Source organism: Sinorhizobium kostiense (assembly GCF_017874595.1).
In the GTDB taxonomy this organism is placed as follows: domain Bacteria; phylum Pseudomonadota; class Alphaproteobacteria; order Rhizobiales; family Rhizobiaceae; genus Sinorhizobium; species Sinorhizobium kostiense.
This window is the reverse complement of the sequence record NZ_JAGILA010000007.1, coordinates 112,913-170,583: the sequence shown is the minus strand read 5'-3', so window position 1 is coordinate 170,583 and position 57,671 is coordinate 112,913. Positions and strand designations below refer to the sequence as shown.

51 protein-coding genes (2 of these 51 running past the window's edge) are annotated in these 57,671 nt (G+C 61.6%); 7 read left to right on the top strand and 44 right to left on the bottom strand.

The window, feature by feature from the left end; genetic code table 11:
• From J2Z31_RS22355 to J2Z31_RS22285, 15 genes are all read right to left on the bottom strand, one after another.
• Positions 1–812 carry the 5' portion of a peptidoglycan DD-metalloendopeptidase family protein gene (locus tag J2Z31_RS22355; RefSeq protein ID WP_209604768.1) on the bottom strand. It extends 691 nt beyond the left edge of the window, so only the first 812 of its 1,503 coding nucleotides appear in the window; the start codon lies at positions 810–812; the stop codon falls past the left edge of the window.
• A gap of 240 nt (positions 813–1,052) precedes the next feature.
• On the bottom strand, positions 1,053–1,703 hold the full coding sequence (locus J2Z31_RS22350; protein ID WP_209604766.1) for a biotin biosynthesis protein BioC: 651 nt from the start codon (positions 1,701–1,703) through the stop codon (positions 1,053–1,055).
• Positions 1,704–1,859: 156 nt separating this feature from the next.
• A complete protein-coding gene (locus tag J2Z31_RS22345; protein ID WP_209604764.1) occupies positions 1,860–2,513 on the bottom strand; it encodes a protein-L-isoaspartate(D-aspartate) O-methyltransferase in 654 nt (217 codons plus the stop codon).
• On the bottom strand, positions 2,510–3,280 hold the full coding sequence (gene surE, locus J2Z31_RS22340; RefSeq protein ID WP_209604762.1) for a 5'/3'-nucleotidase SurE: 771 nt from the start codon (positions 3,278–3,280) through the stop codon (positions 2,510–2,512). The genes J2Z31_RS22345 and surE overlap by 4 nt, the downstream gene beginning before the upstream one ends.
• 25 nt (positions 3,281–3,305) lie before the next feature.
• Positions 3,306–4,589: a serine--tRNA ligase gene (gene serS / locus J2Z31_RS22335; RefSeq protein WP_209604760.1), complete on the bottom strand. Its 1,284-nt coding sequence runs from the start codon at positions 4,587–4,589 to the stop codon at positions 3,306–3,308.
• Between the two features lie 201 nt (positions 4,590–4,790).
• The gene (gene tatC / locus J2Z31_RS22330) at positions 4,791–5,633 is read right to left on the bottom strand and encodes a twin-arginine translocase subunit TatC (RefSeq protein ID WP_209604758.1); all 843 of its coding nucleotides are present in this window, start codon (positions 5,631–5,633) and stop codon (positions 4,791–4,793) included.
• Positions 5,630–6,307 carry a Sec-independent protein translocase protein TatB gene (gene tatB / locus J2Z31_RS22325; RefSeq protein ID WP_209604756.1) on the bottom strand — a complete coding sequence of 226 codons (678 nt, stop codon included), beginning with the start codon at positions 6,305–6,307 and terminating at the stop codon, positions 5,630–5,632. Before tatB ends, tatC begins: the two co-directional genes overlap by 4 nt.
• Positions 6,308–6,380: 73 nt before the next feature.
• Positions 6,381–6,587 carry a twin-arginine translocase TatA/TatE family subunit gene (locus tag J2Z31_RS22320; protein ID WP_034854629.1) on the bottom strand — a complete coding sequence of 69 codons (207 nt, stop codon included), beginning with the start codon at positions 6,585–6,587 and terminating at the stop codon, positions 6,381–6,383.
• A 92-nt stretch (positions 6,588–6,679) separates the two neighbouring features.
• Positions 6,680–7,789, bottom strand: a complete 1,110-nt coding sequence (locus J2Z31_RS22315; RefSeq protein WP_209604754.1) for an ABC transporter ATP-binding protein — start codon at positions 7,787–7,789, stop codon at positions 6,680–6,682.
• A 73-nt stretch (positions 7,790–7,862) separates the two neighbouring features.
• A complete protein-coding gene (gene scpB, locus J2Z31_RS22310) occupies positions 7,863–8,600 on the bottom strand; it encodes an SMC-Scp complex subunit ScpB (protein ID WP_209604751.1) in 738 nt (245 codons plus the stop codon).
• Positions 8,593–9,411 carry a segregation and condensation protein A gene (locus J2Z31_RS22305; protein WP_209604749.1) on the bottom strand — a complete coding sequence of 273 codons (819 nt, stop codon included), beginning with the start codon at positions 9,409–9,411 and terminating at the stop codon, positions 8,593–8,595. Before J2Z31_RS22305 ends, scpB begins: the two co-directional genes overlap by 8 nt.
• A 214-nt stretch (positions 9,412–9,625) precedes the next feature.
• Positions 9,626–10,642 carry a beta-N-acetylhexosaminidase gene (nagZ, locus tag J2Z31_RS22300; RefSeq protein WP_209604748.1) on the bottom strand — a complete coding sequence of 339 codons (1,017 nt, stop codon included), beginning with the start codon at positions 10,640–10,642 and terminating at the stop codon, positions 9,626–9,628.
• A 200-nt stretch (positions 10,643–10,842) separates the two neighbouring features.
• Positions 10,843–13,779: an SPOR domain-containing protein gene (locus tag J2Z31_RS22295; protein WP_209604746.1), complete on the bottom strand. Its 2,937-nt coding sequence runs from the start codon at positions 13,777–13,779 to the stop codon at positions 10,843–10,845.
• Between the two features lie 62 nt (positions 13,780–13,841).
• On the bottom strand, positions 13,842–15,602 hold the full coding sequence (gene argS, locus J2Z31_RS22290; protein WP_209604744.1) for an arginine--tRNA ligase: 1,761 nt from the start codon (positions 15,600–15,602) through the stop codon (positions 13,842–13,844).
• Positions 15,603–15,761: 159 nt separating this feature from the next.
• Positions 15,762–16,979 (bottom strand): deoxyguanosinetriphosphate triphosphohydrolase, encoded by a 1,218-nt coding sequence (locus J2Z31_RS22285; RefSeq protein ID WP_209604742.1) that lies wholly within the window; start codon positions 16,977–16,979, stop codon positions 15,762–15,764.
• A gap of 304 nt (positions 16,980–17,283) precedes the next feature.
• Between J2Z31_RS22285 and erpA the strand changes: the two genes are divergently transcribed.
• Positions 17,284–17,613, top strand: coding sequence for an iron-sulfur cluster insertion protein ErpA (gene erpA / locus J2Z31_RS22280; protein WP_209605161.1), 330 nt, complete (start codon positions 17,284–17,286; stop codon positions 17,611–17,613).
• 75 nt (positions 17,614–17,688) lie between these two features.
• Here erpA and J2Z31_RS22275 read toward each other — a convergent pair whose 3' ends face one another.
• Positions 17,689–19,152 carry a phospholipase D-like domain-containing protein gene (locus J2Z31_RS22275; protein ID WP_209604740.1) on the bottom strand — a complete coding sequence of 488 codons (1,464 nt, stop codon included), beginning with the start codon at positions 19,150–19,152 and terminating at the stop codon, positions 17,689–17,691.
• Positions 19,153–19,407: 255 nt separating this feature from the next.
• Here J2Z31_RS22275 and xth point away from each other — a divergent pair, with 255 nt between their 5' ends.
• Positions 19,408–20,199 carry an exodeoxyribonuclease III gene (gene xth, locus J2Z31_RS22270; RefSeq protein ID WP_209604738.1) on the top strand — a complete coding sequence of 264 codons (792 nt, stop codon included), beginning with the start codon at positions 19,408–19,410 and terminating at the stop codon, positions 20,197–20,199.
• Positions 20,200–20,226: 27 nt separating this feature from the next.
• On the opposite strand, the gene exoR is transcribed toward xth, so the two are convergent.
• From exoR to J2Z31_RS22225, 9 genes are all read right to left on the bottom strand, one after another.
• A complete protein-coding gene (gene exoR / locus J2Z31_RS22265) occupies positions 20,227–21,024 on the bottom strand; it encodes an exopolysaccharide production regulator ExoR (protein WP_209604735.1) in 798 nt (265 codons plus the stop codon).
• 448 nt (positions 21,025–21,472) lie between these two features.
• Entirely contained in the window at positions 21,473–22,711 is a 1,239-nt protein-coding gene (locus tag J2Z31_RS22260) for an OmpP1/FadL family transporter (protein ID WP_209604733.1), read from the bottom strand.
• A 433-nt stretch (positions 22,712–23,144) separates the two neighbouring features.
• Entirely contained in the window at positions 23,145–25,985 is a 2,841-nt protein-coding gene (locus J2Z31_RS22255; RefSeq protein ID WP_209604732.1) for a valine--tRNA ligase, read from the bottom strand.
• Positions 25,986–26,125: 140 nt separating this feature from the next.
• Positions 26,126–26,926 (bottom strand): PopZ family protein, encoded by an 801-nt coding sequence (locus J2Z31_RS22250; protein ID WP_209604730.1) that lies wholly within the window; start codon positions 26,924–26,926, stop codon positions 26,126–26,128.
• A 263-nt stretch (positions 26,927–27,189) separates the two neighbouring features.
• Positions 27,190–28,554, bottom strand: coding sequence for an outer membrane channel protein TolC (tolC, locus tag J2Z31_RS22245; RefSeq protein WP_209605159.1), 1,365 nt, complete (start codon positions 28,552–28,554; stop codon positions 27,190–27,192).
• Between the two features lie 276 nt (positions 28,555–28,830).
• Positions 28,831–29,490, bottom strand: coding sequence for a protein-L-isoaspartate O-methyltransferase family protein (locus J2Z31_RS22240; protein ID WP_209604728.1), 660 nt, complete (start codon positions 29,488–29,490; stop codon positions 28,831–28,833).
• A gap of 183 nt (positions 29,491–29,673) precedes the next feature.
• Positions 29,674–30,099 (bottom strand): TonB system transport protein ExbD, encoded by a 426-nt coding sequence (gene exbD, locus J2Z31_RS22235; RefSeq protein ID WP_209604726.1) that lies wholly within the window; start codon positions 30,097–30,099, stop codon positions 29,674–29,676.
• 5 nt (positions 30,100–30,104) lie between these two features.
• Positions 30,105–31,100, bottom strand: a complete 996-nt coding sequence (gene exbB / locus J2Z31_RS22230; RefSeq protein WP_209604724.1) for a tonB-system energizer ExbB — start codon at positions 31,098–31,100, stop codon at positions 30,105–30,107.
• A gap of 230 nt (positions 31,101–31,330) precedes the next feature.
• Positions 31,331–33,748, bottom strand: a complete 2,418-nt coding sequence (locus tag J2Z31_RS22225) for a ComEC/Rec2 family competence protein (RefSeq protein WP_209604722.1) — start codon at positions 33,746–33,748, stop codon at positions 31,331–31,333.
• Positions 33,749–34,065: 317 nt separating this feature from the next.
• On the opposite strand from J2Z31_RS22225, the gene gltA reads away from it, so the two are divergent.
• On the top strand, positions 34,066–35,355 hold the full coding sequence (gene gltA / locus J2Z31_RS22220; protein WP_209604720.1) for a citrate synthase: 1,290 nt from the start codon (positions 34,066–34,068) through the stop codon (positions 35,353–35,355).
• Positions 35,356–35,425: 70 nt separating this feature from the next.
• Here the strand turns inward: gltA and lpxB are convergent, their stop codons facing one another.
• From lpxB to J2Z31_RS22150, 14 genes are all read right to left on the bottom strand, one after another.
• Positions 35,426–36,610, bottom strand: a complete 1,185-nt coding sequence (lpxB, locus tag J2Z31_RS22215; protein ID WP_209604718.1) for a lipid-A-disaccharide synthase — start codon at positions 36,608–36,610, stop codon at positions 35,426–35,428.
• A gap of 90 nt (positions 36,611–36,700) precedes the next feature.
• Positions 36,701–37,591, bottom strand: coding sequence for an LpxI family protein (locus J2Z31_RS22210; protein WP_209604716.1), 891 nt, complete (start codon positions 37,589–37,591; stop codon positions 36,701–36,703).
• 5 nt (positions 37,592–37,596) lie between these two features.
• The gene (gene lpxA, locus J2Z31_RS22205) at positions 37,597–38,409 is read right to left on the bottom strand and encodes an acyl-ACP--UDP-N-acetylglucosamine O-acyltransferase (protein WP_408022053.1); all 813 of its coding nucleotides are present in this window, start codon (positions 38,407–38,409) and stop codon (positions 37,597–37,599) included.
• A 2-nt stretch (positions 38,410–38,411) separates the two neighbouring features.
• Complete coding sequence (gene fabZ, locus J2Z31_RS22200; protein ID WP_209604714.1) at positions 38,412–38,876, bottom strand: 3-hydroxyacyl-ACP dehydratase FabZ; 465 nt, start codon at positions 38,874–38,876, stop codon at positions 38,412–38,414.
• Positions 38,869–39,933, bottom strand: coding sequence for a UDP-3-O-(3-hydroxymyristoyl)glucosamine N-acyltransferase (gene lpxD / locus J2Z31_RS22195; protein WP_209605155.1), 1,065 nt, complete (start codon positions 39,931–39,933; stop codon positions 38,869–38,871). Before lpxD ends, fabZ begins: the two co-directional genes overlap by 8 nt.
• A 406-nt stretch (positions 39,934–40,339) precedes the next feature.
• A complete protein-coding gene (gene bamA / locus J2Z31_RS22190; protein ID WP_209604712.1) occupies positions 40,340–42,673 on the bottom strand; it encodes an outer membrane protein assembly factor BamA in 2,334 nt (777 codons plus the stop codon).
• Positions 42,674–42,923: 250 nt separating this feature from the next.
• On the bottom strand, positions 42,924–44,048 hold the full coding sequence (gene rseP / locus J2Z31_RS22185; protein WP_209604710.1) for an RIP metalloprotease RseP: 1,125 nt from the start codon (positions 44,046–44,048) through the stop codon (positions 42,924–42,926).
• A gap of 128 nt (positions 44,049–44,176) precedes the next feature.
• Entirely contained in the window at positions 44,177–45,010 is an 834-nt protein-coding gene (locus J2Z31_RS22180) for a phosphatidate cytidylyltransferase (RefSeq protein WP_209604708.1), read from the bottom strand.
• Positions 45,010–45,753: an isoprenyl transferase gene (locus J2Z31_RS22175; protein WP_209604706.1), complete on the bottom strand. Its 744-nt coding sequence runs from the start codon at positions 45,751–45,753 to the stop codon at positions 45,010–45,012. Before J2Z31_RS22175 ends, J2Z31_RS22180 begins: the two co-directional genes overlap by 1 nt.
• A gap of 34 nt (positions 45,754–45,787) precedes the next feature.
• Positions 45,788–46,348, bottom strand: coding sequence for a ribosome recycling factor (gene frr / locus J2Z31_RS22170; RefSeq protein WP_209604704.1), 561 nt, complete (start codon positions 46,346–46,348; stop codon positions 45,788–45,790).
• A gap of 56 nt (positions 46,349–46,404) precedes the next feature.
• Positions 46,405–47,127 (bottom strand): UMP kinase, encoded by a 723-nt coding sequence (gene pyrH / locus J2Z31_RS22165; protein ID WP_209604702.1) that lies wholly within the window; start codon positions 47,125–47,127, stop codon positions 46,405–46,407.
• A gap of 179 nt (positions 47,128–47,306) precedes the next feature.
• Entirely contained in the window at positions 47,307–48,230 is a 924-nt protein-coding gene (gene tsf, locus J2Z31_RS22160; protein ID WP_209604700.1) for a translation elongation factor Ts, read from the bottom strand.
• A 254-nt stretch (positions 48,231–48,484) separates the two neighbouring features.
• Positions 48,485–49,252, bottom strand: a complete 768-nt coding sequence (gene rpsB / locus J2Z31_RS22155; protein ID WP_209604698.1) for a 30S ribosomal protein S2 — start codon at positions 49,250–49,252, stop codon at positions 48,485–48,487.
• Between the two features lie 270 nt (positions 49,253–49,522).
• A complete protein-coding gene (locus J2Z31_RS22150) occupies positions 49,523–50,344 on the bottom strand; it encodes a cell envelope integrity EipB family protein (protein ID WP_209604696.1) in 822 nt (273 codons plus the stop codon).
• Between the two features lie 119 nt (positions 50,345–50,463).
• On the opposite strand from J2Z31_RS22150, the gene J2Z31_RS22145 reads away from it, so the two are divergent.
• From J2Z31_RS22145 to J2Z31_RS22130, 4 genes are read left to right on the top strand one after another with little or no spacing between them, the layout of a single operon-like run.
• Positions 50,464–50,931 (top strand): RidA family protein, encoded by a 468-nt coding sequence (locus J2Z31_RS22145; RefSeq protein ID WP_209604694.1) that lies wholly within the window; start codon positions 50,464–50,466, stop codon positions 50,929–50,931.
• 14 nt (positions 50,932–50,945) lie between these two features.
• Complete coding sequence (locus tag J2Z31_RS22140; protein ID WP_209604692.1) at positions 50,946–51,671, top strand: glycerophosphodiester phosphodiesterase; 726 nt, start codon at positions 50,946–50,948, stop codon at positions 51,669–51,671.
• 4 nt (positions 51,672–51,675) lie between these two features.
• Positions 51,676–52,866, top strand: coding sequence for a GNAT family N-acetyltransferase (locus J2Z31_RS22135; protein WP_209604689.1), 1,191 nt, complete (start codon positions 51,676–51,678; stop codon positions 52,864–52,866).
• A gap of 37 nt (positions 52,867–52,903) precedes the next feature.
• Complete coding sequence (locus J2Z31_RS22130; RefSeq protein WP_209604687.1) at positions 52,904–53,323, top strand: HIT family protein; 420 nt, start codon at positions 52,904–52,906, stop codon at positions 53,321–53,323.
• A gap of 18 nt (positions 53,324–53,341) precedes the next feature.
• Here J2Z31_RS22130 and J2Z31_RS22125 read toward each other — a convergent pair whose 3' ends face one another.
• The 5 genes from J2Z31_RS22125 to J2Z31_RS22105 form a co-directional block, all read right to left on the bottom strand.
• Positions 53,342–53,677 carry an AzlD domain-containing protein gene (locus J2Z31_RS22125; RefSeq protein ID WP_209605153.1) on the bottom strand — a complete coding sequence of 112 codons (336 nt, stop codon included), beginning with the start codon at positions 53,675–53,677 and terminating at the stop codon, positions 53,342–53,344.
• Positions 53,678–53,682: 5 nt separating this feature from the next.
• A complete protein-coding gene (locus J2Z31_RS22120; RefSeq protein ID WP_209604684.1) occupies positions 53,683–54,420 on the bottom strand; it encodes an AzlC family ABC transporter permease in 738 nt (245 codons plus the stop codon).
• Positions 54,421–54,555: 135 nt separating this feature from the next.
• Entirely contained in the window at positions 54,556–57,051 is a 2,496-nt protein-coding gene (gene clpA, locus J2Z31_RS22115; protein ID WP_209604682.1) for an ATP-dependent Clp protease ATP-binding subunit ClpA, read from the bottom strand.
• A gap of 10 nt (positions 57,052–57,061) precedes the next feature.
• Positions 57,062–57,415, bottom strand: a complete 354-nt coding sequence (clpS, locus tag J2Z31_RS22110) for an ATP-dependent Clp protease adapter ClpS (protein ID WP_209604679.1) — start codon at positions 57,413–57,415, stop codon at positions 57,062–57,064.
• Positions 57,416–57,666: 251 nt separating this feature from the next.
• On the bottom strand, positions 57,667–57,671 hold the 3' end of the coding sequence (locus tag J2Z31_RS22105) for a phasin family protein (RefSeq protein WP_209604677.1). Its footprint extends 349 nt past the window's final position; 5 of the gene's 354 nt are visible here — the last part of the coding sequence; its start codon lies beyond the right edge, outside the window — the gene reads right to left on this strand; its stop codon occupies positions 57,667–57,669.

Genomic DNA, 57,671 nt, shown 5'->3' with positions numbered 1-57,671 from the left:
GAGCCCTCACCTGCGGTATCGAGCTTGCCGGCGGACACATCCACGCGACCTTCACTCTTGTCACGCGACTGCGACTGCCCGGGAAGGATCGCAACCTCGCGCTGGCCGGAGGGCATGGGCAATGGCTGCTTGCGGCCACCATCGAGATCGGCGATCGACCCCGAGGCCGCCGCTTTCGCCGCGCTGCCTGCCGTGCCGAAAGTGGGAACGACAAGACGCTGACCCGGCTCCACCTGACCGGCGGATTTCAGGCCATTCGCCTTCAGCAGTTCAGCTTCAGGAACGCCGAACCGGCGAGAAAGCACGGCAAGCGTATCGCCCTGGCGCACCATGATCGTCGGGGCGTTCTCAGTGCTCCACCCACCCTTACGGGAAGAACCATTAGACGCAGGGCGCGGTTCAGTCTTTGCAAGCACCGGCTGCGGCTGACGAGCCGCGGCAGGCGCTGGCGTCTCACGCGGCATTGCGGGCGTCGGTTCAGTCAAGGCGGTGCGCTGAACGGAGATCGGGGTCGACGCGGCACGGGCGCTCGATACCGGCGCACTCGCGACGTCCACCCCGCCATAGGCGCCGGCCGGCGCGGCGCTCGGATAGGATTGACCGCTCGCCATTTGACTGCCGGCAATGTCCCCTCTGGGGACCGCCGCCGAGTTTTGGGGGATCGAGCCGGTCGTCACGCCGTCAGAGCTGGAAAACAGCCCCTCAAAGCGGCTCACGCCAGAGCTGCAGCCGGTCGCGGCACTTGCCAGCAACACCGCCGCACACAGGCGGATCAAGGATTTCCCTGCACTGGGAGATGCAAACTTACGCATGACGCCTAACCACTCCGAACGCAACTCACTGTGGAATGATTAAAGCGCATCAGAGTTACCGCCCGGTTAAGGACGGCGCAAATTTGACGAAGTGCTAACCATAGTTGCGCCGTACGGCGCCACGGCGGCGGAAGCGATCTGTTGCAACGCCCTTGAGTCGACCGTGAATTAAGGCTCAACGCTACAGCGGTCTTCTCGTCTGAAGACGCGGCCCATTAGGGCGGCGCCCGTCTGCAAATCTCAGAGCAGTTCCGCGTAGAGGCGCTCGATCTCGGAGAGAGAGCGCGGTTCGGGCGATTCGAGCTCGTAGCTGATTTTCGATGCATCCCAGCCGTAGATCGGCTCGTCGGCCGCCGCCAAGGCGGACGAAACTGTCGAAGAGGCGGTCTTGTCCTCGTCCAGGAAGACACTGACGATCCGCTTGAAGCTCGCGTTGACGTCGAGACCACTCTCGGAATCATATTCGAGTGACCGCAATCCTGCGACCGCAGCCTCGCGGGTGCCGAAGTAACGCAGGCTGTCCTGGTCCTCGGGGCGCAGGCTGTCAAAATATTCGATGAAGCTGCGGTAGTAGGTCTTGTAATCACCGGACTCGGCAAATTTGCCGAATGCTTGATGCTCACGTGCCGCGAGTTGCGGGGACAAGCTGTTGTTCCACTCATCCTTCGTCAAGGCAGGCAGCTTCTCCGGAGTTTTCTTTGCTCGGCTGAGATAAAGCAGTGCGTCGACCGACAGCGAGATCCGGGGCGTCGGGTCGAAGAAGCCTGCCTGTACAGCTTGCGCGGTGGCGTCCTCCTTGCCAGCTGCCACCGTCGGGCCCGCCGGCCGCCCGGTAAGATTGCTCAATCCGTCCCCAGCCGTCGCTGTCGCCAACCTGTTCGCAATCTGCATTTGCCGTCTCCGTCATCCCACGACGGACAAATAGAACGTGACGTGAATCAGGCGCACGCCGCCAGCCATCGTGCCCTTCCGGACTAAGCCGGCAAGCTTGCGCGAAGCTGGAGTTCGTTAACGAAAGGTTAATTAAATGCGCTGCAAGGCCTTCCCTCAAAGGAAGGATGCCAATTGAGGTACGATCGGAAGGTAGGGCGCTTCGAAGAGATCTTCGCGATCAAAACGGCTGCCGGTGCGGTTGACGCGGACAATCCGGCAACGCGTCGCGCTCATCATGATCGGGACCAGCAGGGTGCCGCCCGATACGAGGTGATCGGAGAACGTGCGCGGCAGACTGTCGAAGGCGGCGGTGATGAGGATGCGGTCGAAGGTCCCCTCGCCCGGCACGCCGGCGCTGCCATCGGCGTGCCGAACGACGACGTTTCGGACCCCGGTCTTCTCCAAATTCTTCTGAGCCGTACCCACCAATGTCTGGTAGCGGTCGATGGTCAGCACGCGCTCCGCGATGCGTCCCATTACGGCCGCGGTGAAGCCGCTACCGGTGCCGACTTCGAGGACGCGCTGCCCCGGCTTGAGATTCAGGCAGTGGAGCAGACGGACCGCCAAATCGCAGCCTTCCATGAACGAGCCGCAATCGAGCGGGATCAATCGCCGGGAATAAACGTCTTGCTGGTACTGTGCCGGACAAAAGAAACTGCGGGGCGTCTGCTCCACCGCCCTCAAGAGATCATTGTTCGCGACGCCGGCGGCACGAAGACGCAGCGCCATCGCCGCCAGCCCCTCCTGCTGCGAAACGCGCCCGCTCAAGCGGCACTTCCTTCCCGCAAGGCGCGCTCGATGCGTTCCTGAGCCGTGTAGTCGGTCATATCGAGCTTGAGCGGGGTTACCGAAATGCGGTTCTCGCGTAGCGCGCGGATGTCGGTTCCATCCCGGAAATCACCGGAGCGCTCTCCGAAGCGCAGCCAGAAATAGGGAAAGCCGCGGCCGTCCATGCGCTCGTCGATGCTGAGCCCGATCTCGAGCTTGCCCTGCGAGGTGACCTCCACGCCCGCGACCGCGTCGGCCGCACAATTCGGGAAATTGAGATTGATCAGCGTTCCCTCCGGCAGGTCGACAGTCATCAACCTGCGGATCAGCGCCGGCGCGTGGCTCTCGACGACTTCCCAAGGAACGACTCTGCTTATGGAATGCTGGTATGCTTGGCTGAGGGCTATCGAGCGGATCCCATGCAGCGTGCCCTCTATCGCGCCGGCAACCGTGCCGGAATAGGTAACATCGTCCGCCAGATTGGCGCCGACATTGACGCCGGAAAGAATCACATCCGGCTTGCGATCGAGGAGCTTTCGCACCGCCATGATCACGCAGTCCGTCGGAGTTCCCCTGAGCGCGAAGCGTCTTTCCGAGACCTCCCGCAGGCGCAAGGGTTCAGAAAGGGTCAGCGAATGGGCAAGTCCGCTCTGGTCCACCTCCGGAGCAACGACCCAGACGTCGTCCGAGATCGTCCGCGCGATCCGCTCGAGCACGGAAATCCCCTCGGCGTGAATGCCATCGTCGTTCGTCAACAGGATGCGCATGGCCGTCACTTTCCCCTGCCGGCGCTCAAGCCGCTTTCTCGATCCGTTTCAAGCCACCCATGTACGGAACCAGTACCTCCGGCACCGTGACGGAACCATCCTCATTGAGGTAATTCTCAATGACTGCAATCAGGGCCCGACCGACGGCGACACCGGAACCATTCAGCGTGTGCACGAATTTCGTTCCCTTGTCTTCCTTCGTGCGGTAGCGCGCATTCATGCGGCGGGCCTGGAAATCGCCGCAGACCGAGCAGGAGGATATCTCGCGATAGGTATCCTGACCCGGCAACCACACCTCGAGATCATAGGTCTTGCGTGCGCCGAAACCCATGTCGCCGGTGCAGAGCGTCATCACGCGATAATGCAGGCCGAGCCGCTTCAGGACTTCCTCGGCGCAGGCGGTCATTCGCTCGTGCTCATCGATCGAGCTCCCGGCGTCGGTGATCGAAACCAGCTCGACCTTGTTGAACTGGTGCTGTCGCAGCATGCCGCGGGTATCGCGCCCGGCGGAGCCCGCCTCCGAACGGAAGCAGGGCGTCAGCGCTGTGAACCGCAGCGGCAGCCTCTCGGCGTCGAGGATCTGCTCGCGCACCATATTCGTCAGCGGGACCTCGGCTGTCGGGATCAGCCAGCGCTCGTCAGTCGTCCGGAAGAGATCCTCCGCGAATTTCGGGAGCTGGCCCGTCCCGTACATCGCATCATCCCGGACAAGGAGCGGCGGCTGGACCTCGACATAGCCGTGCTCCCCAGTGTGCAGGTTCAGCATGAACTGACCGAGCGCTCGCTCAAGGCGCGCAAGCTGACCCGTGAGGATGGTGAAGCGGGAACCGGCAATGCGTGCCGCGCCTTCGAAATCCATGAAGCCGAGAGTTTCGCCGATCTCGAAATGCTCCAGCGGCTTATGATTCCATTGCGGCTTCGATCCGACGACCCGCGAAACGGCGTTGGCGCTTTCGTCCGCACCGACCGGCACGTCCTCGAGCGGAACATTGGGAATGCGCGACAGGGCATCCGTGAGTTCGGCCTCGAGCCGCCGGCTCTCGTCCTCGGCGGCCGGCAGGGCGTTCTTCAGTTCCGCGACCTCGGCCTTGAGCTTCTCCGCAAGCTCGCTGTTCTTCTCAGCCATCGCCGCACCAATTTCCTTGGAGGCGGCGTTGCGGCGGGACTGCATCTCCTGCAGCGAGGAAAGATTGGCGCGGCGGCGTTCATCAAGCGCGATCAGAGAAGCGGACAACGGCTCGGCACCCCGTTTCGCCAGGGCTTCGTCGAGCACGGCAGCATTCTCACGGATCCATTTGATATCGAGCATGATCGTCCCACGCGTTGGTTACTGCATGATCCCTTGAAGCGGCTCGACTTAAGGAATCACCGGCGTTTCTACTGCATGTCTTTGTCCCTAAATCGACCTCGATTTAAGGACAAAGACATGCGGCAATTCAAAGTGACAGCAGCCTTTCCGCGTCGGCGGACGCGCGCCACTGGCGGAAACGGACACGAGAGCGTCGGACCGTCAGCCCTTGGCGGGGCCGACCGTTCCGGAAGAACCTTCATGCGAAGAGGCTTCCTCGCGCGCGACGGCCTCGGCTGCTCGCTTCTTCTCGACGAGTCGCGCCGTATAGATTGAAATTTCGTAGAGAAGGATGGCTGGCAGTGCAAGACCGATCTGAGAAACGGGATCGGGCGGCGTGAGAACCGCGGCAACGACGAAGGCAATGACGATCGCGTATTTTCGCTTTTCCGCGAGCCCATCGGAGGTGACGAAGCCGACGCGCGCTAGCAGTGTCGTGATCACCGGCAACTGGAACACGAGCCCGAAGGCGAAAACCAGTGACATGATCAGGCTCAGATATTCCGAGACCTTCGGCAGGAGCTGGATCGCGACCTCGCCTTCCCCGCCGCCCTGCTCCATGGCGAGGAAAAACCACATCACCATCGGCGTGAAGAAGAAGTAGACAAGTGCGCCACCGAGCAGAAACAGGAGCGGAGAGGCAACCAGGAATGGCAGAAACGCGGCCCGTTCATTCTTGTAAAGACCGGGCGCAACGAACTTGTAGATCTGCGAAGCGATGACGGGAAAGGCGATGACCAGCGCGCCAAACATCGCAACCTTGATCTGCGTAAAGAAGAACTCCTGCGGCGCCGTATAGATTAGCTCGACATTGCGGTGGCTGAGCCCCGCCCAGCTCACTGCCCATTTGAACGGCAGGACGAGCAGGTTGAATAGCGGCTTGGCAAAATAGAAGCAGACCAGAAAGGCGATGAAAAACGCTCCGATCGACCAAATCAACCGCGAACGCAGTTCGATCAAGTGTTCGATCAGCGGCTGCGGCCGATCCTCGATATCGCCGCTCATGCGTCACCTTTCCTGCGCGACGTCGCGCGTGTCTTTCCACTCTTCGCCTCGGCCTGCACCTGGCCGGCAGCCGCTTTCTTGGCCGTCGACTTCTTCGAAGCCGCAGCACCGGCGGCGCCGTTCGCGGCAGGCTTGGCGGAGGCAGGCGCCGTTGGCGATGCTGAGTCGACCTTGGGTTTGACGACGCGCTTTGGCTTCGCCTCGACCGTCCGGGCCGCGGCCCGTGCCGGAGGCTCCGCCTCACGGCTGGCGGGACTGGCGGCGGGCGCTGCAATGGCTGCACCCGGGCTTGCCGGCTCCGCGGGCGCCGCCGGCACGCTCGCCGTCTCAGACACCGGCTCCGGAACAATCGGTTGCTCCGGTTTCACAGGCGCTGCAGCCTTCTGCAGATCGGACTTGATCTCGTCTCCGAGCTGGCGCAGGGGGTTCATCGCGTCCCGGAGCGTCGTTGCCGGATTGAGGCTCTGGGCATCGCTGATCGTCTTACGAACATCGTCGAGGTCCGCTTCGCGCAGGGCCTCGTCGAATTGCCGTCGGAAATCGGCGGCCATCCCACGCATCTTCGTAGTCGTTCGGCCGAAGGCCCGCAGCATTGGCGGGAGATCCTTCGGTCCAACGACCACGATCAAGACGATGGCAATAACGACAAGCTCGGTCCAGCCGATATCAAGCATCCGACGCGTCCTACAAACCCGTAACGCGGCCTACCGGGCACGCGCGCGCACCCGAGATCCGCCAACTCGATCGTCAGCGGACTTCGTCGGACTTGTGTTCGACGGTCTTTCCGTCGATCGACTTGTCGGCCGAAACGGCGTCGTCGTCGGTCATGCCCTTCTTGAAGTTCTTGATGCCCTTGGCAAGATCGCCCATCAGTTCCGGAATCTTGCCACGGCCGAACAACAGCAGCACGACTACCAGGACGATCAGCCAGTGCCAGATGCTAAAGGAACCCATCCACTTACTCCCTCGCGGCTTCGATGATCCAAAGCCATCACGTTGTCATTTTTCAGGCGGGCCTCGATCCACGCCTTCTCCTGAAAAGGACCCTAAGATGTCGCGGTGTCTTTTTCAAACACCAATATGTCGCGCTCGTTAACCGAAAGCGTGACGTCGCGCAATCCCGGCGGCAAGAGGTCGGCGCGGATCCGCGCCCTGACCGTCCGTTCGAACTGCGGTACAGCAAGCTCCAGGAGTTCGACGACACCCAGGAACCGCCGCGACACAATGCGCGCAGGAATTTCGCCGCCCTCCTCCTTCAATTGAAGGCCTGAGAGCCGCACTGCGACGCTCAAGGGCTGCCCCTCCTTGAATTCGCCAGCGAGTACGGTGCCTAACGGAGTCTCGGCGCGGCCGCCATGTACGCGGGCGTTGAAGACGTTGATCTCGGAAAAGAACCCGGCGGCGAAAAGGTTGCGGGGTTTGCGGTAAAGCTCGTCGGCCGTGCCGACCTGAACCAGGCACCCATCCTTCAGCAAGGCAATCCGGTCCGCCATGCGCATTGCCTCTTCCGCATCATGGGTGACGACGATTGCCGTTGCGCGCGTTTCGCGAAGGATTGCAAGCGTATCGGCACGGATGGAGTCCTTGAGGCGGGAGTCGAGACCGGAAAAGGGCTCGTCCATCAGCAGGACAGCCGGCCGCGGGGCGAGCGCGCGGGCAAGCGCGACACGCTGCTGCTCGCCGCCGGAAAGCACATGAGGATAACGCTCGCCGTAATGCAGCAGCCCCACGCGGTCCAGTGCCGCGTCCGCCTGAATGAGCGCCTCCTTCTTCGGCAGGGCGGTCAATCCGAAGGAGACATTCTCCCGAACGGTCATATGCGGAAACAGCGCGAAGTCCTGAAACATCAGACCGATGCCACGTTTTTCCGGTGGAAGAAAAACGGACGGCCCCGATATTTCCCTTCCGTTCAACAGAAGTCGGCCGCCGGTCTGCATCTCTATTCCGGCGGCAATCCGAAGCAAGGTCGTCTTGCCCGAGCCGGAAGGCCCGAGCAGGCAGAGCACCTCGCCAGCCTCGGCCTTGAGCGAGACCTCCTTTATCGTGTCCTTGGAATGATAACGGTGGCTGACGTTCTCGAATGCCAGGCTCGCCGCGAACGACACTCCGGGTCGCCTCGTCGGAGCGACGGTGCCGTTGAGCGAATCTGAAGCCATGCTCTGCAGTCCCTGAACCGATGGCATTCGGCCGCGCGTTTCCGCTTCCGAGCTTTAAAGCCGATATCGTTACTCAGGATTTGTAATCGTCTTCTTCTGCCTTCGGTGTCAAGAGGCCCAGTTCCTCGAGGTCCATTTGCGTGATCGGATCCTCGTTGTCGGAGAGCTCATCGTCCCCGACAGGGACCGGAATATGCAAGTTGGAGGGCACGCGGCCGGAGAGGAGACCGGCCCCTCTCAACTCCTCCATGCCTGGAAGATCGCGGATTTCCTCGAGCCCGAAATGGTCCAGGAAGTCCCGCGTCGTCCCGAACGTCACGGGACGACCCGGCGTGCGCCGGCGGCCGCGGAACCGAACCCAGCCGGCTTCCATCAGCACGTCGAGTGTGCCTTTCGATGTCTGGACCCCACGGATATCTTCGATCTCCGCCCGCGTCACCGGCTGGTGGTAGGCGATGATCGCCAGGACCTCGAGCGCAGCACGGGAGAGTTTTTTGACCTCCTGCTCATCGGTCTGGACGACGAAGGAGAGATCGGCCGCCGTGCGGAAAGCCCAATGGTCGGCGACCTGCATCAGGTTGACGCCGCGACCGGCATAGGCGGCCTTCAGCCGCGACATCACACGCCCGACATCGACCGCGCGCGGGATGCGGCTGGCGATGTAGGCTTCGGAAACCGGCTGTGCGGACGCGAAAACCAGTGCCTCGGCGATCCGCTCCGCCTCCTGCTCGAGCCCTGGGTCGACATCGGCTTCGCCGATCACTTCTTCGTCATCGGGTAATCCGGGCAAAGATCTTTGCGCCTCAGCCACGCGCCGCCTCCATTTCCGCCAAGGTCGCGGCGTCGATCGGCTTTGGGCCGCGCCGCAGATAGAGGGGGGCGAATGCACCCTCCTGCCGGATTTCCAGCCTTCCCTCTCGAACCATTTCCAACGAAGCGGCGAAAGAACTCGCTATCGCGGTGGCGCGCTCCTTCGGGCTTGCCATGTAACGAATGAGAAAACGGTCGAGCTCCGTCCACTCGTCGAGCCCGCCAATCATTCTGGCGAGGATCAGGCGCGCGTCGGCAAGCGACCAGACGTGGCGCCTCTCGATCGTCACCTGCGTGGTCGCTTGACGCTGCCTGAGCGTGGCGTAAGCCGACAGCAGGTCGTAGAGCGAAGCGTCATAGCCGGATTTCTTCTCAGCGATAATGTGCTCCGGCGCCCCGCGAGCGAAGATGTCGCGGCCAAGACGGCTGCCGTTGACCAGCCTCGTCGCGGCGTCCCGCATCGCTTCGAGGCGCTTCAGCCGAAAGGCAAGCGCCGAGGCCATCTCTTCCCCGGACGGTCCCTCATCCTTGGCCTGTTGCGGAATGAGCAGGCGAGACTTCAGATAGGCGAGCCAGGCCGCCATCACCAGATAATCGGCGGCAAGCTCGATGCGGATGGACCGGGCACGCTCGACGAAGGCGATATATTGCTCCGCAAGTGCCAAAACCGAGATGCGCGAAAGATCGACGCGCTGGCTGCGCGCGAGATGCAGCAGGAGATCGAGCGGTCCTTCGAAGCCGGCAATATCGACGACGAGTGCTTCCTCGTGCAGGCCCCGATCGGCGGATTCCTCCTGCCACAAAGGCTCCATCGGCGCCTTCGCCTGGGGTTGGCCCTGCCTTTCGCCCGAATTCACCACACCCTACCCTTTCGGCGCCGCCAGCGCCTATCTCATCCACGCGGCTAGCTGCATGTCTCCCAGATCGACCTCGATACAAGGGGCAAAGACATGCGGCGATTCAAAGTGCTACAGCGACCTTTGCGCGTCTCAATGCGCGGCGCTGTAGAAGCGAGTGTCGGCGGCTTCAAGCCAAGGCGAACATTGCATCGAATTCTGCCCGCAACGCCTCCTCGTCCGTACCATCGGGTTCCCGAAAGGCCGCCTCGGCCGCATTCGCCCGTCGCAACCGATCGCCGGCGAGTACCGGCACTGCATTCGCAACGGCCTTCATTTCTTCCACAATGCCGTGGCAATGCAAGACGAGATCGAGCCCGGCGTCGATAATCCCGCGTGCCCGCGTGCTCATGTCCCCGGCAAGCGCATTCATCGACACGTCGTCCGACATCAGCAGGCCGTCGAAGCCGATGTGGTCGCGAATGATCTCGCGAACGACCTTCGGCGATGTGGTGGCCGGGTTCTCCGGATCGATCGCCGTGAAAACCATGTGCGCGGACATGGCCATCGCCTCGTCCTTCATCGCGACGAACGGCAGGAAATCACTCGCCTTCAGCTCGTCCAGACTGGCGTTGACGACAGGCAGGCTGTGATGTGAGTCGACGAGTGTGCGGCCGTGGCCGGGCATGTGCTTCATCACCGGCAGCATGCCGCCTGCCTTCAAGCCCTCGCCCATCGCCTGTCCGATCGCCGTCACCGTTGCCGGATCATGACCGTAGGCGCGATTGCCGATGACGTCGTGGCTGCCGGGTACCGGCACGTCGAGAACCGGCAGGCAATCGACATTGATGCCGAAGCGCGTCAGGTCGAAGGCGTGCAGCCGGCCCATGAGCCAAGCGGCGCGCAGCCCGAGCGCATTGTCGCGCCGGTAAATATCTCCTATGGCCAATCCGCTTGGATATTGCGGAGCCAGCGGCGGGCGGATGCGCTGGACCCGTCCGCCCTCCTGGTCGATGAGGACGGGCGCCCTGGAATTGCCGATGCTGTCACGCAGGGCCGCTACCAGGTCGCAGATCTGCTCTCGCTCGCCGATATTGCGTCCGAACAGGATAAAGCCCCAGGGCCGTTCACCGGCGAAGAAGCTGCGCTCCTCCGTCGTCAGAAGATGGCCCTTGCAGCCGGAAATGAATGCTTTTGATTCGCTCATGCCAAAATCATAGTGCTCCGCGGCCCTGGAGTCTTTCCTCGTTACAAGGCAGCCAGGCAAACATTCCGCTTCAGCCAACAGATTGTTTCCCAGGCCAACAGATTGTTTCCCAGGAAGGGCTCCAACGCGCAGCTTCGCTGAAAAACAACAGGCGCGGCATCTCTGCCGCGCCCGTTTTTCCACTTGTCGACGTTTCGCTGCTACTTCGTTACGAGGCAGCTGCCGCCGGCACTCTTATAACGCGTGCAGAGCGCGTTTGCCTCCTCGCGCGAGCCGGCCGGTATTCTCACCCGGTAATAGGTGCCCTTGCCTGCGATCTCGGCCTTGCGGATATCGACGCCGCGACCACCGATGAGCTCCGCAAACTTTTTCGACAAATTGTCGTAGCTCTTCTGCGCCTCGGCTTCAGAGGGAAGCGAAGCGATCTGGACGACGTAGCTGCCGGGCGGCACAGATGCAGTGGCAAGCGGTGCCGTCGGAGCTGCGGCCGCGGTTTCCGGCGGCGTGTTTTCCGTACTCGCAGGGCCGCTTGCGGAAGTCCCAGGACGCGCCTGCGGCGCCGCAGCCGGTTCTCTGCCGACGGATGTGGTCTTGACGCTACGAACCGGTGTCAGGTCTTCCACGGGCGCCTCGGTCGGCTCCGCGAGCGCGACTTTCGGGGCTGAGGTTGGTTGCTCGACAGGCTTGATCTCCGACTGGGCGACGGCGACGGAGGCCTTGCCCTGCGTACCCGAAGTGCCCGCCTCGGCCGAGGCGCTTGCAGAAAGTTGCTCGACAGGCTTGATCTCCGACTGGGCAATGGCGACGGCGGCCGTGCCTTGCGTACCCGAAGTGCCCGCCTCGGCTGTGGCGCTTGCCGGAATCTCCGCGGCCGCAGCAACAGCATTGTTCTCCGGCTGAACCGTGGGCTCGTCGCGAGGCACGAGCGTTCCGTCCGGCTTGACAATCATCGTGCGAACCTTGCGGGGCGCGAGGGCGGGCGCCTTCTCGTCTTCCGCCACGGCGGCGTCTGCGGCCCCGTCCGGCATCAGGCGCGCCGTTTCGGCGTCTTCCGCATCGGAAATCCCTGGCAATGCGTCATCGTCATAATCATTGCCTTCAAGAGGCAGATTTTCAGGTGTCAGCGTCCTCTGCACCACGTCAACCGGCTCTTCCGTGGTGGAGACGAGCGCCTCCTGTCGCGGCGCTTCACTCTTCTCACCCGCAACACGGTCGTAGACCGCCTTGTCCTGGTTGGGCACGGTCTTGCCGCCCTTCTCTTCGGGAACGACCTTCACCGGTTCCTTGTCGGCGAGGATGATCTTCGGACCGTCGCCGGTAATCGCGGCGGTGCTTCCTCCCATCCAGGCATAGACCCCGGCACCGCCGAGAATGATGATCCCGGCAACACTTGCCGCCCAGAGCATCGCCCGCTGCGAGCGGCGACCATATCCCTCTTCTTCCGCGTAGTCCTCGCCGCCGATACGGGGCGACGTTGCCAGGCGGTCGACGTCTTGCGCTTCGTTGCGGCGCTGTTCCATCGAGCGACGGAAATCCTCCTCCATCGCCTTTTCGAATTCCGCGAAATCGTCGATCGAGGCGAGCGGCGCCGCTCCGGCCGAAGCGACCGGCTTGGCAACCACGCTGCTGCCCTGCGGCGTTTCCTTCGCCTCGCGCCCGGGGCTCGCGAAGAGCTGCGCCATCTCGGCATCGATATCCAGGTCGTAATCGGTGGAATAGGAGACCGGTTTCTCCTCCGCCTCGATCGCCGGCAGTTGCGGCACATCCAGCTCGGCGATCGGCGCCACGCCGGTCTCGGTTTCACCGATCATCGCCGGATCGAAAGGCAACGGGTCGCCGGCTGGCAACTCTTCGGCGGCAACTGCGGGAGCCGGAGGCTCCTCCTGAGGTGCCTCCGGCAGGCTTGGCGCCGCCAGTGCCTGCAGGAAGGGCTGCTGGGCGGGCTCTACCAGCGCCGGATGCGCGACTACGGGCTGCCTGGTTTCCTGCTCGTCTGCCACAGCCGCCGGCGCTTTTTCCTCGCCTGGGTCCAAGTCCAGCCCGACATCGGCCAATTCGAGCTCGAAATCCTCGAAATCGAAGGTCGGCTCCGCCTCGACCTCGCTCTTGACGATCTCAGGCTCGGCGGCTGGCGCGGGCTGAGGCAGAACGGCGGCTGCCGGAGCAGTGGCAGGGGCCGGCGCTGCCGTTGGTGTTGCAAAAGCCCGCTGCGGGGAAACACCAACAGCCGAGGCGACTGGCGTTGCGCGACTGAACGTCGGCGTGAATGGGTAGCTGCTTTTTCTTGCCGACGGCACGGGCGCCTCTGCCACGACCGGCACGACTTCGACATCCGACGCGACGGCAGCTGTGGATGGTTCGACAGCGCCCGTCGCATGTCCGGTCTGCTCGGAAACCTGCCACTCGGACGGTGCTCCGACAGGCGGCTCGGCGGCCGCTACCGGGCTCTGAACGGCATCTGCCTGATCGGCCGCCCCCTCCGAAAGATCCAAATAAAGCGGTTCGAAGCTCTCGGTCCGCTCGATAGGTTTGCCGACCGGTTCAAACCGGGAGGAAAGCGGCTCCTGCCAGTCTTCGAATACGGGGGAATCCACAGCCTCGGGGGGCGAGCTCAGCTGCACGACATTGGAATCCTGCGGCTCCGCAGCGGAATGAGGCTCTTCCTGTCCGAGCGAAAGCTCGAGTTCGCGCTCGAGATCAAACGTCGTATCGACATCCGCCTTTGTCGGGGCCTCGACGTCTTGCGGCATGAAGGGCTCGACCGCATGGTCGCCGCCGGAGGCATCGGACTCGCCGGACGATTGCCCGACCGGTGCAACCACTTCCGTGTCTTCAACCGCAGTGACCGGTTCAACCGATCCGGCAGCCACAGTCGGGTGCTCGACAAGACCGCTGTCGGGATGAACCGGCTCGGCTCGGGGGGCATCATAGCTGTCGAAGGCGCGCAGCAGCTCCTCTTCGAGATCGAATACGGGATCGCGGCGGATCGCCTCCTGATGACGCTGCAGCTCCTGCAATTGCTGAACGGCTGGCCGAGCATCGTAACCGACAATGCGGGCAAGTTCGCTCAAAGGATCGTCATCGGCCAAAGTATCGAACTCCGCCGGGCCGCTTCGTGCGAATTGTTTGTCTGCCATACTCTCCACTCACAATTGCCTGCGTTGGTTGCCAGCGCATTGTGGGGAAATGGTGACACGACTTACCGCATCTCTTCCGGTGCCGAAGTGCCCGTTATCGACAGGCCGGACTTCAACACCGAGGCGACAGCATGCACCAGCCCAAGTCTGGCAATGCTCAATTCTCGGTTCTTATCGTTAACAAAACGTAATTCCGTATTTTCCTTACCCTTGTTCCAGAGTCCATGGAAGACTGCAGCAAGGTCATACAGGTAAAAAGCGATTCGGTGAGGCTCTTGCGAGAGAGCCGCGGACTCGACGACGCGGGGATATTCTGCGAGCTTTGCGACCAGCTGCAGTTCCGCAGGGTCGGCGATCGCGCCTATCACTGCGCCAGCAAGATCAATGGAAGACAGGTCAAGATCAGGAAACGCCTCCCGAGCCTGGCGGAAGACGGAGCAGCAGCGCGCATGCGCATACTGTACGTAAAAGACGGGATTATCCTTTGACTGCTCCGTCACCTTGGCGAAGTCGAAATCGAGCGGCTCGGAGCTCTTCCGGTAAAGCATCATGAAGCGGACCGGATCGCGGCCGACCTCGTCGACCACGTCGCGCAATGTCACGAAGTCTCCCGAGCGCTTGGACATCTTCACCGGCTCGCCACCGCGATAGAGCTTGACCAATTGGCAGAGCAGAACCGTCAGCTTCGCCCGGCCTTCGGAGATCGCCCGCGCCAATGCCTCCAGCCGTTTTACATAGCCGCCATGGTCGGCGCCGAGAACGTAGATCATCTCGTGAAAACCGCGGTCGAATTTGTCCTTGAAGTAAGCAACATCGGCCGCAAAGTAAGTATAGCTGCCGTCGGACTTGATGAGCGGCCGGTCGATGTCGTCTCCGACCTCGGTCGAGCGGAAGAGCGTCTGTTCACGATCCTCCCAATCCTCGGGCAGTTGCCCCTTGGGCGGCGGCAAGGTGCCCTTGTAGACATGGCCCTTGAATGTCAAGTCGTTGATTGCGGTGCGGATTCGCGCGGCGCCATTGTCGTGCAATGCCCGTTCCGAGAAGAAGACGTCATGATTGACGTTGAGCGCCGCAAGGTCCTCGCGGATCATCGCCATCATCGCGTCGATCACGCGCTCCCTGACGAGCGGCAGCCACTTGTCCTCCGGCATGATCCGGAGACTGGTGCCGAACTCATCCGCAAGCGCCTCGCCGACCGGAACGAGATAGTCGCCCGGATAGAGTCCTGGCGGGATCTCGCCGATCTCCTCGCCGAGAGCCTGGCGGTAGCGCAGGAACGCCGAACGCGCGAGCACATCGATCTGCGAACCGGCGTCGTTGATATAATATTCCTTGGTGACATCGTAGCCGGCAAAGGCGAGAAGGTTGGCAAGCGCGTCGCCGACAACAGCGCCTCGGCAATGGCCGACATGCATCGGCCCGGTCGGGTTGGCGGAAACATATTCTACGTTCACCTTGCGCCCGGCGCCGACGCTGCTGCGGCCATAATCGGTCGCCTCCCTGACGACCGTGGCCAGCAGCCTCTGCCAGTAGGAGACCGAAAGACGGACATTGATGAAGCCGGGTCCGGCGACGGAAACGTCCGCCACTTCCGGATCCTGGCGCAGCTTCTCGATGATGATGTCCGCAAGAGCGCGCGGATTCGTCCCCAGGCCCTTGGCGAGAACCATCGCCGCATTGGTCGCAACGTCACCATGGCTGCCATCGCGCGGCGGCTCCACATTGATGCGGCCGAAGTCCAGATCTGATCGCTTTTCACGAACAATATCAATCGATTCTAGAATGTTCTTAATTCTCGATTCGAAGTCTGTGAAAAGATTCATCTGATCCGTCCGCTCTTTTCAGCCCAATTGGAGCTTAGATCACGCCGCAGCGGGATGCGCGCGGAAACCGCATGCATCTCCTCATCATCCCGCTCTGGCGCAAAACTCAAAAGGAGGCCGGGTCCGTGGGGAACCTCGAGCCTCCGCGCGGGGGCGTCACTACCGCAAATCGGGCGTGTGGTCAAACAAGCGCCTGTGCACGCTGATCGCGAACGTGTCGGTCATGCCGGCCAGATAATCCCCCACATGGCGGGCCCGGGCCGGCTCCGCCATTCCGGCAATCCGATCGACCCAATAGTGTTCCCTCATCAATTGCGGGTCCGTCATAAACGCGCGAAAAAGGTCGGTGACAATCGCCGCCGCCCCCTGCCGGACGCGCATCACGTCCGGGTGCCGATAGATCCTCGTCATCAACAGGTTCTTGATCTGCCGGTCGGTCTCGCTCATCTCCTCAGAGAAGGTCGCGATTACTTTGCCTGCTTTGCGCACCTCGTCCACACTTTCGGGCCGGATCTCGCTCAAGCGGGCCTGTGCAACCCCGATGACGTCCTCGACCATTGCGGTTATCTGCCGGCGCATGATCTCGTGAGTGAACCGAGTGGGCTCGAGGCCGGGGTAGCGGTCGTTCACCTCGCGCATCAGCCGGGCGAGGAAGGGCACCTCCTCCAGCATCTCGAATGTGAGGTAGCCGGCGCGCAGGCCGTCGTCGATATCATGGGTATTATAGGCGATATCGTCGGAGATTGCTGCAATCTGAGCCTCGAGGCTGGCAAAACTCGCCAGTTCCAGGTCATGGATCGCGCAATAATCGAGGATCGGCTGCGGCACCGGACCGCGCGTTCCCTCGCCTTCGGCCGCGGTCAGCGGTCCGTTGTGCTTGACGAGGCCCTCGAGGCTCTCCCAGGTGAGATTGAGACCATCGAATTCCGCGTAGCGCCGCTCCAACTTGGTGACGATGCGCAACGACTGGGCATTGTGGTCGAAACCTCCATATGGCTTCAGCGCCTCGTCCAGAGCATCCTCGCCGGTATGGCCGAACGGCGTGTGACCGAAATCATGGACGAGGGCAACGCCCTCCGCGAGATCCTCATCGAGCTTCAGCGCACGCGCCAGGGCGCGCGCGATCTGGGCGACCTCGATCGTGTGCGTCAGTCGCGTGCGATAATGGTCGCCGTCGGCGGCGATGAAGACCTGCGTCTTGTGCTTCAGACGGCGAAACGCCGTCGTATGGACGATACGGTCGCGGTCGCGCTGGAAGTCGGAGCGCGTGGGGCTCATGGTCTCCGGATAGAGGCGGCCGCGCGAGGCCCATGGATTCGACGCGAACACGGCATGTTCACCGTAACCGAAACCGAGAGCCTGTTTGTCGAAAGTCATTTGACACCTACCGAAGCCATCCCATTGACGGGGCATTCGCGCCTTCATACCTATAGTATGCGTTACAAGGAAGGAGTGAGGGCTATCGCCCAATTCCTCGGGGCAGACAAAAGCTTGACGAAGATCGGCTCTTGTTCGTCCGATTGTAACGCTACTGCATGTCTTCTTAAATCGACCTCGATCTAAGGCCAAAGACATGCAGCCACTCAAAGTTACAGCGACCTTTGCGCGCCCGAAATGACCGGCGCCTCTAGGACGGCAGCGAAATCTCTCCGGATCTTGACCCCGGCAGGAGGCAGACATGATGCAGGAACCAATCACCCTTTCGGACGCGGCGGCAAAGCGAATCGCGGCCATACTCCAAGCCGAAAACGACAAGACTGCGATGCGCGTCTCCGTCGAAGGCGGCGGCTGCTCCGGCTTCTCCTACAAGTTCGACCTGGTGGACAAGGAGAACGAAGACGACCTCGTTCTTGAAAAGGGCAATGCCAAGGTCCTGATCGACAGCCTGTCGCTGGTTTACATGGGCGGCTCGGAAATCGACTTTGTCGACAATCTGCTCGGCCAATCCTTTCAGATCAAGAATCCGAACGCGGTCGCAAGCTGTGGCTGCGGCACGAGTTTTTCGATCTGATATGACAGAGCCTTTCATATCTGAATGGAAACATTCCGGCCGTTCGGGTTGGCTGAAGCGCTCGACTGGTTCGGTCTAGAGATATGGCGAGCCGAGCCAGAGCAGACGATTGGCGAGGCGGCTGAGGAAAGGCTCCTCCTTCAGGGTCGCGAGTGTCACCTCATCTGCCGTTGAGCGTAACGCGCAGATCTTCTCGTTCAGCGCCTGCGAAAAGGCTTCGTCAACGATCTCGAGATCGATCTCGAAGTTCAGCCGCAGTGAGCGTGGATCGAGATTGCTCGATCCGACAAAGGCCCAATGCCCGTCGACGACGATTAGCTTTGAATGGTTGAAGGCCCCTTTTGCCCGCCACACGCGGCAATGGCCCTTCAAAACCTGATCGAACTGCGCTGTCATCGCTCGGTCCACGAGGGTGAGATTGTTGACGGCGGGAACGACGATGTCCACCTCGACCCCCCTGCGTGCGGCCGTTACCAAGGCGCTGATGAGTTCCCTGTCCGGCAGAAAATAGGGCGACATCAGCCGTATATGCTTGCGCGCAATCGAGAATGCTCCCATCAGCATCTTGTGATTGGTTTCGTTGGTATTGTCGGGTCCGGTAGGAACGGCCCGCATCAGCACCGAGGGCACGCCTTCGAGCGTCTCGGTTTCCGGCAGTTGCCAGGCGTCGCCTGCCAGAATCTCGCCGCTGGCGAATTGCCAGTCCTCCGCCGCGACCTGGAAGATGTCGGCGACGATCGGCCCTGTCACACGGAAATGCGTATCGAAGGCGGCCTCGCCACCCGCGATTTCAGTCGTGAATCCCGCGCGGATGTTCATGCCTCCGGTAAAGGCCACCGCGCCATCGACCAGGAGGATCTTGCGATGTGTCCTGAGATTGGCATAGGGCAATCTCAGGCCCATGATGATGTTGCCGTTGAAGACCGCGGTCGGCACCCCCTTTTCCAACAGATATCCGACAATGCTCGGGACGGAGTAGCGGGCCCCGACCGCGTCGATCAGCACCCGCACACTGACGCCGCGCTTCATGGCGGCAACGAGCGCATCGGCGAAGCGCAGCCCGATGTGGTCGCGATCGAAGATATAGCTTTCCAACAAAATGCTCCGGCGCGCTTCGGCGATCTCCGTGAGCATTGCCCCGTAGACATCGTCACCCCCCTCCAGCATGGTGATGTGATTGCCCGTCGACATCGCAAAACGAGAGACCCGGTCTCCCAGGATCTTCATCGCCGCAAAGCGATGGCCGAACCGGATCGCCACCTGTTCGTGACTGACGTCGAAACGAAGGAACGGATCGGGGCCGTTGGAGCGCAACAGCGACCGCTGTAGACCGAGTGACGATCGGCGCATCCGGTTGATGCCGGCGACCGCGTAGATCGCCGCGCCAACGATCGGCGACAGCAGAATCACACCGACCCAGCCGGCGGCCGCGCGGACATCCTCCTTTGTCATCGCTGCGTGTAAGATCGCTGGCGCGCCCAGTGCGAACGACAGGAGCGCCAGAAAGTGCGGCCAATAATTCTCGATGAACTCAATCATGCGCGGGACTATAGACGCACAGAAAGCGGAATCAATTCCTGTGCGGCGGCCATGAGCCCGGCTCGGGTGCGTTCCAACGACGATAGGATGATTGTTGCATCTATCGGGTTTCTCGGGAGAATTTCGACTGAATGATTCCCGATGCGGGTTCCAGACCTCGGGGCTCATCGCGCATCTCAATGGACGCGTGACGCTGCACCCGCTACAACGATTCTGACCTAGGCCTCCCCAAGAAGAAGGGCAAATGCTGTTCCCATGAAGATCGCCACCTGGAACATCAACGGCGTCAAGGCGCGAGTCGACAGCCTCCTCGCCTGGCTCAAGGCATCCGATCCGGACATTGCCTGCCTACAGGAGATCAAGGCTGTGGACGAGGCCTTTCCAAGGTTCGAGATCGAGGCCCTCGGATACCATGTGGAAACGCATGGCCAGAAGGGCTTCAACGGTGTGGCGCTGATTTCGAAACGCCGACCGGACGAAGTCATCCGGGGCCTGCCTGGAGAAGATTCCGACGGGCAATCCCGCTTCATCGAAGGCGTGTTTTCCGTCCGGGGCGGCGCGATTCGCGTTTGCTGCCTTTATCTCCCGAACGGCAATCCGACGGGGACGGAGAAATATGCCTATAAGCTTAGATGGATGCAGCGCCTGACGGCTTTCGCTGAGCAGCGGCTCCAGCTCGAGGAACCGCTGATCCTTGCCGGGGATTACAACGTCATCCCGGAAGCCCATGATTGCTGGGACGTGAAGGTCTGGAGGGACGATGCGCTCTTCCTGCCGGAAACCCGCGCCGCATTCCGGCGACTGCGCAACCTCGGCTTCACCGATGCCGTGCGTGCAACCTCGGACGAGGTGCCGCTCTATTCCTTTTGGGATTACCAGGCAGGCTGCTGGCAGAAGAATTTCGGGATTCGAATCGACCATCTGATGCTGTCGCCGGAAGCGGCTGACAAGCTCCTGTCGACATCGATCGAAAAACACCTCCGGTCCTGGGAAAAGCCATCGGACCATGTCCCCGTGACCGCGGAGTTCGCCTTCGAGGCTCTGTAGAGCGGCTACTCGGGATAGCCCCGCGCCTTATTGGTGAAGGTGCATGTTCTGCGCCATCGAGATCGCGACGCGGCGGTCGTCCTCGCTCGCCAGTGAGAAGGCCTGTTCCTGCATGGGCTGCAGCCAAGAGCGTTCCTTCGGCGAACACTGGTCGAGCGCTGCGGTCATGTATGCGAGACCACGGACGATCTGGCCTTCCTGGAAAATGACGCTGCCGAACACGCCCATGGCACCGGCGTGACCGTTCTTGCGCGCCCGATTCAGCCATTTCTTGGCCTGTTGGACGTTGACGCTGCCGCCCTCGCCGGAAAGCAGCATACGAGCTAGCTGGAACTGCGCCTCGGCGATGCCGAAGGTCGAGGCGGCCTGGAAGTACAACTGGCGTGCCCGCGTCAGGTCAACCTGCACCGGACTATCCGGGATGCCGCGCCGGTAGTAGCCGGCTAGGGAGATCAGCGCGTTGACGAAATAACCCGTGTCCTCGGAACCCGGCTCAACACCCTGCTGCGCGATTTCGCTATAGATCTTGAACGCTTCGAGGTCGTTTTCAGCGACGCCGTCGCCATAGGCGTACATGTTGGCGAGAGCCCAGCGGGAGCCCGTGTGCCCCTTTTCGGCGGCGTAACGATAGGCCTCGACCGCCTCGTCCTTCCGACCGTCCTTGTAGGCGGAAAAGCCGAACTTGAAGAGCGCGAACGGCCCTGACTCCTTGGTTACGCCCGCGCCCGGATCGAACGCCCTGGCCGGCCATGCCGTGGTTGCGCCCACTGCCAGCGACATGCCAAGCACCGCAACCCTCAGCGATCTGAATTCCCCTGCGCACATCACAATCAGCTTCTTTCGTTCCAGCCGGCCACGCCGAACCCACCACCGCTGCAAGCATCGACCCGCAGACGGCGCACCGTCATGCGAGCATTCACCGAGGTCGACTCCGCCCGGTCATGCCGGGCGCCGCACGCATTCGCCACCCCGCAGCCAGCACTAGGCCCGCTGCGCATCACACGCCGATTGCCAGGGGATGTCACGACAGCACACAAACTCAGCCAACCTCAAACGCAAGCACAGTCCTCGTTCGCACGTTTGTCGCTATCATCGGTGCTCTCATTTTGTGGCGGGAAATGGACATGATCGATCCGCGCGCTACACTAGCAAAACCATAGCGATTAATGTGTTGCTGAATCGTCACATTCACAATTGCTTATAAGCCGCAAGCAGTGACCCATGGCAAAAGGCCCGGCGAAGGGGCCGGGCCTCGAACATCTGAGGAAGAGGATCAGAATTTGACTTTCAGTGACGTGGAGATAGCGCCAACGAAGTCGTTGTCGAAGTCGTAGGCGACGTCGGTACCGTAGGTCTCACCTTGATAGGTCTTCGTCCCGGAACTGCCGCTGGTCAAGATGCCTGCCGCACCAGCGAACCGAAGCTCCACGTTTTCTGTCGGGGTGTAGGATACACCGGCACCGAGCGTCCAAGTGTCCGTCTGCGCCCCTATCCCGGTGCTGGTACCGCGATCCCAGGTCAAGCTTAGCGCGCCGCTCCATTGGTCATTGAATTTGTGACCGATACCACCCGTGATCGTCCAGCCATCGCGGTAAAGAAGATCGAGGCTGGTACATGGCGTAGTATTCGTGACGGTGCCTGGGCAGAATTTGATCACCTGCAACTGGCTCCAGTCGGTCCATTTTACCGAACCGAAGGCGAGCCAGTCGGGCGCTATGCCGGATTGAAGCTTGAGTTCCAGTGAATCCGGCATTGATGCGGACCCCTGGACATCATATTTAGTGAGGCCCACGTTGGTTATATCAATAAAGCCGTCCAGGCTATCGAGGTCTACAGCGCTATTGTAAACGAGACTCGCCCGCATTGCGTACTCGGGGATTTCGTAGGCAACACCGGTACGCCACCCCCAGCCACTATCCTCGAGTTCAAGGCGGCCGACGCCTGAAAGCCCGCCCAGCACAACGGGATCCTGGACAAGTCGCTCCTTGAACCCACTGACTTCCTGGTAGAAGACGCCACCGATCACTCGAATGAAGCCGGTCCCCATCTGCCACTTGTAAGAGCAGGTGGCAGCGTAATTGTCGCTTTCAACCTTGGTTTCGATGTTGTGGTTAGCGCCGGCCCAGTTGATACCAGGATTGGCGTGAGCCCCCCAAGGCTGCGAATAGTCCGCCATACAGTCGACACTGTCACCCAAGGCAGCCTTGAAACCGATTCTAGGTACCCAATAGCTCTCCGTGTCGTCTGCGCGATTGGGGCGGGAGTTCAGGTTGCCGCCACCGAATTCGTCTGTGAACGGATTTGTAAATTCAGTGTCCGTATCCACTACATTCTTCAGCTTGCGCTGCGGGTTGACATAGGTTGCCGTGCCTTCAACCGCGTAATCCGAAGGATCGAACAGCAGATCGATATTGTAGCCGCCGCGCTCGAGGCCCCCGGCCTGTGCAGCCGACGCCACGAGCAGCCCGGCGACCGCCGTCAGAACGCCCTTCTTCAGTTCTTTTCGAGCCATTCAGCTCCTCCCCTGCAATTCACGACTGCGACAATTCATCCCGGTCCGCAGTTGACGGAATATTCCTTACGAGAACGTCAAATGGCAAACAGCACGTCCGCGCTTAACCCGACAAACCGGGCCATCAAATTTACGTAAGAATTTCATGATTCGGACATGAACTTAGGAAATCAGAAGAAAGTTCTACTGACGTCGGTTTTCAACTTCATCAGCAGATTTTTATTCCAATTTGATCGCAGTGTGTGACACAGGAACAACAACTTTGCTTTTTGCGGACTGCCGTGCCGCGCCGTCCTTGTCCAGGCGAGCTTTAAAGCCTAAGCGTGTGACTTGGTTATTCTCAACCGCGCGAAAGCCGACTCGGGTTTGAAGCAAAGAAAAACCCGCGGCATCGCTACCGCGGGATCTTATTTTCCCTCAGCATGGGAGCGGGTCAGCCCGCTTCCGCCACACGGCTCAAGGCGACGCCGAGCGAGTCCCGCTGCTGGTCGAGTTCCGCCAGCCGCTCGCGCTCGGCCTCTACCAACTCAGGCTTGGCGTTGGCCACAAACTTCTCATTGGCGAGCTTGCCGAGAATCCTCTGCCGCTCGGCCTCGACCTTGGCGATCGCTTTCTCGAGCCGGGACTTTTCGGCCGCGAGATCGATCAGATTGCCGAGCGGGAGGCAGGCGGTTGCCTCGCCGATGACGATCTGGGCACTCCCGCGCGGCGCGGCGCCCGCATGCTCGATGCTCTCCACCCTCGCCAGCCGCTTGATGGCAGAGGCATGCCGGTCGAGCCGCTCGCCGGTCAGCCCCTTGGCGCCAACGATCACGAGCGGTGCCATTGACGCCGGAGGGACGTTCATTTCCGCGCGGACCGAGCGAATACCCGAGACAAGCTCGATCAGCCAGTTGATCTCGTCCGCGGCGGCATCGTCGGCATAGAAGGCCGCGGGCCATTCGGCATGGCAGAGCAGCGTCGTGCGCCCGCGGCCGGGGCCGGCCGTCTTATCCCATAGCTCTTCGGTCATGAAGGGCATGAAGGGGTGCAGGAGCTTGTAGATCTCGTCCAGGACATAAGCCACGCAGGCCTGGGCTTCGCGCTTTGCGGCTTCGTCCTCGCCATTGAAGACCGGCTTCAAGAGCTCGAGATACCAGTCGCAGAACTGGTTCCATACGAAGCGGTAGAGGCTTCCGGCCGCCTCGTTGAATCGGTAATTCTCGATCGCCTCCGTCACATCGCGGATCGTGCGCGAGAGCTCCGTCAGGATCCAGCGGTTGACCGTGAGCGCGGTCGCTTCGGGAATGAACCCTTCGCTGCTCGTCGCGCCGTTCATCTCGGCGAATCGCGTGGCGTTCCAAAGCTTGGTGCCGAAGTTGCGGTAGCCGGCGATGCGTGCCGGGTCGAGCTTCACGTCACGCCCCTGCGCCGCCATGATCGCCAGTGTGAAGCGCAGCGCGTCGGCGCCGTACTCGTCGATCAGCTCCAACGGGTCGATGACGTTGCCTTTCGACTTCGACATCTTCTGCCCGTTCTTGTCGCGGACGAGCGCGTGGACATAGACGGTATGGAAAGGTTCGACCGGCGTGCCGTCCGCATCCTTCATGAAGTGGAGCCCCATCATCATCATGCGGGCAACCCAGAAGAAGATGATGTCGAAACCGGTCACCAGAACATCGGTCTGGTAATATTTTTCGAGTTCCGGCGTTTCCGTTGGCCAACCGAGCGTCGAGAACGGCCAGAGCGCCGAGGAGAACCAGGTATCGAGCACATCCTCCTCGCGCGTCAGGATCTCGCCAGGCTTGAAGTTTTCCAGCAGGTCCTCGACATAGGCCTTCATCGGCCCTTCATGGGCGATATAGTGCTGGATCGCCGCGTGCAGCGCCTCTTCCTCCGTCCTTTCGACGAAGACCTGTCCATCGGGACCATACCATGCCGGTATCTGATGGCCCCACCAGAGCTGCCGTGAGATACACCAGGGCTGGATGTTCTCCATCCATTCGAAGTAAGTCTTTTCCCAGTTCTTCGGCACGAAGGTCGTCCGACCTTCACGCACCGCCGCGATCGCCGGCTTCGCCAAGGTCTTGGCATCGACGTACCATTGTTCCATCAGACGCGGCTCGATCGGCACGCCGCCGCGATCGCCATGCGGGACCACATGCTTGTGCGGCTCGATGTGATCGACGAGACCGGCCGCATCGAGAATCTCGACGATCAGCCTGCGCGCCTCGAACCTGTCCTTGCCCTCCAGCTGATCCCATGCGCCATGGAGGGCTGCAGGATGGTCGAGACCTTCGAGGAAGTCCTCATTGTTCTTGAGCGTGACCCGGCCGTCCGGGGTCAACACGTTGACGAGTCGCAGCCCGCGGCGCTTGCCGACCTCGAAATCGTTGAAGTCATGGGCCGGAGTCATCTTCACCGCCCCGGTTCCGGTCGTCGGATCGGGATATTCGTCAGCAACGATCGGAATGCGCCGGCCGACGATCGGCAGAATGACGTGCTTGCCGACGACACCCTTGTAACGCGCGTCGTCCGGGTGAACCGCGACGCCGGTGTCGCCGAGCATGGTTTCCGGGCGGGTCGTTGCTACGACAAGATAGTCTCTGGTCTCCCATTCTGTGGGATTGCCATCATCGTCGAAGGCGACCGGATGCTGATAGGTGACGCCCTCTTCCAGCGGATAGCGCAGGTGCCACAGATTGCCGTTGACCTCGACCTGCTCCACCTCGATATCCGAAATCGCCGTCTGAAGCTTCGGATCCCAGTTGACGAGGCGCTTGTCGCGATAGATCAGCCCATCCTTGTAGAGGCTGACGAACACCTCGATGACGGCCTCGGAAAGCCCCTCATCCATCGTGAAGCGTTCGCGCGACCAGTCGCAGGAGGCGCCGAGCCGCTTCAACTGATTGAAGATCTGCCCGCCGGATTCGGCTTTCCACTCCCAGACCTTCTCGACGAAAGCTTCTCGACCCAACTGCCGGCGGTGCTGCTGGGTTTCCATCAGTTTCCGCTCGACGACCATCTGCGTCGCGATGCCGGCATGGTCCATGCCCGGCTGCCAGAGCACGTCCTTGCCGCGCATGCGCTCGAAGCGAACCAGGACGTCCTGCAGCGTATTGTTGAGCGCATGGCCCATGTGCAGGGAACCGGTGACGTTCGGCGGCGGGATTACGATGCAGAAAGGCTCTGCGCCCGGCTTTGCGCCCGCGCCGGCACGAAACGCGTTTTCATCGTCCCACTTCTTTGCGATGCGCGGGTCGACGGAGGCGGAATCGTAGGTCTTGTCAAGCATTCTGTGGGGGCCGCTTTTGGAGATTGATGTCAGCGTCCTGTAAACCGGATGGGCCGGCGCAAGTCAACACAAGCGGGCAAAAAGGCGGCGTCCGGCACGCAGCCTTCATCATCTCGCTACGGCATTCTTAGAGGGAGACTTTAGCGCCTCGGACCGCGCGCGACGCGCTCGATTTCCTCGCGGACCAGCTTCTCGACCAGCGTCGGCAGATTGTCGTCGAGCCACTCCTGGAGCATCGGACGAAGCATGGCTTCGGCGATCTCGTCGAATGAGCGCCTCGGCCCCTGTTCCACCGCATGCGCCAGATCGTCGAAGGCACGCGCAACCTGCCGGCCGACGGCGGGCGACACAATAGCGCCCCCTTCCTTCTCCCCCTCACCAGCCGCTTTGGCAATTTCCGCCTGCGGCGGTGCAGACTGTCCCGGCACCTCGGCTGCCGCCGGAAGCGCCGGCTCCGAGGACGGCGTGGTCGCATCGGGCGCGGCGTCGGAACCGACGCTCGGCGCAGCGCCGGCGGACGAAGCGACGGCCGCCATGCGCGATGTCACCAAGGGACTATCTTGCATTGGGATCTCCTCCTCCCGCTCGCGTGCCGCGTAACTTGCCGCATGGCGCTCGGACGCCGCTCTGACACGTGCCGCCACATCGGCGAGAGAGAGCGGCGATGGCGGCACTGCGGCGGCGTCCGGAGCCGAAAGGGATGCGTTGATTGCATTGGCCGAGGGTCGCTCGGCCGACATGATGCCCTCTTGCGAAGAAGGGAACCCGGCGGTCTCGATCTCCGAGTCGATTGTCAATTCGATCTCGTCCTCGGTCGTTTCATCGAAACTTTGTCGCGCGGAGGATGCGCCTGGCGCCGTCTCATTGCTTTCGATGATCTTGCGAATGGATGCCAGAATTTCATCCATCGAAGGTTCTCGTGCGACGTTGAGCTGTGCCATTTCAATCCTCGTTTGCTCTGCGGTCGGGCACAGGTCGCAGCGCCTGCGTGCCGATTCCGCACAAACCTTAAGTGACTTCACGGGTGAAACAAACGCCGCGAATCAGCCTTGGAAATTCTTGCACAGATTTGTTTTTTGGGGCAGAGCCGGCCTTGGCGGCTGGAATTGCATAAAGCTAAAACGCCCCACATTCCAACGAATGCGAGGCGCTTCGAGATCTGCTGCGTCGATGTGATCGCCCAGGGAACCTCGGGCGGTATAAATCAGCGCCCGTCGACGGTGCGCAGGCCGAACCACTTGTCCTTGACGGCTTCGTAGTGCTCTTCGGGACGATATTCCGCCACCTGCAGTCCCTGTACCTTGACGGTCAGCCTGCCCATGGCCGCAAGCAGGGCATAGCTCGCAACGACAGCATCGCGCTGCGCGCCTGCCAGCGACTCCCGCGCGATCAGCACGTCCTGCTGCGCGTCGAGCACATCAAGCGTGGTGCGCTGGCCGACCTTCCGTTCTTCAACGACACCCTCGAGCGCCAGATTGGCGGCGGAGATCTGCGAACGACTGGCGGTGATGCGGGCAAGGGCCGATTCAAGCTGAGCATGCGCGGAGACAACGGTCTGCTGCACCTCAGCGCGTGCCGAATCGACGAGGATGCGCTGCTGGCCCAATCGTTCCTTAGCCTGGCGGATCTGGCCGTATTCAGCGCCGCCCTGATAGATCGGCACTTCCAGACGCGCCGTAATACTGGCGGTGGTGTTGTCGGCATTGACATTGCCGGTGTTCCGGGTGACCGCACCTTGAAGAACGACGCCAGGCAGCATCGTGCCTTCGGCCGATTTCACCTGGAAGCCCGCCGAATCGACCGAGTATTGCGCCGCCAGGATCTGCGGATTCTCGCGCAGGCCCGTGGCAACGGCCTGGTCCAGCGATCTCGGCATGCCCCTCGTCGCGGGCCCGGTCTGCCGGATCGCCGTTGGGGCCGCACCGACGATCTGGACATAGACCGCTTCGCTCTGCTTGAGCTGCGCCACGGCAGCGACGAGCAGCGACTGCGCTTGCGCCAATTCCGCTTGCGCCTGGCTCACATCCGTACGGGTGCCCTCGCCCACATCGAGGCGCGCCTCGGCGGCGTTCAGCTGCTCCCGGAGGAAGGCCAGGTTCTGGCGCCGAATGGAGACGACCTGCTGGTCGCGGACGATATTCGCATAGGACTGCGCGGCCGTCAGAAGAATCTGGATCTCATTGGCCTTCAATGTCTCCCGGCTCGAGAAGACATTCGACTCGGCCGCCCTGACGTTGTTCAGCGTCTGAAACCCGTCGAAGATCGTCTGGGTGATCGAGATTCCGACCTGGCCGCTGTGAAGGTCCTCGCTACCGGTGACTTCCCGGTCAACACGCGACAGCGTCCCGGTTGCCGTGGCGGAGACCTGCGGCCGATATCCGGACTTGGCGATTGGCACCCCTTCGTCAGTGGCGCGCAGGCCAGCGCGGGCCGCGTTCAGATCCGGGTTGTTCGCGTAGGCCTTCGCCATCGCCCCGAAGATCGTCTCGGCGGATACGGCGTGCGGCACAAGCAACAGGCTGGTTGAAACAGCCGCCCACAACGCTGTTTTGCGAACAAACGACACGATCTTACCTCCGATCAGTCGGACGGCATTGCCGCCCGCAAGTTAGTAGCAAGCCCCTACCAGGTTAATTCGCTCAACCAAGAATGGCACGCAGCGCCAAGCATCGGCGAGCAAATCACCGCTTCCTTGCTCTTTGAACCCCGGATTCGGTTTTGCGACAACTGTACACCACCACTCCACCCGAGCATTTCAAAAAGAAACAGGCAATACGTTGCCAATCCGCAACATCGATTTTCTTGCGTCTATATCCCTTTATGAGGACCCTCAACGGGAGGCGCCTCAGAAAACAAACGACTGCTCGCGACGAAAACCCGGCAGAGGCTTCACGGATGTATTGAAATCGGGCCTCTCGGACGTCCTTCCCGATTCGCGCAGGTAAAGTTTCGCACGGGAGGCGTTACCAAAACCTTCAACGACCACCAGGCGCCCGCCGTCGCGAAGCTGCTCGAACAACGCGGCCGGGATCGCCTCTACCGAGCCATTGACGAATATCACGTCGTAAGGCGCCTCGGCGGGGTAACCCTTTGCCAGATCGCCGGTCACCACCGCTATGTTGTCGTAGCCGAGCTGCGCCAGAGTCTCCGTTGCCTTCGCGGCGAGCGACTCATCGCTTTCGAGCGCCACCACGGAACTGGCGAGCAGCGACAGCAAGGCCGACGCGTAACCGGAGCCGCATCCGATCTCCAGAACCACATCCGACTTCGAGACTTGCGCAAGCTGCAATAGTTTGGCGAGCGGAGACGGTTCCATCAGGTAACGCGGCTCGACGCCACCGACGAGCTGAATGTCCGCATCGATATAGGCAAGTTCTCTCATCTTCGCGGGGACGAACTCTTCGCGCGGCACGGTAAGGAAGGCGGACAGGACAGAGTGGGACGTCACATCCGTCGTGCGGATCTGATTGTCCACCATCTTAATGCGCGCTGCTTCGAAGTTCATGATACTGCCTCGTGTCCCGTAGGCGCGGCGCCGTTGGCTGGAGGACCGCGCGATCTTCATGCATTAAGCTCATAATTCCCCGCACCGCCGGTTTCAAGCGACCGTGGCATTTCGGCATAGAAAAAGGAACTCGCCGGCCGGCAGCGGCCGCGGCTGAAGTATCGGTGACGGAAACTGAGGCGGTCAGCGCGCCGGCGCCGCCTCGAGTCCGACGAGCGCAATCTTGCTGTAGCCGGCCCCCTGGATGAGGTTCATCGCGCTCATCAAGTCGCCATAGTCGACGAGTCGGTCCGCGCGGAGCAGCACGCGCGTTTCCTTGTTGCCATTCGTGATCCGATCGAGCTCGGAGGAGAACGCCTCACGGGCCGTTTCCTCGTTGCCGATCGCAAGGGTCAGATCGGCTTTCAACGTGACGAAGACCGGCTTGTCCTCGCGCGGAGTCGGCTTGGCAACCGATTGCGGCAGATCGACCTTCATGTCGACCGTCGCAAGCGGAGCGGCAACCATGAAGATGATCAGCAGCACGAGCATGACGTCGATGAAAGGGGTGACGTTGATCTCGCTGTTTTCGGCGAGTTCGCCGCTCTCTTCGGAAAGTCTTCCCGCCATGGCCGTCACCCGACTCTTGCGATCGAAGCCTCGGCGCCGTGGGCATAGCCCTCGTGGCGACGCGGCTGTTTCTTTTGAACGTGTCGATGATCGAGATCGCGGCTCACCAGACGCTCGACAGCCGCCGCGGCGTCCGCCAGCATGAGCTTATAGGCGCCTACCGATCGGGCGAAGTAGTTGTAGATCACGACTGCGGGTATGGCCGCGACAAGACCGATTGCGGTTGCCAGCAGCGCCTCGGCAATGCCGGGGGCGACGATCGCCAGATTGGTCGTCTGCGCCTTGCTGATGCCGATGAAGGAATTCATGATCCCCCATACGGTTCCGAAAAGGCCGACAAAGGGTGCAACGGAGCCGATCGACGCAAGAACGCCCGTGCCGGCGCTCATCCGCTTTCCAGCGCGAATTTCGATGCGGCCGAGCAGCGACGAAACGCGCTCCTTGACGCCGGCGGCCGGCGCCTGATCCAGCACCGCCTCCGAGCGGACCATTTCGTCGCTTGCGGCGGCGACCATATCTGCGGCAACGCCGCCTTTGCTGCCAAATTTCGCTTCGCTTTCCGCCAGCCCGTTTGCCGTGCTCAGGACTTCTACGGCTCGCCGCATCCGCGATTTTGCACTCGCGAGTTCCAGGCTCTTCACGAGGAAGATCGCCCAGGTGACGACAGAAGCCACCGCCAGAGCGATCATCACTGTTTTGACGACGATGTCGGCGGCCAGGAACATGCCGACCGGAGAGAGGTCGTGCGGAAGGACCGGACCTGTTGCTGCCGGCGCTTCGACACCGCCCAGATGCGGCGTTTCGCCAGAAGCCGCGGTCGACTCTTCGGGGCGCCGCACACCCGGTACCGGTGTTGCGGACACCGCCGGCTGCTCAGCGCCCGACGTGGATGGAGCCGGTTGCACCGTCTGCGCAAACCCCGTCGCCGGAGGGCCGGCCAGGAAAACGGCGATCGTGGCTGCGATCAAAACCTTGAACACCGATCGGGTCCGCTTCGACATGTCATTCCTCATAATGTCTACGCTTGCCCGACGGGCGCGGACGCAAGCACAATCGATTTCATCGGTTCAAGATGCTGCATGCGGGTCGAAAGCCGCAAGCACCCCTCACCCTGCACAACTGCAGGTGAAGCCATTGGCACTCTCCTTACGACAAACCTCAGCTTGATGCCAAGGATTTCTTGAGTTTTGTATTCAAGAATATGCTGCCGCCTGGTGCGCAGAGGCTCTTCCTAGATCTCCGGCGACACGGTCGAGAAGGTATTGCTGCGCCAATCGTACCGGCGGTGATGCTGCCACGGGCGCTCTGTGGAGCGGAACGCCGTGACGGCACGCATGCGCGGCAGCTCGCCGGGTCGGGCGCGATCGGCGTAAATTTCGACGGCACCGCTCAGCCGCAACGTTTCACCTGTCAGGATGCGTGCACGACCTGAAGCACAGGCAGGTAGTGGCCGGCGGGTTGCGACGATCACCAGATCGGCACGCCCGCACAAGGCCGGGAAGAGCTCCGGCTCATCGATAACGAGAACCGCCCAACCTTCCCGGCTGCGACCGGCGCACCAGGCGTTCTCCCGGCAACGAAAGGCGCCTGGCTTTGCCGTCGCCAACGCGACCGCCGCTTCGACGCCGATCGCCGGAGTTCCGCCGGGTGAGGAAGCCAGCTCGACCGGCGGCATGTGCCGGCCGAGGGCGAGTGCTCGCTGCCATTGCGAAAAGATGAAATCAGGTGGCCGCGTCCGGTTCGTCGCGATCGCCTCGTCGGAAACGAGGCCAACCAGCCGGCCGTCCTCCGAGACCAAAATCGACGGGCGCTCGGCCTGGCGTTCCAGCGCGATCGCCGTTCCACCCATGAGGACCAGCACGGCTCCGAGGAGCGCCAGACGGGTTCTGAGCACGCAGAGAAGCACGCCACCGGAAGCGATCGAAACGAAACCGAAGTCGCCGACGCGGCCGGTGACCCAGTCGGCATCGAGTGCCGCCACATACCGGGCGACGGCAAGCATCCACTCCAGCCCCTGACCCATCACCATCAAAGGGTAGTACTCGAGCCCGAAGGGCATCAGTAACATGGCGAAGAGGCCGAACGGCATGATGAGGATGCCGATCAGCGGCGTCGCGGCAATATTTGCCGCCAATCCGTAGGCCGGCAGCCTCTGGAAATGGGCCGCGGCGTAGATGGCTGTCGCTAGTCCGCCGATGAACGATGTGGCAACGGTGCCAGCGACAAGGCTGCCGGCGGGTCCCAGTGATCGCGCCGAGCTCCCTTCCTGCCGGCCCTTGCCGCGGTGATCGCGCCAACGTGCGTAACCCGCGACAAGGGCCAGGGTCGCGGCAAACGACATCTGAAATCCGGGCCCGGCGACCGAAGATGGCGACCAGGCAATAATGACGAGCGCGGCAAGCGCCACGTTGCGCAGGCTGATTGAGACGCGGTCGAAGAAAACGGCGAGAAGCATGATCGTGATCATGATCCATGATCGCAGCGCGGAAACCGCCCCTCCGGAGATCAGGATGTATAAAAAGACCATGAGCAGCGCCCCGGCGGCCGCTATTTTTTTGATCGCCAGCTTTTCCGCAACACCGGGCAGCAAGTTCAACAGGGTCCGCGCGCCCACGAGGAACGTACCTGCGGCAAGGACCATGTTGAGCCCCGAAATGGCGAGCACATGCGAGAGCCCCGCCGAACGCAGAATCTCGACGGTCTCGCGACTGATCGCGCGCTCTTCATCTGTGACGAGCGCTGCGGCCATTGCACCCGTATCACCGCCAATGGTCGTGCGTATTTGATTGCCGACAGCCTCGCGTGTCGCTGTGAGGTAGGCAGCCACCCTCATGGAGACGGACATGGTGGATTCTGCGGCGACCTCCGCTCCTGCGGTTGCCCGCGGAGTGCCAAAAAAGAACCCCACCGCACCAATGCCTCTGTAGTAAGCGTCGAAGGCGAAATCATTTAGTCCCGGAAGCGCAGGCCCAGAAGGTGGCGAGAGCCGGACCTTGCCCTCGATCGCCGAACCGATCGGAAAAGGCGCGTGGCGGCTGCGTGCCAACAGCGTTGCCCGGGTCGGCGGTCTGCGCAATTGCGGCGCGGCCGTCTCGCGGATTTCGACGAGGTAGCGCCAGCGGCCTTTGTCGTCGGCCTCTCGCGACAGGACGATCCCACGGACGTTGGTCGTCACGGGGCCATCGAGAACCACAGTGCCCAGCCGGACGGTTTCGATCGCAGCAAGCAGCATACCTCCCGCCACCAGGCAAGGAGCCAGAACCAGCGGCCGATAGGGGCGAAACCGTCCGGAGCAGAAGAGGGCCGCCATGCCAAAAACGCATGTCAGTGCTGCAAGTTCAGCAATTCCGGGTGCTTCTGCCAGCGCGAACCAGCTGATGGAGCCAAGCGCAAGGAGCACGGGTACCAAGACGAAACCGTGGCCGTATTCGGCTTCTTCCTGCATGGCGGAACGCAGCCCGCGAACGGCGGAGGCGACGGTCGTACGGCCGCTGCTGCGTGCCGATGACCACGTCGGAGGCGTGCAGGCCTGAAGTTTGGCCAGGATTCGAGGGGATTTGCCGGCATGAGCGAGGGGCGCGAGATGAGCCGCATACCGGGTGCGCTGCTCGTCCAACTGCGCCGGCGCCTCACCCTGCCCCTCCCTCATTTGTAGCCCGCTCTGACCCCGTTTGCTGTCGGCTTGATCGTGCAACCAAACCGTCCAGGTTGCAACCGGAAGACTAGCTGCTCAAAAAAGCGGCAAAGCTATAAAGAATGGTACCGCATCAGGCTGAGCGCGATCATTGATCTTGTTCGTCATGTTGCCGTAAACTGCGGTTGTTGCATCGCCATATGCCAGTTTTCGCGTCGCACAATTTGCCTTTCGTATCGCTTGGCAGTCGAAAGTAAATCATATAGCAAATTCGCAACGCTCAATTTCTCGGCATAGCTTGTATGCCACGGCGCCATAGACGGAGGGTCCCCATGTCAGAAAAAAACGCGACGATAAACATCGATGGAAAAGCAGCGGACCTGCCAGTGCGATCCGGGTCCATCGGTCCGGACGTCGTGGACATCGGTTCACTCTACAAGCAAACCAAGATGTTCACCTATGATCCCGGCTTCACGTCGACGGCATCGTGCGAGTCCAAGATCACCTATATCGACGGCGATGAAGGCGTGCTGCTTCACCGCGGCTATCCGATCGAGCAACTCGCCGAGCACGGCGACTTCCTCGAAGTCTGCTATCTTCTTCTCTATGGCGAACTGCCGACCAAGGCGCAGAAGGACGACTTCGACTATCGTGTGACCCATCACACGATGATTCACGAGCAGATGAGCCGGTTCTTCACCGGATTCCGCCGCGACGCCCATCCGATGGCGGTCATGTGCGGCTGCGTCGGGGCGCTCTCGGCCTTCTATCACGACTCGACGGACATCACCGACCCGCATCAGCGCATGGTCGCCTCGCTGCGCATGATCGCCAAGATGCCGACGATCGCCGCAATGGCCTACAAGTACCATATCGGCCAGCCCTTCGTTTACCCGAAGAACGATCTCGACTACGCCGCAAACTTCCTGCGCATGTGCTTTGCCGTGCCCTGTGAGGAATATGTGGTGAACCCGGTTCTAGCACGCGCCATGGACCGCATCTTCATCCTGCACGCGGACCACGAGCAGAACGCTTCGACCTCTACGGTGCGCCTGGCCGGCTCCTCGGGAGCCAACCCGTTCGCCTGTATCGCCGCAGGCATCGCCTGCCTCTGGGGTCCGGCTCACGGCGGTGCGAACGAAGCAGCACTCAACATGCTCGCGGAGATCGGTTCCGTTGACCGCATCCCGGAATATATCGCCCGCGCCAAGGACAAGAACGATCCGTTCCGCCTGATGGGCTTCGGCCACCGCGTCTATAAGAACTACGACCCGCGTGCCAAGATCATGCAGAAGACCACTCATGAGGTCTTGGCGGAGCTCGGCCACAAGGACGATCCGCTTCTCGAGGTCGCCATGGAACTCGAGCGGATCGCGCTGACTGACGAGTATTTCATCGAAAAGAAGCTGTACCCGAACATTGACTTCTATTCGGGCATTACGCTGAAGGCGCTGGGTTTCCCCACGACCATGTTCACCGTGCTCTTCGCGCTCGCCCGGACCGTCGGCTGGATCGCCCAGTGGAACGAGATGATCGAGGATCCGGAACAGCGCATCGGCCGCCCGCGCCAGCTCTATATCGGCGCGCCGCTGCGCGATTATCTGCCGATTTCCAAGCGCTGAGCACGGCGCCACTGCATGTCGCGTTAACTCGACCTCGATTTAACGCGGCGCTAGTGAACAAAAAACCCGGTCAGAACTGGCCGGGTTTTTTCTTTTGGAGAAAGCCGAGGACGATGTCCGCCGCTCTTTCTCCCGGTGGACGATCGGTCGCCATCCGTTGCTGCACGATAGCAAAACCGTCGAGCATCGCCCGCCTCTGGGCCGTATCGCTGGAAAGCCGCTCGAACCACCGCGTCAGCGTCGCCGGGCGGATCGCCTTGTTGAAATATTCCGGGACGACGGGGAAATCGGCAATGAGATTGGGCAGCGCCGCCGTCCAGATCTGAATCCGCGCGTGCAGCAGCGTGACGAGCCAGTCAGCGCAATAGGTGGAAACGACCGGCACGCCGGCAAGCGCCAACTCGAGGATCACGGTTCCGGATGCGGCGAACGCGGCGTCCGCCTCGGCGAAGGCCTCCCACTTCTTCTCCGCAGCGACGCTAATTTCCGGCTGGACCTTCCAGGCGGCCGTGAGCTCGCGCACCCGCGCCTCCTGACGCGGCACGGTCGGCAACAGGAAGCGCATGCCCTCATGGCGCGCGGCCAGTTCCTCGACGGCATCACGGAAGATCGGCAGCAGGCGCGTGATCTCACTGGCGCGGGAACCAGGAAGCAACAGGCAGGTCTTGCCAGCAGGGCCCTCCCCCGATTGCTGCCTGGCTTGCCGCTGCTCCCGGACCGCGAGCACGTTGCTGTCCGAGGCAAGCCGGTGGCCGACATAGGTCGTCGGCGGACCGCCGAGGCGTCGCATCACCTCCGGCTCGAAGGGCAGCACTGAAAGCACATGGTCGACATAAGCGCGCATCCGCGGCGCGCGTTCCGCCTTCCAAGCCCAGACGCTCGGACAAACATAATCGATGACCGGGAGGTCGGGCAGGACCGCGCGGACACGCTGCGCCACACGATGGGTGAAGTCGGGACTGTCGATGATCACCAGCAGATCGGGCCGCGCGGCGACGATGGCGCGCGCGGTTTGGCGAATGCGAAGAAGAAGTTTCGGCAGCCGGGCGATCACCTGCGAGAAGCCCATGATCGACAATTCGGAATAATCGAAGAGAGACGCAAGGCCTTCGGCCTCGAGCGCCTCTCCGCCGACGCCGACGAGTTCGACGGCGCCATCCACCCGCCCGCGAAGCGCGCGCACCAGGTCGGCGCCGAGCAGGTCACCCGACACCTCACCGGCAATCACTGCGAGCTTGCAGATGCGCTCCGTCACGATCGCCCTCCCTTCAGCGCCGCGCGTCTTATCAGACGCGCAAAGGTCGCTGTAACACTTTGATATGGCTGCATGTCTCTTCCCGTAAACCTAGGTCGAATTAAGGAGACATGCAGTAGGATCGCGCTCGATGCCGATTATGAAAAGACCGCAACGGTTGGCAGCTTCGACGACCTCCGACCGCTCCAGGACGAGGGCACGACCCGCTTCGACGGCGATACCCGCCAAGCCTGCCGCCTCGGCGCCCGCGACCGTTGAGGGTCCGATCGAGGGCAGATCGGCGCGCTCGTCCTGCTGCGGCTTGCAGAGCTTTACGAGGACACCGCGACGGCGCGTCGAGACGCGGCCGTCGGCCTTGAGAGCGGCGACCCGCGCCAGCATGGCATCGGTCCCCTCCGCTCCTTCAAGCGCCACCACCCGGCCTCCCACCGCAACAGCGCCCTGGCCGACGTCGAGCGCGCCCAAGGCGTCGGCGGCGGCTATTCCCGCCGCTATATCCCGCCGATCCTCAGCCGCAGGAGCGTGTATGCCGATCGGTCCCGCATCCGCAAGCAAGTCCGGCACGACGTCATGGGCACCGATGACGTGGGCGCCGCTTGCTTCGATGAGCGCGATCGCCATTCGAAGCACCGCATCGTCGCCGCCCGAAACCAGGGTTCTGATCACGCTTGGCACCTTCACCAACGTCTTCAGCGTCGGTCGAATGTCGCGCCATTCCGGGCGCCGCCGAACGGATCCGGAAAGGACGACCCGATCTATGCCTTCCGTCGCAAAGGTTCGGCTGATAGCGGCGAAATCGCCAATCGCCAGGATCGAGTGGTCAAACCCGGTCCATTCGGCATCCGCCTCCCGCGACAGCGCGATGATAAAGGGATCCTCTCCCTGCCTGCGCGCTGCTTCGGCGACGTGATGCGGAAGCGCCCCCGCGCCGGCGATGATGGCGAGCCTGCCCTTTCTTTGCGGCAGGCCGTAAGCGTTCACCACCGTCACCCCTTGTTGCTGCGATTGGGCGACGACAGCGCGCGGTCGCTCTCGGCGGCGATGAAGTCGAGGATCTCGAGGGCGGGCGGACAATCGAGATAGTCTGCGCGAATCGCCGCGGCGTTGGCTCGGATGGATTCCGGCCCCTCGAAAATCTGCTTGTAGCAGCGCCGAACCTCGTGGATCTTCTGGCGATCGATGCCGGCGCGCGTCATGCCGACGACATTGAGGCCGCTCAGGACGCCCGGATTGCCGTTCAGCATACCGTATGGAATGACATCGTAGCTCACTGCCGACAGCCCGCCGACGAAGGCCTGCTTGCCGACACGGGTGAACTGATGAACCGCCGAGCCGCCGCCGAGAATGGCGCGGTCCTCAACCGTCACATGTCCGGCAAGCATGACGTTGTTCGACAGGATGATGTTGTTGCCGAGTCGGCAATCATGCGCGACGTGCGAATAGGCGAGGAAAAGGTTGTTGTTACCGACGATCGTCGTGCCGCCGTGTTCGACGGTGCCGGTATTCATCGTTACGCCTTCGCGGATCGTGCAGTTCTCACCGACGACAAGCGTCGTGTCCCGAGCGCTGTGATGCACGCTCTGCGAATCGCCTCCAATGACAGCACCCGGAAAGATCTTCGTCCCCTTGCCGATCGTCGTGCGTCCCATGACGACGACGTGACTCATGAGCTCGATGTCGTTTCCCAGAACGGCATTCGGCCCGATGTGGCAAAACGGGCCGATCTTCACGTTCTCGCCGATGACCGCGCCGTCCTCGACAACCGACGAGGGGTGGATCTTCGCAGTTGATGCAATCATTTTCAGGCGTCTTCCTTGCTGACTATCATCGCGCCGATATCAGCTTCCGCGACGAGTTGCCCGTCAACTTTTGCGTCACAATGAAATTTCCAGATATTGCCCCGCTGCTTCTGCTTGGTGACATGGAACTCCACCCGGTTACCGGGCACCACCGGCTTGCGGAAGCGCGCATTGTCGATCGTCATGAAGTAGACGAGATTGCTGCCGATCCCGGACTTTCGCGCGCAGATCGCGCCCGCAGTCTGGGCCATGCCTTCGATCAACAGAACGCCCGGCATGATCGGCTTTTCCGGGAAGTGCCCGGTGAAGTGAGGTTCGTTCGCCGTCACATTCTTGATGCCGACTGCTGAGTTGTCCTCGTCGATTTCGATGATTCGGTCGACGAGCAGGAAGGGATAGCGGTGGGGAAGAAGTTTCAATATTTCCTGAATATCCGCCGTACCGAGGACCGTCGCAGCCTCACTCATCCCTGCCACCCTTCTTCTTCTGCCTTTCACTTGCCCGCATCGCCATCTCGGCGATGTCGCGCAGGAAATCCCGCATAGGACGGGCTGGAATTCCGCCGTAGCGCTCTCCAGCCGGCACGTCGCTCGCCACTCCGCTCATCGCTGCGATCTGCACCCCGTCTCCAATGCTGATATGCCCATTGACCCCGGTATTGCCGCCGATCATCACGCCATCACCTATCCGCGCGCTGCCGGCGATGCCGACCTGGCTGACGATACCGCAATAGCGGCCAATGCGGACGTTGTGGCCGATCTGAACGAGGTTGTCGATTTTCGTGCCCTCGCCGATCACCGTGTCGTCCATGGTGCCTCGATCAATCGTCGTGTTCGCGCCGATCTCGACATGATCCTGAATGATCACGCGCCCGACCTGGACGATCTTGATCATTCCGCCCTTCGGTCCCGGTGCATAACCGAAACCGTCCTGGCCGATGCGCGCACCCGGATGAATAATGACGTTGTTGCCGATCAGCGCGCAAAGGATGCTCGTCCCTGCTGAAATCGTGCAATCGCGACCGATCCGGACATACGGCCCGATGACGGCACCGGCCGCGATCCTCGTCCCGCTGCCGATCTCGGCACCGGCACCAATTACGGCCGTCGGCTCCACGTCCACACCCGCCTCGAGACGGGCTGTCGGATCGACGAAAGCCCCGACGGCAATGCCGCGCTCGCTCGTATTGTGGGACGGACGCATCGCCTCGCCGTGCAGCAGGGCGCCAGCAAGTGCAAACGCCGTGTGCGGCTTCGGCGTCAGGAGAACGGGGATATGCGGTGGCACGATCGAGGAGACCGCCTGGTCGCAAATGATCGCGGAGGCGCGACAGCTTTGCAACTCCTCCCTACTCTTTCGCGACAGCATATAGCAAACGTCGCCGGGCTTGGCGCGGTAAACCGGCGCCGCCGCACGGATCACTTGGTCGGCCGCAGCCGCGTCCGAGAGTTGCGCCCCGATCCGATCCGCGAGGTCTCCCAGGCGGATCCCCTCATGGGGCGGAAAGAACCAATTCTGTTCCATAGGGTCAGGACCCATGAGATTTATCCATTCTGCGTGGCAGATATCCTGTCTGGCTACTTATGTCTCGTTTAAATCGAACCCGATTTAACGACAAAGACATGCAGCATTCCGACTTCCACAGCGACCATCGCGCGTCTGATAAGGCGCTCGGCGCTGTAGGAGGCAAGATGCAGGAAATGACCGAACCTTTTCAAGACATACCAACGCGGTCAAGGCGTGAAAACCGCCGCCCCTTTCGGATTCCGGGTCCAGGGCCACCGAAAACAAAGCTCGGCAAGACCTCCGGGTCTTGCCTTGCGTTTGTTTTTTTCCATCCAATCCCATGGACAGGAACAGAATGGATGGACTTTAGGTCCGATCCTGGCCACCCCCAGAACAATCTTCCGGCGGTTCCGGACTGCACCCATCAGAAGGATGAGTTGATACCGAACTTGAAGTTCTGGACCTTGTCGAACTCTTCCTTGGCAACCGGCACGGCGTAGTCGACACGCAGCGGCCCGAACGGCGATGCCCAGATCAGGCTGACGCCGACGGAGGCACGCAGAGAGGCATCGGTGCCGCGGGCGAATTCGCCGGCCCCGGTCAGCTCCACATCATTGCCGTAGAGCGTGCCCGCATCGACGAAGAAGGCGCCGCGGAAGCCACTGTCACGCGGAATTCCCGGCAGCGGGAACGACGCCTCGGCCGACGCCGTGAAGTAAGTCGTGCCGCCGAGCGCATCGCCGTTGTTGGCCCGCGGGCCGATGCCGTTGCGCTCGAAACCACGAATATCATTGCTGCCCAACTGGAACTGGTCGAAGACCTCCATCGAGCCTGACGTCTTCACCAGATGACCCGCACTACCGGCGAGCGAAGTGATGATGTCCGCCTCGTCATTGACCGTGTAGTACCACTTGGCCTTGCCGGTGATCTTGTAGAAGTCGGACGTGCCACCAAGTCCGGCGTATTCCTGCGTAACCGAGGCGAGGATACCCTCGTGCGGGAGCTGGGCGTCGTCGAGCGTATTGTAGGTGAACGAGTGGGATACCGACGAACGCGTCCACGGGCTGTCATCGATGACGCGGTCATAAGCCGAAGACAGTTCGTCCCGGTCGCCGAAATATTCCAGTTCCGTGTAGTTGTAGCGCAGCGTCGTCGACAGGCTTTCGGTGATCGGCGCGGTCACGCGCAAACTGAAGCCCTGGTCGTTGTAGCTGTAGTGATCGTCGTCGAAATCGTGTTCGTTCTTGAACACATCGAATCCGGCCGCCAGGCGGTAGCCGAGGAAATAAGGCTCGGTGAACGAGATGTTATAGGTCTTGCTGTCTTCACCCTTGCCGGCGGCAAGGCGGATGTACTGACCGCGACCAAGGAAATTCTTTTCCTCGATCGAGGCTTCGACGAGGAATCCGCCGCCGCTGCCTGCCGAGTAACCCGCACCGATACCGAAGGAGCCCGTAGACTGATCCTGAACGTCGACGAGAACGATCACGCGGTCCGGCGCGCTGCCGGGCGCCGTCGAGATGTTCACGCTCGAGAAATAGCCCAGCGCCTCAAGCCGGCGCTTGGCGCGCGCAATCATCTCCTGATTGAAGGCATCGCCCTCGCCCATGTCGAACTCGCGACGAATGACGTAATCGCGCGTGCGGGTGTTGCCGCGAATGTCGATGCGCTCGACATAGGCGCGCTCGCCCTGGTCGACGAGATAGTCGACCGCGATCGTATGAGTGGCGAGATCGCGGTTGCCGCGCGGCGTCACGCGCGCAAACGGATAACCGGCCGAAGCGACCCGCTTCGAAATCTCGCTCATCGTGTCCTGAATGTCCTTGGCCTTGTAGACCGAACCCTCACGGGACTGGACCAGTCCTCTCAGTTCCTCGGCATTGATACCCTCAACGGTCGATTCGACGTTGATTGCACCGAAGGTATAGCGCGGCCCTTCCTCGACGGTGATCGTCACCGTGTATTCGTTGGTCGCCTCGTTGAGCGTCGCCTCGGACGAGATCACGCGGAAGTCGGCGTAGCCCCGGTTATAATAGAATTGACGCAGCAGCTCTTCATCCGCGCGCAGCTTGTCCGGATTGTAGACGTCCTTGCGCGTCAGGAACGAGAAGATGCCGGATTCCTTCGTCGCAATCACCGACTGCAGGCGGCCGTCGCTATAGACTTCGTTGCCGACGAAATTGATCTGAGTGATCTTCGTGCGCTCGCCCTCATTGATGACGAATGCAAGATTGACACGCCCCTCAGCGATCGGGACGACCTGCGTGGTCACCGTGACGTCGCTCCGGCCAATCGCAGCATAGGCATCCTTGATGGCCTGAATGTCGCTCTCAACGGTCGCTTCGCTGTAGGGACCAAGCGGCTGGGTACGGACGACCGCCTGCAGCTTGTCGTCCTTGATCTTGCGGTTACCGTTGAAGACAACCTGATTCACGAGCTGGTTTTCGCTGACATTGACGACGAGCGTTCCACCCGAGACGCTGATGCTGACATCGGAGAAATAGCCGGTTGCATAGAGGCGCTTCACCGATGCATCGATATCGGCATTGCTGAAGCTCTTGCCCGGGACGATCGTGATGTTCGCCCGCACCGTCTCTGGGCTGACGCGCGTTGCGCCCCGCACCTCGACGCGATTGATGACCGCAGCGTAAGCAACCGACGGACCAACCACCAGTCCGACACCGGTTCCTGTCGCAACCATGCTTGCCGACAGTGCAAACGCCGACACCGCGTTCAAAAACCTCGAACCAGATTTCATTGTCAATTCTTACCTTTTTCCAACGTCCGCGGCAGTTTCGTACCGACTCCGGTCACGGTTGCCGTTTTACCGGCTTTTCCCATACAAGCAAGCCGGCTCGTTAATTTCTGTTTACTTCAATTCGAACCGTGGCTTAACAGCCACTACGGCGTAGCGTTATCGTAAACAAATCGTTGCGAAACAAGCACCCGCAATCAAAGATTCACACTGTTCACTGGCACCGACATTAACTTCTCAGTGGCCGCCCGCGCTATCCGAAGAGCCAATTGATGTCGTTCCAGGCGGCAAAGAAAGTCAGCATCAGGACCATTGCGAAGCCGATGCGAAATGCCAGCTCTTGTGCGGCGGGACCGACAGGCTTCCCGCGCAGTGCCTCGACCGCATAGAACATGAGGTGACCGCCATCAAGGACCGGCACCGGCATGAGGTTAAGCAATCCTATCGACACTGACAGCACGGCAGCAAAATTCAGCACTTCGGCAATGCCGAGCTTCGCCATCTGCCCGGACATTTGCGCGATCCGAATCGGGCCGCCCAACTGATCTGCATTCATGCGGCCGACTATGAGATTCGACAGATAATCGAATGTTCCGGTCACGATTCGCCAGCTCTGCAACGCCCCCTGCCCGACAGCCTCCAGCGGGCCGTAACGCTCGACGCGGAAATTGCCCGCCTGCTGGTCCGTCCCGATGCCGATCTTTCCCTCCTCGACCTTGTTGCCGAGGGGATCTACGGTTTCGGTGCGCTGCGGCACCATCTGCAGGTCCATCGTGGCGCCATCGCGGTCTATACGGACATTGATCGGCAGCTCCGGACGAACGCTGACATACCGACGTACGTCGTCGAAGGTCGAAACCGGCGTTCCGTCGATGGAGACCAGCCTGTCGCCCGGCTTAATCCCGGCCTCTTCGGCCGCACTGCCGGGCGCGACGAAGGCAACGACCGGATCCGCCACGGCGCGGCCATAGATGGAGAAGAGCACGGCGAAAATCGCGATCGCCAGCAGAAAGTTGGCGATCGGCCCGGCGGCAACCGTCGCCGCCCTCTTCCAAAGCTTGGTGCCAAGGAAGGTCCGGGCGCGCTGGTCCGGTGCGATCCTTTCCAATTTTTCGAAGTTTGGAGAGCTTGCTGCGTCATCGTCGCCGAAGAATTTCACGTAGCCGCCCAGCGGAATGACGCAGAATTTCCATCGGGTTCCGTGGCGATCCGTCCAGCCGAAGAGCTCGGGACCGAAACCGACGGAGAACGCAACGACGCGAATGCCGGACCAGCGGCCGACCAGATAGTGCCCCATCTCGTGAACGAAGACGAGCAAGGTCAGGAGGAACAGAAACGTGGGTATGGTGTATTGGAGATTGTCAAGCAGAAGGCTCATGTTGATTCCTAGCATCCGCTGTTGCGGTGGCAGCTCCCAAGCTCGAAAGGCTGCGCAATCTTACCCTTATTTCCACCGGGAATTAAGGAACTATGTCGCGGACAAGATGACGACACTTTGAGCCCAGCCTAAGGCCCCAGCAGGAAAGCGCCGAATGCAGACTCCCGGCCACCGGAAAACAAAATCTGGCCAAGCACGAGAACCAATGCCGCCACGCAAGCAAAGATCAGTCCATCGACACGGTCCATCACGCCGCCATGGCCCGGAATGAGCCGGCTCGAATCCTTGACGCCGAAACGCCGTTTGACAAAGGACTCGAAAAGGTCGCCGACCTGGCTTGAAACGGAGAGGACCAGGGCAATAAGCGGAATGCGCAAGTCCTGGAGCGAAAAATGCGCCAGGAACACGGCCGTACCGGCAAGAATGCCACAGATCGTGCCGCCTATCGCCCCCGACCAGGTCTTGCCCGGCGAGATCGCCGGGGCGAGCTTCGGCCCGCCGACCGCCCGGCCGACAAAATAGGCGAAAATGTCCGTCCCCCACACGACGGCGAAGACGAAGAGGGTCGCGACGAGGCCGAGGTAATCCGCTCCGCGGACGGCAGCCAGAGATATGCTCGTCAGCCCGGCATAGGCGATCCCGCCGGGCAACCAAAAACTTGTCTTCCTGATCGCGACCCACAAGATGGCGACTGCCACGCAGCCGGCAAATACCGGCAGCGTCAGCGGCATGTGGTCGAAGAGCACGAGTACGGCCAGAATACCCTGCGACACCCACCCGATCGCATTGCCCTGGAAATCCCGCTCGGCGAGCCGAGTGATCGTCGACCACTCGTAATAGACAAGCAAGCCGATTGCGACGGACAGAAGCTGGAAAGCAGAACCGCCCGCCCAGGTGGCGCCGAGGGCAATCGCGGCCAGAACCAGGCCGGAGGCTATTCGCAGTTTCAGTTCGCTCTGCATCAGGAGCCGACCGCCAAAGACGGTTGCGGCAAGCCGCCGAAGCGGCGCTCTCGGCAGGCATATTTCTCGATCGCGGCGATGAAGGTCTCGCGCGTGAAGTCCGGCCAAAGTTCGGGAATGAAAAGCAACTCGGAATAGGCCCCTTGCCAGAGCAGAAAATTGGAAAGGCGCTCCTCGCCGCTCGTCCGAAGAATGAGGTCCGGATCGGGAATGCCTGCCGTGTCGATGGTCTCGGCGATCCGCTCCGCGGTGATATCTTCCGGGCGAAGGCGTCCCGCCGCCGCCTCTTCCGCGAGGCGGCGCATCGCCCGCGCCAATTCATCCCGCGCGCCATAGTTGAAGGCGATCACCAGCGTAATCCCGGTATTGGCGCGCGTCGTCTCCTCCGCCTCGAGCAGGAGCGGCAGGATATCACCGGTCAGGTTCGCGCGGTCGCCGATGACGCGGATGCGAACGTTCTCACGGTGCAGGTCGGCAAGGTCCCGCCGCACGAAGGTCTTGAGCAGGCCCATGAGATCACTGACCTCATCTTCGGGCCGGCTCCAGTTCTCGGAGGAAAAGGCAAAAAGCGTCAGGTAGCGAATCCCGAGCTCCGCGGCGGTCTTGACGGCGCCGCGGACCGCCTCGACACCCTTGCGGTGACCCATGGTGCGCGGCAGTCCACGCGCGCTCGCCCATCGACCGTTGCCGTCCATGATGATAGCGACGTGAGCCGGCACGTTTGTGGGGATGAATTCTGCCATGGGCCGTCCGAACTAGAGACTCAGTTTCGACGCGTCAGACCTGCATGATTTCCTTTTCCTTGTCCGCGAGCAAGCGGTCGATTTCGGAGATCATTTCATCGGTCATCTTTTGCACCCGCTCGGACTGAGCGCGGCTCTCGTCCTGACCGATCTCGCCATCCTTTTCGGCTTTTTTCAGGTCATCCATGCCGTCGCGCCGTACATGGCGCACGGCCACCTTGCTTTTCTCGGCGTAGTCATGCGCGACCTTGACCAGCGACTTGCGCCGCTCCTCGTTCAGCTCGGGCAGCGGAATGCGCAGATTCTGCCCGTCGACGATCGGGTTGAGGCCGAGATTGGATTCCCTGATCGCCCGCTCCACGGCACCGACCATCGACTTGTCCCACACAGATACCGAGAGCATCCGCGGCTCCGGAACAGTGATGTTGGCAACCTGGTTCAGCGGCATCCGCGATCCGTAGGCCTCAACGGTTACCGGATCGAGAACATTTGCTGAGGCACGGCCGGTACGCAGCGATGCGATATCGTGCTTGAAGGCAGCAATCGCCCCGTCCATACGGCGTCTCAGTTCCTTCAGATCCACACCTTCACTCATGGTTCAACACTCCCATTCTTCATCCTGGGCGGCCACGCGGGGGCCCCCTCGGATTGTCAATTATCCATCACGATGGTGGCTCGACCGCCCCCGGTCAATATCTCCGCAAACCCACCCTTTTCGTGGATCGAGAAGACGACGATCGGGATGGCATTTTCCCGCGCGAGCGCCACGGCAGCAACGTCCATGACGGCCAAGCCCCGTTCCAGGACCTCGCTGTGGGTCAGACGATCGAAGCGGGTGGCGGTGGGGTCCTTTTTCGGGTCGGCGGAATAGATACCGTCGACCTGCGTTCCCTTCAAGATCGCCTCAGCTCCCATTTCGGCGGCGCGAAGGGCGGCCGCCGAATCGGTCGTGAAGAAAGGATTGCCGGTGCCCCCGGCGAAGATCACCACGCGCCCCTGAGAGAGGTGAAAGAGTGTCGCGCGTTGCGAGAAGCTCTCGCAGATCTCCGGCATCGCAATGGCCGAAAGCACCACCGTATCGATATCCAGCTTGCGCAGCGAGGTTGCAAGCGCCAGTGCATTGATCACGGTCGCCAACATGCCCATGTGATCGCCCGTCACCCGGTCGCCACCCTTGGAGGCTACCGCTACCCCGCGGAAAATGTTGCCGCCGCCAACGACGACGCCAACTTCCACCCCCATTGCACGCGCTTCGGCGATGTCAGCGGCAATCCGGTCGGCGACCGCGACATCGATGCCGAAGCCCTGGCTTCCCATCAACGCTTCACCCGAGGCTTTGAGAAGAACGCGCTTGTAGATTGGCTTGGCCGACATCATCACTCCTGAACAGATCGGCACGCATGCGCAAGGCGGCGCACAGCGGCATGGGGACAAATCCGGTTGCGCGGTATCGACCGCTCCGGCGGGTCCGACGCAATGACGAATGCCGGATACACGAAGGGCACCGCGTTGTCACGCGATGCCCTGAGCTTTTCCCGATCGGGAGGAAGAAATCAACCCTTTGCGGCCGCTGCAACTTCCGCCGCGAAGTCGGACTCTTCCTTCTGAACGCCTTCGCCGAGGAGCAGGCGAGCAATGCCGGCGACTTCGATCGGCGCACCGACCGACTTCTCCGCTTCCTTGATGGCTGCCTCGACGGTCTGGTCCGGGTTCATGACGAAAGCCTGCGACAGGAGGGCTACTTCCTCGAAGAACTTGCGCATGCGGCCTTCGACCATCTTCTCGATAATGTTGTCCGGCTTGCCCGATGCGCGGGACTGCTCGATGAAGACGTTGCGCTCGCGCTCGGCAACCGCCGGGTCGATCTCGGACGGACGGACTGCGAGCGGGTTGGTCGCGGCAACGTGCATCGCAACCTGGCGGCCGATGGCGTTCAGCGCTTCCTTGTCGCCCGTTGACTTCAGCGCTACGAGCACGCCGAGCTTGCCGATGCCGTCGCCGGCCGCGTTGTGGATGTAGGTGGCAACCACACCGTTTTCGACCTCGAGCATGGCCGCGCGGCGCAGCGTCATGTTTTCACCGATAGTGGCGATCGCGTCCTTGACCGTTTCCTCGACGGACTTGCCGGTCGCCGGATAGGTCGCCGTGGCAACGGCCTCAACAGTGCCGCCCGTGCCGAGCGCAACATTTGCGACGCCGCGGACGAGATCCTGGAAGGCATCGTTGCGGGCGACGAAGTCGGTTTCGGAGTTGATTTCGACGACGACGGCCTTGTTGCCGGCACTGGCGATGCCGACGAGACCCTCGGCGGCCGTGCGGCCTGACTTCTTGTCAGCCTTGGCAATGCCCTTGGCGCGCAGCCAATCGATCGCAGCCTCCATGTCGCCGTTGGTCTCGGCAAGCGCCTTCTTGCAATCCATCATGCCTGCGCCGGTCTTCTCGCGCAGATCCTTCACCATCGCGGCAGTAACAGTCATCTTCTTGCCTCTTTGTCTGTTTGGCTGGCGCGCCAACCGCAAGTGGCGCGGTGCCAGAGGGTTTGGCAGGGAATGGCCTTTCTCCGTGACACCGTGATGACGGCGCCCCAAGGTCAATAAGGGCGTGGGCCACATATGCTCGGCCCGACCGCGCCATTCCCGGCTGAAAAGAACGAGGCCGTTCAGATTTTCATCAGAAAACGGCCTCGCCCGCGCATTTCATGCGGCAGCGCTTCTTGCCGCCGGCCGCCCGATCAAGCTTCGGACGATTCCTCGAGAGTCGGCTCGACCGGAACTTCTTCCGAAGCGCCGAGGTCACGGCCCGCGGCACCCTGCTGGCGCGCAATACCGTCGATAGCGGCGCGGGCAACGAGATCGCAGTAAAGCGCGATCGCACGCGATGCATCGTCATTACCCGGAATCGGATAGTCGATCAGGTCCGGATCGCAGTTCGAATCGATGATGGCGACGACCGGAATGCCAAGACGCTTGGCTTCCTCGATAGCGATCGATTCCTTGTTGGTGTCGATGATGAACATCAGGTCCGGGGTGCCGCCCATATCGCGGATACCGCCGAGCGCACGGTTCAGCTTTTCGCGCTCACGCTCGAGGTTGAGGCGCTCCTTCTTCGTGAAGCCGGAAGCCTCCGAAGCGAGGATCTCATCGAGCTTGCGCAGGCGCTGGATCGAGTTGGAAATCGTCTTCCAGTTGGTCATCATGCCGCCGAGCCAGCGGGCATTGACGTAATACTGGGCGGAGCGCTTCGCAGCGTCGGCGATGATTTCCGAAGCCTGGCGCTTGGTGCCGACGAAGAGCACGCGGCCACCGCTAGCGACGGTATCGCTGACAACCTGCAGGGCGCGCGACAGCATCGGTACGGTCTGGGCAAGGTCGATGATGTGGACGTTGTTACGATCGCCGAAGATGTACGGCTTCATCTTCGGGTTCCAGCGGTGCGTCTGGTGACCGAAGTGGACGCCTGCTTCGAGAAGCTGGCGCATGGTAAAATCAGGCAATGCCATGCCTTTTCTCCTTTTCCGGTTGAACCTCCGCGAGGCGTCGAGCACATAGCGATGCGCCCACCGGCGGAACAATCCGGATTTCTCCCGGAAAATCCCATGCCTCACGTGTGGAATGGGCAGCCCCTTAGCGGCAACCGCCCGATAAATCAAGACAGGAAGTTGGATTTGCCGCCAAAAGCGCGTCGCGTTTTTCGTGCGACGCGCTTTTGGACTTTGTTTTCACGCATGTCGTTGTCCCGAAAACCGCTGCACAGTTTTGGGCGACATGCATTATTTGCACTCTTCCGACTTGAACACTTCGAGTTCGGCAAGCTTGCCGGTCAGGACGAAGTCTCCATAATCCATCGTCAGGTCGCGGGTGACCCCGTTATCATAGAGCTTGAACGACATGCGGTAGACGGGCACGGCATCCCCGCTCGAATCATCGTTGAAATAGGAAATCGTCACCGGCCAATAGCTGTCCCCGGCGAGGTTTCCAGCCTTGCCGGCGTCCGGGTCATCCGGGGCTGGTTTGCGCGCCTTGCCGACGAAGGTCGAGGTGATCAGCGTCTTGTCGCCCGAATCGGAGCCGTCGAAGATGCGGGATTCAAAGAACGTCTCGCCCCTTTTCGCCCGATCGATCACCTCCAGCATGTGCTCCGTCGGAAACCGGCTTTCGGCCAGCGCCACCTCCCGCCTGTCGGGAGCCGTCAATTCCACCTTGACGCCGGAATTCTCCTCGTGCGCACTGCCACGAACTTCCTTGTCCAGCTTCTCGTCCGTGAAGGAACGGGTAAGAAAGCGGAAGCTGCCGGTCCTCATATCCTCGAAGGTGGTCGTCTGCTGGTCGGTGAGGCGCACTTCCTCACCGGTGTCGACCTGGGTCACGAACCGGAAGCTCACCGTGTATCCTTGACAGGCCGAGCCGTTGAATTCGTACACCATGCGGCCGTACATGCCGGCGATGCCGGAGCGTTCGGAAGCGTCCTTGAGTTCCAGATCGTATACCGCGCGGTGCGGCGCGAGCGTGCTTGCCTGTGCGCCATCAGAAACCGCCAAAGCGGCGAGACAGGCGCCCGACAGAGCGGCAAGACCGAAGCCTTTACGAAACATCCGTTTCCTCCTGTTGGACTCGCCGGCGATGATATAAACAAGCGTTCGGCAGAAGCGAGGCGTAGCGCCTGTCACGTTCCTGCAAGATTTTACCACAAAAGACAACAACGGAGCCCCCCATGTCCGCAGAGATCGAAGCGCGCCTCAACGAACTCGGAATTGTCCTTCCGCAGGCAGTCGCGCCGGTGGCCAATTACGTGCCCTACCTCGTTACTGGCTCGACGCTCTATATTTCCGGGCAATTGCCGATGGAGGCCGGCAAGGTCGCGGTGACCGGCCATGTAGGCAAGGACGTTGACGTCGCGGCGGCACAGCGAGCGGCCGAGCTTTGCGCAATCAACATCCTCGCTCAGGCGAAGGCCGCTCTTGGCGGTGATCTCGGGCGCATTCGCCGCCTCGTCAAGATCAACGGCTTCGTCGCCTCCACTCCGGAATTCACCGAACAGCACCTCGTCATCAACGGCGCCTCGAATCTTTTCGCCAACGTGCTCGGCGAGGCGGGCAAGCACGCGCGCGCCGCTGTCGGCATGGCCTCGCTTCCCTTCAATGCCGCCGTCGAAATCGACGCCGTGGTCGAAATCGCCTGATCCGGGGGCGCCCCATGAAGGATACGTCCTGGCTCAAAGCCCAGCCGATCGCCCATCGCGGATACCACGACATGAACCGTGAGGTCTGGGAGAACACGCTATCGGCCTTCGGGCGCGCCGTCGAAGCGGGATTCGCGATCGAGTGCGACCTGCAATACACTGCTGACAGCATACCGGTTGTCTTCCACGACGACGACCTGCAGCGCCTCTGCGGCTTGAAGGGAGATGTCCGGGCGAAAACGGCGGCCGAACTCGGGCTCCTTTCAGTCGGCGGCACGAAGGACAAGGTGCCGACATTGTCGCAACTGCTCCGCCTCGTAGCCGGCCGGGTACCGCTGGTGCTCGAACTCAAGGGCCGAAAGGGCGACGACGAAGGCTTTGCGGCGGCCGTGCTCGATGCGCTCGAAGGCTACGAGGGGGAAGTTGCGCTGATGAGCTTCGATCATTGGCTGCTCAAGGATCTGAAGGCGCTCGACGCTCCCTATCCGCTCGGCTTGACCGCCGAAGGGTCGAGGCCGGAGACCTTCTTCGTGCATGAGGAGGCGATGCAGCTCGGCCTCGACTTCATTTCCTACTTCTATGGCGACCTGCCGAACTCCTTCATCACCAAGGAGCGCGCCCTCGGCCGCACCGTAGTCACCTGGACCGTGCGTGACGCCCGGGCGAAGGAACACACCTTCGCCCACGCCGATCAGATGACATTCGAGGGTTTCGATCCGCGGGAGAGCATGATTAGTTAGGCTCATGCCAGACGCGATCACCATCCGGATCGAACATTCGTTCACCGCTATTGCGCCGGTGAACTGGGGTCGGCTTGCCGGCGCCTCGAAAGAGCATGCCGGCGTGCCTTACAACCCGTTCCTCTCGCACGCCTATCTGTCGGCCCTTGAGGAGTCCGGTTCGGCAACGGCGGAGACGGGATGGCTTGGCCAACACCTGTTGATGGAAGATGCGGACGGTTTCCTCCGGGGTGCGCTCGTCTGCTACATGAAAAACCACAGCCAGGGCGAATATGTCTTCGACCACGGTTGGGCGAACGCCTTCGAGCGCGCGGGCGGCCGCTACTATCCGAAGCTGCAATGTTCCGTCCCCTTCACGCCGGTCACCGGGCCGCGGCTGCTGATTGCACAGAACTGCGCTGCCCAGCCTGTCCGCGACGCTTTGGTGGCAGGGCTGAAAGAGCTCACCCGTCGCCACGGCGTCTCCTCGGCCCATGTAACTTTTGTGCCGCCCGAGGAATTGCCGACCTTCGAACGGGCGGGTTTCCTGCATCGCACCGACCAGCAGTTCCATTTCACCAATGAGGGCTATCACTCATACGACGATTTTCTCGCCACGCTTCAATCCCGCAAGCGAAAGGCGCTGAAGAAGGAGCGCCGCACGGCGGTCGAGAATGGCATCACCATCGATTGGCTGACCGGAAGCGACCTCACGGAGGGCATCTGGGATCAATTCTTCGCCTTTTACACGGACACGGGCGGACGCAAGTGGGGGCGCCCCTATCTGACCCGCTCCTTCTATTCCCTGATCGGTGAGCGGATGGCCGACGACATTCTGCTGGTGATGGCCAAGCGAGGCGGCCGATATATGGCCGGCGCCATCAACTTCATCGGCACAGACGCGCTTTACGGCCGGCACTGGGGCTGCATCGAGGACCACCCCTTGCTGCATTTCGAGGTCTGCTATCACCAGGCGATCGATTTCGCGATCGCCAGGGGACTGAGGCGCGTCGAAGCCGGAGCTCAAGGCGAACACAAGCTCGCGCGCGGATATATGCCGGTGACGACCCATTCTGCGCATTTCATCGCTCATCCGGGCCTGGCGCGTGCAGTGGCGGATTATCTGGAGCAGGAACGCCGCGATGTGGAAGAGACCGGGGAATATCTTGCCGAGCACGGACCATTCCGCAGGGGCGAGCGCCAACAAGATAAATGACGCAGCGGCCGATGGCCAAACGACAAGAGGAAGAGACATGAGCGGCTACGACAGCAACAATATCTTCGCCAAGATCCTGCGCGGCGAGATCCCCTCGCATCGCGTCTATGAGGACGACGCGTCGGTAGCATTCATGGACGTCATGCCTCAGGCGGAAGGGCACGTCCTGGTAATGCCGAAGGCGCCGTCCCGCAACCTCCTCGACGCGGATCCCGCTACCCTGCCTGCGCTGATCGCAACCGTCCAGAAAGTCGCCATTGCGGCGAAGGAGGCGTTTGACGCCGACGGCGTCACGATCATGCAGTTCAACGAGGCACCAGCCGGCCAATCCGTCTTCCACCTGCATTTCCATGTCATCCCGCGCCGAGCGGGCGTCCCGCTGAGGCCCCACTCCGGGCAGATGGAAGACGGCGACGTGCTGGCTGCGAATGCGGAAAAGATCCGTCGGGCTCTGTAATAGCTCTAATTTAAGCCATCAAAATCCAAGCCACCAAAGTCCGGCGGCCAGAACGGCGATTGCGGTCGCGATTCCTGCCGCCGGCTTCTGCCGGCCAAGGAAGAAACCGAATGCTCCAAGAATGACTGCGGCCATCCGCAGCCACAGCGGCGACTGTGCGAGCACGCCGGTCGGATAGAGAATCAGCTTTGCGATCACCGCCGCGACCAGCGCGGTCGCCACCGCCCTCACCCAGTTCAACGCTTCTGAATCCTCGCGAAGCCGATTGCCTGCAATGACGCCGAGCCAGCGCCAGATGTCCGTCGCGAGCCAGCCGCCCACGGCGATGAAGACATAGGCCCACCATCCCTCCATCCAGTTCACGTTTTCGCCTCCCGCCGACGGCGCCACAGGCGTTCGCCGAACCAGGCGACTGTTCCGCCGCCGACGCCTGCGAGCAGAATGTCGAACTCCGGAGCGAGCCAATAACATAAAGGCCCGGCAACGAGGCCGGCGGCGAGCGCGACATAGATAACCGGATGGCGCGCGGAGTGCCAGATCGAAGCGAGGAAATAGACCGGCGTCAGGAAGAACAGGCAACCGGCAACGAGCGGCGGGAACTCCGCAACGAGGTGGTAGACGACCCCGACCAGGATCATGTTGGCGACGACCAGCGTGATGCCGAAGCCAGCGAAGAAGGTGGCGCGGTGGTTTCGAGGCACGTCATGGACCCGCTCCATCGCGAAGACCCAGGCGGTGATCGCAATGAAATGCGACAGCACCAGGAGCAGCCAGGTTGGCGTTCTCGGACCGCGCAATTCCGGGACGAGCGCGGCAACCATCGGCATCAAGCGGACCGATGAAAGCGTAACCGCCAGGAAGGCCGTAGCGAGGCTGGCGCCGCCGAGAATCGAACTGACGAGGATGACTTTCGCCGGCAGGGCCCAGACCGCCCCGGTCATGAAGATCACCTGCTCCGGCGGTATGCCCGCCTGGACGGTCAGCGCACAGAAGCCGACGAAGGAGAGCATCAGGATCACCGCCGGAAGGCTGAAAATGCCCCTTGCTCCGGTAACAAACCAGGCAAGGGATGACCGTTCGTCTTCAGCGTCTTCCATGAGGGTGCAGGTCGGTAGGCAGAGGGGGTAATACGAAACTCTCGAACTCGAGTGCGCGGCATCGAGCGGAACCCCGTATGTCAAAAAGCGGTGCCGGATTGAACCATCCGGCACCGCCTGTACATCGCGATCGCACTATTTCTTGCGCGGCACCTTTGGAACCGTCCGTCCCTTGAGCGGAGCCGCATCCGAAGGGCCGGACTTGGACGCCGTCTTCTTCGGCTTCGCTTTCGGGCCCGCGTCGGCAGCGACGGTTTCCTTTTCTTCCGTCTTCTTCGGCTTGGAGGCCCTGGCGGGGCGTGACACCTCCGCCTTCGGCTTGATCGGCGCCGTCTCCGGCACGGCCTCCAGGATAAGCCCCTTGCTGCCGTCTTCCTTCGTCCCGATCGTCACCTTGACGACGCCGCCCTTCTTGAGCTTGCCGAACAGGATTTCATCTGCAAGCGGCTTCTTGATGTTCTCCTGGATGACACGTGCCAGCGGACGCGCACCCATCTTTTCGTCGTAGCCCTTCTCGGCCAGCCAGGCGATGGCCTCCGGCGCGAGGTCGAAGGTGACGTTGCGCTCGGCAAGCTGGGTTTCGAGCTGCATGACGAACTTCTGCACCACCTGATGGATGACGGGCGTCGGCAGCGAGTTGAACGGGATCACCGCATCCAGACGGTTGCGGAATTCCGGTGTGAACAGCCGATTCAGCGCCTCGATATCCTCGCCCGTCCGTTTGGTCGAACCGAAGCCGATGGCCGGCCGAGCCATGTCCGAGGCACCCGCATTCGTCGTCATGATCAGGATGACGTTGCGGAAGTCGATCTTCTTGCCGTTATGGTCCGTCAGCGAGCCATGGTCCATGACCTGCAGCAGGATGTTGAACAGGTCGGGATGCGCCTTTTCGATCTCGTCGAGCAGCAGCACGCAATGCGGATGCTGGTCGACGCCGTCGGTCAGAAGGCCGCCCTGATCGAAGCCGACGTAGCCGGGCGGTGCGCCGAGCAGCCGGGAAACCGTATGCCGCTCCATGTATTCCGACATATCGAAACGCAGCAGCTCGACACCGAGCGAAACCGCCAGTTGCTTGGCCACCTCGGTTTTGCCGACGCCGGTCGGGCCGGAGAAGACATAGCAGCCGATCGGCTTGTTGGGCTCGCGCAGGCCAGCGCGGGCAAGCTTGATCGACGAGGCAAGCGCCTCGATCGCCAGATCCTGCCCGTAGACGACCGACCGCAGTTCCTTTTCCAGATTGGCGAGAACCGCCTCGTCGTCCTTGGAAACGGTCTTCGGCGGAATGCGCGCCATCGTGGCGATCGTCGCTTCGATCTCCTTCTCGGTGATCAGCTTGCGGCGCTTGCTCACCGGAAGCAGCATCTGGGCCGCCCCCGATTCATCGATGACATCGATCGCCTTGTCGGGAAGCTTGCGATCATTGATGTAGCGGGCGGAAAGCTCGACGGCAGCCCGGATCGCCTCGTTCGAGTATTTGAGGTTGTGATACCCCTCGAAATAGGGTTTCAGGCCCTTCATGATCTCGATCGTGTCGGCGATCGTCGGCTCGTTGACGTCGATCTTCTGGAAACGACGGACGAGCGCCCGGTCCTTCTCGAAGAACTGGCGATATTCCTTATAGGTCGTCGATCCGATGCAGCGGATTGCCCCGGTGGAGAGCGCCGGCTTCAATAGGTTCGACGCATCCATCGCGCCGCCGGACGTTGCACCGGCGCCGATGACGGTATGAATCTCGTCGATGAAGAGGACGGCTCCGGGATACTCCTCGAGCTCCTTGACAACCTGCTTCAGCCGTTCTTCGAAATCGCCGCGGTAGCGCGTGCCGGCGAGCAGCGTCCCCATGTCCAGGGCGAAGATCGTCGCGTCCTGAAGCGCCTCCGGCACCTGTTTTTCGACGATGCGCTTGGCCAGCCCTTCGGCAATCGCCGTCTTTCCGACGCCCGGATCGCCCACATAAAGCGGATTGTTCTTGGACCTGCGGCAAAGCACCTGGATCGTTCGGTTGACCTCGGCATTGCGGCCGATCAACGGGTCGATCTTGCCCGATTTCGCCTTCTCGTTGAGGTTCACGCAGTAGGCCGTAAGCGCGTCCTGCTGCTTCTTCGGGCCGGCTTCCTCGCTCTCTCGCGATGCCTTCTGCTCGGAATCCTGATCCTCGGCACCGCGGACGGGCCGCGACTCCGAACTGCCCGCTCGCTTGCCGATGCCGTGCGAGATGAAATTGACCGCATCATAGCGGGTCATCTCCTGCTCCTGCAGGAAATAGGCCGCATGGCTCTCGCGCTCGGCGAAAATGGCGACGAGGACGTTGGCTCCCGTCACTTCCTCGCGGCCGGACGATTGCACGTGAATGACGGCACGCTGGATCACGCGTTGAAAGCCGGCGGTCGGCTTCGAATCCTCGTCATAACCGGTCACCAGGTTCGTCAATTCATTGTCGACGTAATCGGTAACGGTCTTGCGGAGCGTGTCGAGGTTGACATTGCAGGCGCCCATTACAGCCGCCGCATCGGGATCATCGATCAATGCCAGCAGCAGGTGCTCGAGCGTCGCATATTCGTGATGGCGCTCGTTAGCAAAAGTCAGTGCCTGATGCAGCGCCTTTTCGAGGCTGGGCGAAAATGTTGGCACGTTAAATTCCTCATTTCTTTTCCATGACGCATTGCAACGGATGCTGATGCTGCCTGGAGAAATCCATCACCTGCGTCACTTTGGTTTCGGCGACCTCGTAGGTGAAGACGCCGCATTCTCCAACGCCGTGGTTGTGGACATGAAGCATGATGCGTGTTGCCTCTTCCCGGTCCTTCTGGAAGAAGCGCTCCAGAATGTGGACGACGAATTCCATCGGCGTGTAATCGTCATTCAAAAGCAGAACGCGGTACAAACTCGGCTTCTTGGTCTTCTGCTTGGTGCGTGTGATGACGGAGGTGCCACGGCTCGGCCCGCCTCCATCGCCTTCGCTTCCCTTCTGCATCCGGACCGGCTTGGCGATCATTCTATTCCATTCCCTCACCGGCCTGAGCCCATCAACATGGCTGCGGCCTGCTTGCCCTTAATCTAATGGTTCGTTCTTGGATTTTAAGGCCGGCGCGACGCACTGCAATCATATTCGCATGGCGAAGCACAAGATTGGTGAAAATTCTGCCGCGGCGCTTGTGTCCCATACGGGCTGTAGCGGCAACCAAAAACCGAAAGGCCGGCCGCGGCATCCGCGACCGGCCTTTCTCAAAACTCGATCGCCCGTTTTCAGG

Coding starts and splice junctions, on each gene's coding strand:
- J2Z31_RS22350 (WP_209604766.1), bottom strand. CDS start 1,703: ATGCAGATTGCGAACAGGTTGGCGACAGCGACGGCTGGGGACGGATTG.
- surE (WP_209604762.1), bottom strand. CDS start 3,280: ATGCGCATCCTGTTGACGAACGACGATGGCATTCACGCCGAGGGGATT.
- serS (WP_209604760.1), bottom strand. CDS start 4,589: ATGCTCGATATCAAATGGATCCGTGAGAATGCTGCCGTGCTCGACGAA.
- tatC (WP_209604758.1), bottom strand. CDS start 5,633: ATGAGCGGCGATATCGAGGATCGGCCGCAGCCGCTGATCGAACACTTG.
- tatB (WP_209604756.1), bottom strand. CDS start 6,307: ATGCTTGATATCGGCTGGACCGAGCTTGTCGTTATTGCCATCGTCTTG.
- J2Z31_RS22320 (WP_034854629.1), bottom strand. CDS start 6,587: ATGGGTTCCTTTAGCATCTGGCACTGGCTGATCGTCCTGGTAGTCGTG.
- J2Z31_RS22315 (WP_209604754.1), bottom strand. CDS start 7,789: ATGGCTTCAGATTCGCTCAACGGCACCGTCGCTCCGACGAGGCGACCC.
- J2Z31_RS22305 (WP_209604749.1), bottom strand. CDS start 9,411: ATGGAGCCTTTGTGGCAGGAGGAATCCGCCGATCGGGGCCTGCACGAG.
- nagZ (WP_209604748.1), bottom strand. CDS start 10,642: ATGAGCGAATCAAAAGCATTCATTTCCGGCTGCAAGGGCCATCTTCTG.
- J2Z31_RS22295 (WP_209604746.1), bottom strand. CDS start 13,779: ATGGCAGACAAACAATTCGCACGAAGCGGCCCGGCGGAGTTCGATACT.
- argS (WP_209604744.1), bottom strand. CDS start 15,602: ATGAATCTTTTCACAGACTTCGAATCGAGAATTAAGAACATTCTAGAA.
- J2Z31_RS22285 (WP_209604742.1), bottom strand. CDS start 16,979: ATGACTTTCGACAAACAGGCTCTCGGTTTCGGTTACGGTGAACATGCC.
- erpA (WP_209605161.1), top strand. CDS start 17,284: ATGCAGGAACCAATCACCCTTTCGGACGCGGCGGCAAAGCGAATCGCG.
- J2Z31_RS22275 (WP_209604740.1), bottom strand. CDS start 19,152: ATGATTGAGTTCATCGAGAATTATTGGCCGCACTTTCTGGCGCTCCTG.
- xth (WP_209604738.1), top strand. CDS start 19,408: ATGAAGATCGCCACCTGGAACATCAACGGCGTCAAGGCGCGAGTCGAC.
- exoR (WP_209604735.1), bottom strand. CDS start 21,024: ATGTGCGCAGGGGAATTCAGATCGCTGAGGGTTGCGGTGCTTGGCATG.
- J2Z31_RS22260 (WP_209604733.1), bottom strand. CDS start 22,711: ATGGCTCGAAAAGAACTGAAGAAGGGCGTTCTGACGGCGGTCGCCGGG.
- J2Z31_RS22255 (WP_209604732.1), bottom strand. CDS start 25,985: ATGCTTGACAAGACCTACGATTCCGCCTCCGTCGACCCGCGCATCGCA.
- J2Z31_RS22250 (WP_209604730.1), bottom strand. CDS start 26,926: ATGGCACAGCTCAACGTCGCACGAGAACCTTCGATGGATGAAATTCTG.
- J2Z31_RS22240 (WP_209604728.1), bottom strand. CDS start 29,490: ATGAACTTCGAAGCAGCGCGCATTAAGATGGTGGACAATCAGATCCGC.
- exbD (WP_209604726.1), bottom strand. CDS start 30,099: ATGGCGGGAAGACTTTCCGAAGAGAGCGGCGAACTCGCCGAAAACAGC.
- exbB (WP_209604724.1), bottom strand. CDS start 31,100: ATGTCGAAGCGGACCCGATCGGTGTTCAAGGTTTTGATCGCAGCCACG.
- J2Z31_RS22225 (WP_209604722.1), bottom strand. CDS start 33,748: ATGAGGGAGGGGCAGGGTGAGGCGCCGGCGCAGTTGGACGAGCAGCGC.
- gltA (WP_209604720.1), top strand. CDS start 34,066: ATGTCAGAAAAAAACGCGACGATAAACATCGATGGAAAAGCAGCGGAC.
- lpxA (WP_408022053.1), bottom strand. CDS start 38,409: ATGATTGCATCAACTGCGAAGATCCACCCCTCGTCGGTTGTCGAGGAC.
- fabZ (WP_209604714.1), bottom strand. CDS start 38,876: ATGAGTGAGGCTGCGACGGTCCTCGGTACGGCGGATATTCAGGAAATA.
- lpxD (WP_209605155.1), bottom strand. CDS start 39,933: ATGGAACAGAATTGGTTCTTTCCGCCCCATGAGGGGATCCGCCTGGGA.
- bamA (WP_209604712.1), bottom strand. CDS start 42,673: ATGAAATCTGGTTCGAGGTTTTTGAACGCGGTGTCGGCGTTTGCACTG.
- rseP (WP_209604710.1), bottom strand. CDS start 44,048: ATGAGCCTTCTGCTTGACAATCTCCAATACACCATACCCACGTTTCTG.
- J2Z31_RS22180 (WP_209604708.1), bottom strand. CDS start 45,010: ATGCAGAGCGAACTGAAACTGCGAATAGCCTCCGGCCTGGTTCTGGCC.
- J2Z31_RS22175 (WP_209604706.1), bottom strand. CDS start 45,753: ATGGCAGAATTCATCCCCACAAACGTGCCGGCTCACGTCGCTATCATC.
- frr (WP_209604704.1), bottom strand. CDS start 46,348: ATGAGTGAAGGTGTGGATCTGAAGGAACTGAGACGCCGTATGGACGGG.
- pyrH (WP_209604702.1), bottom strand. CDS start 47,127: ATGTCGGCCAAGCCAATCTACAAGCGCGTTCTTCTCAAAGCCTCGGGT.
- tsf (WP_209604700.1), bottom strand. CDS start 48,230: ATGACTGTTACTGCCGCGATGGTGAAGGATCTGCGCGAGAAGACCGGC.
- rpsB (WP_209604698.1), bottom strand. CDS start 49,252: ATGGCATTGCCTGATTTTACCATGCGCCAGCTTCTCGAAGCAGGCGTC.
- J2Z31_RS22150 (WP_209604696.1), bottom strand. CDS start 50,344: ATGTTTCGTAAAGGCTTCGGTCTTGCCGCTCTGTCGGGCGCCTGTCTC.
- J2Z31_RS22145 (WP_209604694.1), top strand. CDS start 50,464: ATGTCCGCAGAGATCGAAGCGCGCCTCAACGAACTCGGAATTGTCCTT.
- J2Z31_RS22140 (WP_209604692.1), top strand. CDS start 50,946: ATGAAGGATACGTCCTGGCTCAAAGCCCAGCCGATCGCCCATCGCGGA.
- J2Z31_RS22135 (WP_209604689.1), top strand. CDS start 51,676: ATGCCAGACGCGATCACCATCCGGATCGAACATTCGTTCACCGCTATT.
- J2Z31_RS22130 (WP_209604687.1), top strand. CDS start 52,904: ATGAGCGGCTACGACAGCAACAATATCTTCGCCAAGATCCTGCGCGGC.
- J2Z31_RS22125 (WP_209605153.1), bottom strand. CDS start 53,677: ATGGAGGGATGGTGGGCCTATGTCTTCATCGCCGTGGGCGGCTGGCTC.
- J2Z31_RS22120 (WP_209604684.1), bottom strand. CDS start 54,420: ATGGAAGACGCTGAAGACGAACGGTCATCCCTTGCCTGGTTTGTTACC.
- clpS (WP_209604679.1), bottom strand. CDS start 57,415: ATGATCGCCAAGCCGGTCCGGATGCAGAAGGGAAGCGAAGGCGATGGA.